The sequence below is a fragment of the Streptomyces sp. NPDC048600 genome, from assembly GCF_055587025.1.
On record NZ_JBVJGZ010000020.1, the window covers coordinates 57,672 to 114,534 of the forward strand.

Below are 56,863 nucleotides of genomic sequence, written 5' to 3' on the forward strand. Positions count from 1 at the left end.
TCCGGGACACGGACAGGGCGCGGGGCGGCGACTCAGTAAGGCACGAAGTGAACCCACACAGCTTACGAGTTAGGTAACCCTAACGCACCCCTCGGGAGTGGGTGGCGGTTTCCCGGCCGTCAGTGGCTGGTGGCAGGATCGAGGCATGCCAGACGCGCTCGAAGTCAGCCCCTACGACGCCCTGCTCCTGCTCTCCTTCGGCGGTCCCGAAGGCCCGGACGACGTGGTCCCGTTCCTGGAGAACGTGACGCGGGGCCGGGGCATCCCCAAGGAACGCCTCAAGGAGGTCGGGCAGCACTACTTCCTCTTCGGCGGGGTCAGCCCGATCAACGACCAGAACCGCGCCCTGCTGGACGCCCTGCGCAAGGACTTCGCCGAGCACGGCCTGGACCTGCCGGTCTACTGGGGCAATCGCAACTGGGCGCCGTATCTGACCGACACCCTGCGCGAGATGGTCGCCGACGGGCGGCGCCGGATCCTCGTCCTGGCCACCAGCGCCTACGCCTCGTACTCCGGCTGCCGCCAGTACCGCGAGAACCTCGCCGACGCGCTGGCCACGCTCCAGGGCGAGGGTCTCGAACCGCCCCGGGTCGACAAGCTGCGGCACTACTTCAACCACCCGGGCTTCGTCGAGCCGATGATCGAGGGCGTCCTGGCCTCGCTCGCCGACCTGCCCGAGGACGTCCGCGCGGGCGCCCACATCGCCTTCACCACCCACTCGATCCCCGACTCCGCCGCGGACACCTCAGGACCCGTCGAGGGCCACGGCGACGGCGGCGCGTACGTGGCGCAGCACCTGGAGGTGGCCCGGCTGATCGCGGAGGCGGTCCGCGAGCGCACCGGAGCCGAGCACCCCTGGCAGCTCGTGTACCAGTCCCGCTCCGGCGCCCCGCACATCCCGTGGCTGGAGCCCGACATCTGCGACCACCTCGAGGAGCGGCACACCGCGGGGGTGCCGGCCGTGGTGATGGCCCCCATCGGCTTCGTCTCGGACCACATGGAGGTCCTGTACGACCTCGACACCGAGGCCGCCGCCAAGGCCGCCGAGCTCGGTCTGCCCGTGCGCCGCTCGGCCACGGTCGGCGCCGACCCGCGCTTCGCGGCCGCCGTCCGCGACCTGATCCTGGAGCGTGCCGCCGTCGAGCGCGGCCAGGAGGTCGCGCCGTGCGCCCTGGGCGCGCTCGGCGCGAGCCACGACCTCTGCCCCGTCGGCTGCTGCCCGGCCCGTGCCCCCCGCCCGGCCGCCGCGGGCGCCGACAGCCCCTTCGCCTGAGGAGCGACGTGACCGACCCCCTGCACACGGAACTGCTCCGGCTCGCCCAGGAGGCCGCCCGCCGCGCGGGCGCCCTGCTGCGTGACGGCCGCCCCGCCGACCTCGCGGTGGCCGCCACCAAGTCGAGCCCCATCGACGTCGTCACCGAGATGGACATCGCGGCGGAGAAGCTGATCACCGGCTATCTCTCCGAACATCGCCCGCAGGACGGCTTCCTCGGCGAGGAGGGCGCCTCCAGCGACGGCACCTCGGGCGTCCGCTGGGTCATCGACCCGCTCGACGGCACGGTCAACTACCTCTACGGACTGCCCACCTGGTCCGTCTCCGTCGCGGCCGAGCAGGACGGCGAGACCGTGGTCGGCGTGGTCGCGATCCCCATGCGGGGCGAGACCCATTGCGCGGTGCGCGGGCGCGGTGCCTGGGCCACCGGCGCCTGGGAGGGTGAGCGCGCCCTCGCCTGCCGACCCGCGCCCCCGCTGGACCAGGCGCTGGTGTCGACCGGCTTCAACTACGTCTCCGAGGTCCGTACCCACCAGGCCGAGGTCGCCCACCGGCTGATCCCGCTGCTGCGCGACATCCGGCGCGGCGGTTCGGCCGCGGTCGACCTGTGCGACGTGGCCGCCGGGCGCCTCGACGGCTACTACGAACGGGGCCTGAACGCCTGGGACTACGCGGCGGGTGACCTGATCGCGCGGGAGGCGGGCGCGCTGACCGGCGGACGCCCCTCGGAGCGCCCCTCGCGCGCTCTCACGGTCGCCGCCACCCCGGGCGTCTTCGAGCCCCTCCAGCGCCTCCTGGAGGACTTCGGAGCCTGGCACGACTAGAGCGGTCCCGCCGATGTCCCCGGGTGCCTGCAGGCCCCCGGGACGGGGTCCACAGTGCCCGGCAGAGCTGTCGACCCCGGGACGGGGCCACAGCGCCCCGGCGAAGCCGCAGGCCGCCCCCGGGGCGGGACCACAGTGCCCGGCAAGAAGCCGCAGGCCCCGGGACAGGACCACGGCGCCCCCGGCACAGCAGCGGGCCCCCGGTGCTGGATTCACCGGGGGCCCGCCGTCTTACGCGAAGATCAGGTCAGACGCGGTACGCGCCGACCTCCACACCGTGTTCGGCCGCGAGGCGGCGCAGGTCGTCGAGCTCGCCCTGCTCCACCTCGACGAGGAAGTCGTCGCCGTCGTTCCGGGCCCGCGTCAGGTCGGACTCGGTCGCCTTTATGCGCTGCAGAAGTCCTGTGGTGAATGCGTCCATGCTGCGCCCCCTCGTCCTGGGTCGTGGGTCGATGGCACGGGGGTGTGCCGGATGGGAAGGGGCGATCACGTCTCCCGTGGCTGCCCGGGCGTACCGTGCCGGGCGGCTACGGTGCCAGGACCTCCACGCCCGCTCCGCGGCAAGCGGAACACGACGTACCGCATGGTGCTGCGGCACAAGCAGAGTGTGATCGCGGGGTGTAATCCGTCCTCCCCGTGCTCCCCTCCGCGGAAACCTCAACAGCCCGAGAAAATCTGGCATTCCCGGCCCGGCCGACCGCAGTCCCCGGCCCCGCCATCTCCCGCTCACCTCGCCTTACCTCCGACTTATGGCCGAAAAGGGCAGGATGGACGCCAACACACCCACCAAGCCCCTGCCCGCGTGCGCTCCGCTACGCGGGTGGACATCAGGAAGGACAGCGACGTGCGCGTACTCGTCGTCGAGGACGAGCAGCTGCTCGCCGATGCGGTGGCCACCGGACTGCGCCGGGAGGCCATGGCCGTCGACGTCGTGTACGACGGCGCGGCAGCCCTGGAGCGCATCGGTGTCAACGACTACGACGTGGTCGTCCTCGACCGCGACCTGCCCCTGGTCCACGGCGACGACGTCTGCCGCAAGATCGTCGAGCTCGGCATGCCCACGCGCGTGCTGATGCTCACCGCGTCCGGTGACGTCAGCGACCGCGTCGAGGGCCTGGAGATCGGCGCCGACGACTACCTTCCCAAGCCCTTCGCCTTCAGCGAGCTGATCGCGCGCGTGCGCGCCCTGGGACGGCGCACCAGCGTGCCGCTGCCGCCCGTCCTGGAGCGGGCCGGCATCAAGCTCGACCCCAACCGCCGCGAGGTCTTCCGCGACGGCAAGGAGGTGCAGCTCGCGCCGAAGGAGTTCGCCGTCCTGGAGGTGCTCATGCGCAGCGAGGGCGCGGTGGTCTCCGCGGAGCAGCTGCTGGAGAAGGCCTGGGACGAGAACACCGACCCGTTCACCAACGTGGTGCGGGTGACCGTGATGACCCTGCGCCGCAAGCTGGGCGAGCCTCCGGTGATCGTCACGGTCCCCGGTTCCGGCTACCGGATCTGATCCCCGTGGCCACGACCCCCGCGCCCCCGCAGGCGCCTCCGAAACCCACCTGGGACCCGCGACGGCAGGAGATCCCCTTCCCCTGGCTGCGCCCGACGATCCGGATACGGCTCACGCTGCTGTACGGCGGGATGTTCCTGATCGCCGGGATCATGCTGCTGTCGATCATCTACCTGCTGGCGGCCCAGGCCCTGAACTCGGGCAACGAGCCGCTGTTCAAGATCGTCGGCGGCAAGGACATCGAGGTCATCAGCAGCAGCTGTCCGGCGATCAACACCGACAACCTTCCGCTGAGCGCGTTCAACGAGGCGATCAGCGAGTGCACCGACCACCAGCGCCGGGACGCCCTGGACAACCTCCTCAGCCGCTCGCTGCTGGCCCTTCTCGGGCTCGCCGTGATCGCCTTCGCTTTCGGCTACGCGATGGCGGGCCGGGTGCTGTCGCCGCTGGGCCGGATCACCCGCACCGCCCGTCAGGTGGCCGGCTCGGACCTGTCCCGCCGGATCGAGCTGGACGGCCCGGACGACGAGCTGAAGGAGCTCGCCGACACCTTCGACGACATGCTGGAGCGCCTCCAGCGGGCCTTCACGGCCCAGCAGCGCTTCGTCGGCAACGCCTCGCACGAACTGCGCACCCCGCTGGCGATCAACCGCACGCTGCTGGAGGTGCATCTCTCCGACCCGGACGCGCCGGTGGAGCTCCAGCAGCTCGGCAAGACGCTGCTGGCCACCAACGAGCGCAGCGAGCAGCTCGTGGAGGGCCTTTTGCTGCTCGCCCGCAGCGACAACCAGATCGTGGAGCGCAAGCCGGTCGACCTCGCCGAGGTGGCCTCGCAGGCGGTCGACCAGGTGCACGCCGAGGCGGACGCCAAGGGCGTGGAGATCCGCGGCACGCGCGCGCCCGCGGTGGTCCAGGGCAACGGCGTGCTGCTGGAGCGGATCGCCCTGAACCTCGTCCAGAACGCCGTGCGCTACAACGTCGCAGAGGGGGGCTGGGTGGAGGTCGCCACCGAGGTGCAGCACGGCCGGGCGGTGCTGGTGGTGTCGAACACGGGGCCGGTCGTTCCGGCCTACGAGGTCGACAATCTCTTCGAGCCGTTCCGCCGGCTGCGCACCGAGCGCACCGGCAGCGACAAGGGGGTCGGGCTTGGTCTGTCCATCGTGCGGTCCGTGGCACGGGCGCACGGCGGGCATATCGCGGCCCAGCCGAGGGAGGGAGGAGGGCTCGTGATGCGAGTCACCTTCCCTGTCTGAGATCATGTCGCCGACACACGCGGGGATGTTCGCTTTGCGCGGAATTTTCCGGGCACTCGGTGAGGTTCCACGTGTGTGATCGATCACAAAGGCGAATTTCCAGCCATCTACTCTCCGTGATCATGTGGACCGTCGGAAAGTCGGGAAAATCCGTGTTTTCCGGGGTCTTGATCACGGGAAGTACACGGGGAGGCGCCTTTGAAGTGCAGGGATAGGGCCGTGTACGGTCCCGATCGCCACCTAAACCGATCACTCGTGAGGAGTCCGGTTGGGTGTCGATTGAGTAACAGACCTTGATGTGAGGCAAAATCTCCGCCTCAGGTCGGGCACAAGTCCGGCCTCTCACGCGTTACGTGCGCTGGAGACACCGCAGACACCCGGAGGGGGAGAGCGACATGGCAACCGACTACGACACCCCACGCAAGACCGACGACGACGTCGACTCGGACAGCTTGGAAGAGCTGAAGGCGAGGCGGAACGACAAGTCCGCGTCGTCCGTCGACGTCGACGAGTTCGAGGCCGCAGAAGGCCTGGAACTGCCCGGCGCAGACCTCTCCAACGAGGAGCTGGCTGTCCGGGTGCTTCCGAAGCAGCAGGACGAGTTCACCTGCATGAGCTGCTTCCTGGTCCATCACCGCAGCCAGCTGGCCCGCGAGAAGAACGGCCAGCCGATCTGCCGCGACTGCGACTGAGGACGGGTCGGGCGTGACTGGCTCGACCCCGCCTCGGAAGCGCCGCTTCTCCTTCGGGAGGACGGACCTTGGGCCGCACGACGGCCCGTACGGCGCGCGTGACGACGAGCGGGGCTCATCCATGACGGGACCGGTTCCTGAGGAACCGGCTCCCACGGGCACGGCTGCCCCGGAACCGCCTCCCACGGGAACGGTTCTTCCGGTGCAGTTCACCCCTGGATCGGCCTCGCTCGGACCGGCCGGAGACCCCGGCCGTGCGCCGGTTCCGGCGCCCAGTCCCGCGCCCGTCGCCCGTCGGCGGGCGGCGGTGATCCGCGACCGGGCCAAGGACCTGGCCAGGGAAGGCGCCCGCAAGGGCGGCGACCGGGCCCGGGCGGGCCTCGGATACATCGCCGACCGGATCATCGACATCGCGCCCAGAATCCCCGTGCGCGACCTCGCGGCGCTGCGCCGCCAGTTCCCGGGCCTCGGGCCCGAGCAGATCGCCGACAAGCTCGTGGCGGGCGCGGCGAACGCCTCCGCGACGGTCGGCGCGGGAGTCGGCGCGGCGGCGATGCTGCCCGTGCCGCCCGCGATGCCGGCGGAGCTGGCCGCGGAGATCACCGGCGTCGCGGCGATCGAGCTCAAGCTCATCGCCGAACTCCACGAGGTCTACGGCGTACGGCCGCCCGGCACGCTCATGGAGCGCAGCACCGCGTATCTGCGCTCGTGGTCGGGCGAGCGCGGCATCGACGTCATGAAGCCGACGTCGATCAACTCCGCCGTCGGCGGCCATATGAAGCGCGAGCTGCGTCAGCAGATCATGAAGCGCATGGTGCGCGACCTGCCGAACCTGATGCCGTTCATGGTGGGCGCCGCCGTGGGAGCGGTCATGAACCGCCGCGACACCAAGAAGCTCGCCGCCCGCATCCGGAAGGACCTGCGCAGACTTCAGGTGCCCTGGGACGCCCTGCCCGCGCTGCCGCCGCTGGAGCAGCCCCGGCAGCCGCTGGAGGTCGGTGACATCGCCAGGGAGCTCGGCGGCCGCTGAGCGGCCGCCAGGCCTCTCGGAAGGGGCTACGCAGCCGCCGTGCGCGCGGCCCGGATGGCCTCCGCGAGCCGCTCCGGCTCCCGCGTGGACAGGTACAGGTACGGCGTCGGGTCGGCCGGGTCGGTGACCTCGACCTTGAGCGCCCCGGGGATGTAGGAGCGCAGCAGCAGGAAGGCGCGGGTGTCGGCCTTGTACGTGCGCCAGGCGCGCGCCTCCTCGGCGTCCAGGATCTCCGCCTCGCCCAGCGCGGTCACCGGGATCTTCGCCTCGCCCGCGATCAGCGAGCCGTTCACGACGCGGATGCGCACCGAGCCGTAGGAACTGGCGACGACCGCCGAGGCCGCGGTGCCGCCCGCCAGGCCGCCCAGCATCAGCAGGGTGCCGAACGGCAGCAGGATCAGCGCCAGCGAGACGCCGACCAGGAAGCACACCAGCCACCAGGAGCGGGGGGCCGTGAGGCGTTCTTCGTACGGGGTGGTGGAGAGCTGCATGGTGCCAAGCTTGGCACGGTGTCCTGATATCACCGACGCGCGGGTAAGGTCTGCGCCTGTGAGTGGTACTTCCGCAAGCCTTCAGCCGCCGGCCGACGCCGCGAAGCCGGTCCGGCACCCCGACGCCCCCGCCCCGGGGGAGCTCCTCGGCGCCCACTACGACCTGTGCTTCGGCTGCGGCGGCGGACAGCCGCACGGCCTGCATCTTCAGGCCCGGGCCGGGGACGGCGTCAGCATCACGGCCGAGTTCACCGTGCAGGCCGCCCACCAGGGCGCTCCGGGGCTCGCGCACGGCGGTGTCCTCGCCACGGCCCTGGACGAGACGCTGGGTTCCCTGAACTGGCTGCTGCGTACGATCGCGGTGACCGGGCGGCTGGAGACGGACTTCCGGCGGCCCGTGCCGGTGGGTACCACGCTGCATCTGGAGGCCGAGGTCACCGCGGTGGCCGGGCGGAAGATCTACTCCACGGCCACCGGCCGGATCGGCGGCCCCGACGGACCCGTCGCGGTCCGCGCCGACGCCCTGTTCATCGAGGTGAAGGTCGACCACTTCATCGACAACGGGCGCCAGGAGGAGATCCAGGCGGCCATGAGCGACCCCGACCAGGTCCGGCGGGCCCGTGCCTTCGAGGTGAACCCGTGAGCCGTGAGCCGCTGGACGTGCTCATCAGGCGCGTCGATCCGGACGTACCGCTTCCGGCGTACGAGCACCCCGGTGACGCGGGGGCGGATCTGCGGACGACCGAGGCGTGCGAACTGGGGCCGGGGGAGCGGGCGGTGCTGCCCACCGGGGTGGCCGTCGCGCTGCCCGACGGGTACGCGGCCTTCGTGCACCCGCGCTCGGGGCTGGCCGCCCGCTGCGGTGTAGCCCTGGTGAATGCCCCGGGGACGGTTGATGCCGGGTACCGTGGGGAGATCAAGGTGATCGTGGTGAATCTCGACCCGCGCGAGTCCGTGCGGTTCGAGCGCTTCGACCGGATTGCCCAACTGGTTGTCCAGCAGGTCGAGAGGGTCCGCTTCCAGCAGGTGGCGGAGCTTCCCGACTCGGCGCGGGCCGAGGGGGGCTTCGGGTCCACCGGCGGCCATGGCGCCGTGGGCGGCGGGAGCGGCACAACCGCGACGAGGGGTCCGGCCGCCGACGGCGGCACGACGGGTGGGAATCGATACGCTTCGGTCGTATCCGACCGGGAAGGACAGTGACGTGTTCGGACGTCGCAAGAAGAGGGATGCCGCCGAGGGCGCGGCCGGCGAGGCCGAGCAGGTCGTCGACAGCGTCGACACTGAGGCGGACGAGAACGCGGGCGGCCGCGAGCGCGTGAGGCTCGAGCCCGAGCCGCGCCCCGACGGGCCGTGGGACAGCACCGAGGTGCGCGAGCCCGGTGAGGGCCGTGTGGACCTGGGCGGGATCTTCGTCCCCGGTGTCGACGGCATGGAGCTCCGGGTCGAGGTCGCGGGCGACGCGATCGTCGCGGCCACGGTCGTGCTGCGTGACAGCGCGGTCCAGCTGCAGGCCTTCGCGGCGCCCAAGCGCGAGGGCATCTGGGGCGAGGTGCGCGAGGAGATCGCCACCGGCATCACCCAGCAGGGCGGAATCGTCGACGAGGTCGAGGGTCCCCTCGGCTGGGAGCTGCGCGCACAGGTGCCGGTGCAGCTGCCGGACGGCACGGGCGGCTTCCAGGTCGTGCGGTTCGTCGGCGTGGACGGTCCGCGCTGGTTCCTGCGCGGTGTGATCTCCGGCCAGGGCGCGGTCCAGCCGCAGGCCGCCGGTCTCCTGGAGCAGATCTTCCGCGACACGGTCGTGGTCCGCGGCGAGGGCCCGATGGCGCCCCGCGACCCGATCGTCCTGAAGCTGCCGAACGACGCGCAGATGGTGCCCGAGGGTGTCACCCAGGAGGAGGGCTCGCGCTTCTCCGGTGGCATGGGCCAGCTCCAGCGGGGTCCGGAGATCACCGAGGTCCGCTGACCCACGAGGTCCCGAAGGGCCGCACCCCCGACCAGGGGTGCGGCCCTTCGGCGTGTCCGGACCCCTTGACGGGCGATTGGTCTGGACCTACGGTCCGGTCAGCGCTCGATTCATGAGAGCGACCATCGTTCACATATGAGAACGGAGCTGTCGTGCGTCGTACCCCCCTCCTCGCCCTCGTCACAGCCCTCCTGCTCGGCGGTGCCCTGGCGCAGCAGCCCGCGACGGCCGCCCCCGCCACCTTCGCCCACCCCGGAGTCACCGTCTCCCGGGGCCAGTTGGACTTCGCCCGCGGTCAGGTGCTGGCCGGCGCCCAGCCCTGGAAGGGCGCCTGGGACCAGATGACGGCGAGCAAGTACGCCGACCCGAACCGCGCCCCGAAACCCCGCGCCGTGGTCGAATGCGGCTCGTACTCCAACCCCAACCACGGCTGCACGGACGAGCGCGAGGACGCCATCGCCGCCTACACCAACGCCCTCGCCTGGTACGTCACCAAGGACGCCCGCTACGCCCAGAAGGCCATCCAGCTGATGGACGCCTGGTCCGCCGTCCTCCAGGACCACACCAACAGCAACGCGCCCCTGCAGACCGGCTGGGCGGGCTCCTCCTGGCCCAAGGCCGCCGAGATCATCAAGTACACGTACACCGGCGGCTGGCCGAACGAGGCCCGCTTCAAGACGATGCTGCGCACCGTCTACCTGCCCGAGATCATCAACGGCTCCAACTCCAACGGGAACTGGGAGCTGTCGATGATGGAGGCGGCCGTCGGCATCTCCGTCTTCCTGGAGGACCGGACGTCGTACGACAAGGCCATGGCGAAGTTCCGCACCCGCACGGCCGCCTACGTCTACCTGGAGTCGGACGGCGCGCTGCCGAAGACCGTGCCCGGCCAGAACCTCGACACCCGCGACAAGATCGTCAAGTACTGGCAGGGCCAGTCCACCTTCGTCACCGGCCTCACCCAGGAGACCTGCCGCGACTTCACGCACACCGGCTACGGCATCTCCGCGATCTCGCACATCGCCGAGACCAGCCGCATCCAGGGCCAGGACCTCTACGGCACCGACGTCGGCGAGCGGCTGCGGCACGCGCTCGGCTTCCAGGCGAAGTACGAGAACGGCACGGCCGTCCCCTCATGGCTCTGCAACGGCGCCCTCGAGCCCGGACTCGGCCCGGTCACGGAAGTCGGCTACAACGCCCTGCACAACCGCCTCGGCATCGCCATGACCAACACCGAGACCCTCACCCGGAGAAACCGCCCGGCCGGCAGCAACAACCTCTTCGTCGCCTGGGAGACCCTCACCCACGGCGACAACCCGAACTGACCCGTTGATCGGCCGGGCGCCGCCCGCGATACTGGCGCCCGGCCCACGGGGGAGGCACAGCATGAGCCAGGTGGTCACCGAGACCATGGTGCGCGTCCAGGACGTCCACAAGACCTACGGAAGCGGCGCCGCGGCCGTCCACGCCCTGCGAGGCGTGTCCTTCGACCTGCGCCCCGGCGAACTCGTCGCCCTCAAGGGCCGCTCGGGATCCGGCAAGACCACCCTGCTGAACATCGTCGGCGGGCTCGACGCGCCCGACCGGGGCAGCCTCACGGTCGACGGGCGCGAACTGTCCGGGCTCGGCGAGCAGGGCCTGCTCGAACTGCGCCGGGACCGCATCGGCTTCGTCTTCCAGTCCTTCGGGCTCATCCCCATCCTCACCGCCGCCGAGAACGTCGGCGTGCCCCTGCGGCTGCGCCGGGCCGGGGTCCGCGAGCGCGAGGAACGGGTCGAACTGCTGCTCGCCCTCGTCGGGCTCGCCGACCACGCCGAGCAGCGGCCCGGCGAGCTGTCCGGCGGCCAGCAGCAGCGCGTGGCCATCGCACGTGCCCTCGCCAACAGCCCCGCCCTGCTGATCGCCGACGAACCCACCGCCCAGCTCGACGCGGAGACCGGGCACGCCGTGATGGAGCTGCTGCGGGCCGTCGTGCTCAGCGAGAACGTCGCCGCCCTGGTCGCCACCCACGACACCACCCTGCTGGACCTGGCCGACCGGGTGCTGGAGCTCGGCGACGGGGAACTGCGCGAGGGCTGAGCCGCCCGTCACCGCGCACACGGCATGCCCGACGCGCCAGGGAGCCACCCGGCACCCGCACACGCCGGTGCCCGACGCGTCAGGGTTGCGTCAAGGACGTCCCGCACCCGCCCCCTCGTCCGCTTTGCCGGGATCCACGGCCGTACTGTCGACAGCGCAGGTGGCGACGACGAGACGACAATGAGGGCCATGGGACGCGGGCGGCTTCGGATCTACCTCGGCGCGGCACCGGGCGTCGGCAAGACGTACGCGATGCTCTCCGAGGCGCATCGGCGTCTGGAGCGCGGCACCGACTGCGTGGTCGGCTACGTCGAGCACCACGCGCGGCCGCGCACCGAGGTGATGCTGCACGGCCTGGAGCACGTCGCGCGCCGGGATCTGGAGTACCGGGGCAGTGCCTTCACGGAGATGGACGTCGACGCCGTCCTGGCCCGCCGCCCCCAGGTCGCCCTGGTCGACGAGCTGGCGCACACGAACGTGCCCGGCTCGCGCAACACCAAACGCTGGCAGGACGTCGAGGAACTGCTCGCCGCCGGCATCGACGTGATCTCCACCGTCAACATCCAGCACCTGGAGTCACTCGGCGACGTGGTGGAGTCCATCACGGGCGTACGGCAGCAGGAGACGGTCCCCGACGAGGTGGTCCGGCGCGCCGACCAGATCGAGCTGGTCGACATGTCGCCGCAGGCCCTCAGACGCCGTATGGCGCACGGCAACATCTATCAGCCGGACAAGGTCGACGCGGCGCTGTCGAACTACTTCCGCCCCGGCAACCTGACCGCGCTGCGCGAACTGGCGCTGCTCTGGGTGGCGGACCGGGTCGACGAGTACCTCACCGAGTACCGCAGCGAGCACAAGGTCTCCCGGATCTGGGGCTCACGCGAACGGATCGTCGTCGGACTGACCGGCGGCCCGGAGGGGCGCACCCTGATCCGGCGCGCCGCCCGCCTCGCGGAGAAAGGCGCCGGCGGCGAGGTGCTCGCCGTCTACATCTCCCGCAGCGACGGCCTCACTGCCGCCTCGCCCAAGGAGCTGGCCGTCCAGCGGACCCTGGTGGAGGACCTGGGCGGCACCTTCCACCACGTCGTCGGAGACGACATACCCGCCGCCCTCCTGGACTTCGCCCGCGGTGTCAACGCCACCCAGATCGTCCTCGGCTCCTCACGCCGCAGGAGCTGGCAGTACGTCTTCGGCCCCGGCGTCGGCGCCACCGTCGCCCGGGAGTCGGGGCCCGACCTCGACGTGCACATCGTCACGCACGGCCAGGTCGCCAAGGGACGGGGACTGCCCGTGGCCAGGGGCGCCCGGCTCGGGCGGGCCCGGATCGTCTGGGGCTGGATCGTCGGGCTCCTCGGTCCGGTCGTGGCAGCGGTGCTGCTGAACACCGTCGACCTCGGCCTCGCCAACGACATGCTGCTGTTCCTCGCCATCGTCGTCGCGGCGGCCCTGCTCGGCGGGCTGTTCCCGGCGCTGGCCTCGGCGGCCTTCGGCTCGCTGCTGCTGAACTACTTCTACACACCGCCGCTGCACCGGTTCACCATCGCCGACCCCAAGAACATCGTCGCCATCGCGATCTTCATCGGGGTCGGGCTCTCGGTGGCCTCCGTGGTCGACCTGGCGGCGCGCAGGACCCATCAGGCGGCCCGGCTGCGGGCCGAGTCGGAGATCCTCTCCTTCCTCGCGGGCAACGTGCTGCGTGGCGAGACCTCCCTGGAGGAGCTCCTGGAACGGGTCCGGGAGACCTTCGGCATGGACCTGGCCGCCCTGCTGGAGCGGCAGAGCGACGTCGAACCGTGGACCGTCGTCGGCCGGGTCGGCCACGGGCCGGTCACGCTGCGCCCCGAGGACGCCGACGTCGACGTCCCGGTCGGCGACCACCTCGCCCTCGCCCTGACCGGCCGGGTGCTGCCCGCCGAGGACCGCCGCGTGCTGGCCGCGTTCGCCGCCCAGGCCGCCGTGGTGCTGGACCGCAGGCGCCTGAAGGAGGAGGCCGTCCAGGCCCGCGCCCTCGCCGAGGGCAACCGCATCCGCACCGCGCTCCTCGCCGCCGTCAGCCACGACCTGCGCACCCCCCTCGCGAGCATCAAGGCGTCGGTGTCCTCGCTGCGCTCCGACGACGTGGAGTGGTCCGAGGAGGACCGGGCCGAGCTGCTCGCGGGGATCGAGGAGGGCGCCGACCGGCTCGACCACCTCGTGGGCAACCTCCTCGACATGAGCCGTCTCCAGACCGGCACCGTGACGCCGATCATCCGCGAGATCGACCTCGACGAGGTCGTACCGATGGCCCTCGGCGGCGTTCCCGAGGGCAGCGTCGAGCTGGACGTCCCCGAGACGCTTCCCATGGTCGCCGTCGACCCGGGGCTGCTGGAGCGGGCCGTGGCCAACCTGGTCGAGAACGCGGTCAAGTACAGCCCCGACCGGACGCCGGTGCTGGTGGCGGCCAGCGCACTCGCCGACCGCGTCGAGGTACGCGTCGTGGACCGCGGACCCGGTGTCCCCGACGAGGCCAAGGAGCGCATCTTCGCGCCCTTCCAGCGCCACGGGGACGCCCCGCGTGGCGCCGGGGTCGGGCTCGGCCTCGCCGTCGCCCGCGGCTTCGCCGAGGCCATGGCCGGCACCCTGAGCGCCGAGGACACCCCGGGCGGCGGGCTGACCATGGTGCTCACCCTCCCCGCCGCGACGCCCGCGAGCGGGACACTGCCTTCCCCCGTACGACCCGAAAGGCGGGCTTCATGACCCGGGTGCTGGTGATCGACGACGAGCCGCAGATCGTGCGCGCCCTCGTGATCAACCTCAAGGCGCGCAAGTACGAGGTCGACGCCGCCCACGACGGCGCGGGCGCGCTGCGGCTGGCCGCCGACCGCCACCCCGACGTCGTCGTCCTGGACCTGGGCCTGCCCGACATGGACGGCGTAGACGTGATCCGCGGGCTGCGCGGCTGGACCCGGGTGCCGATCATCGTGCTGTCCGCCCGGCACACCTCCGACGAGAAGGTCGAGGCACTGGACGCGGGCGCCGACGACTACGTCACCAAGCCGTTCGGCATGGACGAGCTGCTCGCCCGGCTGCGCGCCGCCGTGCGCCGGGCCGAGCCGACCGGGGCGGGCACCGAGGACGTCCAGGTGGAGACCGCGTCCTTCACCGTCGACCTCGCCGCGAAGAAGGTCAACCGCGACGGCAGGGACGTCCGGCTCACGCCCACCGAGTGGCATCTGCTGGAGGTGCTGGTGCGCAACGCCGGCCGGCTGGTCGGCCAGAAGCAGCTCCTCCAGGAGGTGTGGGGGCCCTCGTACGGCACGGAGACGAACTATCTGCGGGTGTACATGGCCCAGCTCCGCCGGAAGCTGGAGGCGGATCCGTCGCACCCGAAGCACTTCGTCACGGAGCCGGGGATGGGCTACCGCTTCGAGAAGTGAGGGCGGGCCGGCCCGGGCGAAGGAGGGCGAGTGAGCGATCTCCCGTCGGGCGGGGCTACTGGCCTGTCGGTGACCCCCGGTACCCTTCAGACATGAGTGCTGTTCCTCGATCCGACAAGCCGGTGGGCCGGTTCCGGCGCATGCTAGACCGGCTCTCCTCGTCGCAGGAGGACCTGGAGTCCGAGGAGCTGCGAGAGGACGCCGAGACAGCGGGCTGCACCCGCATCGGCGACTGTCACGACCGCGAGGTCGTCACCGTTACTGGTACCTTGCGCACGGTCACCCTGCGCCCGCGCGCGGGCGTGCCCGCCCTGGAGGCCGAGCTGTTCGACGGCTCCGCCGCCCTGGACGTGGTGTGGCTGGGCCGGCGTTCCATCACCGGGATCGAGCCGGGACGCAGACTGATCGCGTCCGGCCGGATCTCGATGAGCCGGGGCCGCCGGGTGCTTTTCAACCCGAAGTACGAACTGAGACCCCTCGGTAGGGAGTAGCCGGTGACGTCGCTCGACAAGCCGACCCAGGACACTCAAGCGGACGATGCCCGGGCGGTGACGGAAGCCGCGCTGTTCGAGGCGTTCGGCGGGGTCCGGGGCATGGTCGAGACGGTGGTGCCGGGCCTTCTCTTCGTCACCATCTACACCATCAACAAGGACCTCCACATGTCCGCGATCGCCGCGCTCGCGGTGTCGCTGGTCCTCGTGGTGGTCCGCCTGGCGATGAAGGACACCGTCAAGCACGCCTTCAGCGGTGTCTTCGGCGTGGCCTTCGGTGTCGTGTTCGCGATGATGACGGGCAACGCCAAGGACTTCTATCTGCCCGGCATGCTCTACACGCTGGGCCTGGCACTGGCCTACATCATCACGACCCTGTGCGGGGTGCCGCTGATCGGCCTGATCCTCGGGCCGGTCTTCAAGGAGAACCTCTCCTGGCGCACCCGCAACCCCGGCCGCAAGAAGGCGTACGCCAAGGCCAGCTACGCCTGGGGCCTGATCCTGCTCGCCAAGTGCGCGATCCTCTTCCCGCTGTACTGGTGGGCCGACACCACCCAGCTCGGCTGGGTGCTGGTCGCGCTGAAGATCCCGCCGTTCCTGCTCGCCGTCTATCTGACCTGGGTCTTCCTGGCGAAGGCGCCGCCGCCGATCGACGTGTTCGCCGAGATGGAAGCGGCCGAGCAGGCGGAGAAGGAGCGCGAGGCCGCGGCCCGCGCGGGCGAGTAGACACCGCCCCCGACCCGTACGACGTGAAGGGCGCCCCGGCCGAACGGCCGCGGCGCCCTTCACGTCGTCCCGGGGATCGTCAGTCGGTGTCGTCGCGCCGCACCGACAGCAGGTCCTCCAGTTGCTCCTCGCGCGCCTGCGCGGCCACGAACAGCAGCTCGTCGCCCGCCTCCAGGGAGTCGTCCTTGGACGGCGTCAGCACACGGGTACCGCGGATGATGGTGACCAGGGACGTGTCCTCGGGCCACTCCACGGCGCCGACCTGGGTGCCGGCCAGGGCCGACTCCTCCGGCAGCGTCAGCTCCACGAGGTTGGCGTCGCCGTGGCTGAAGCGCAGCAGCCGGACCAGGTCGCCGACGCTCACCGCCTCCTCCACCAGGGCCGACATCAGCCGCGGGGTGGAGACGGCCACGTCCACGCCCCAGGACTCGTTGAACAGCCACTCGTTCTTGGGGTTGTTGACGCGGGCGACGACGCGCGGGACGCCGTACTCCGTCTTGGCCAGCAGGGAGACGACCAGGTTGACCTTGTCGTCGCCCGTCGCGGCGATCACGACGTTGCAGCGCTGGAGCGCGGCCTCGTCCAGGGACGTGATCTCGCAGGCGTCGGCGAGCAGCCACTCGGCCTGCGGGACGCGCTCGACCGAGATGGCGGTGGGCGCCTTGTCGATCAGCAGGACCTCGTGGCCGTTCTCCAGCAGCTCACCGGCGATCGACCGGCCGACCGCGCCGGCACCGGCAATGGCGACCCTCATCAGTGACCGCCCTCCTTCGGACCCTCGGCGAACGCCGCCTCGACCTTCTCCACCTCGTCGGCACGCATCATCACGTGGACCAGGTCCCCCTCCTGGAGCACCGTCTGCGACGTGGGCAGCATCGCCTCGCCGAGCCGGGTCAGGAACGCCACCCGCACACCCGTCTCCTCCTGGAGGCGGCTGATCTTGTGACCGACCCAGTCGTCCGACGCGTGCACCTCGGCGAGCTGGACGCCGCCCGTGGGATCGCGCCACAGGGGCTCGGACCCGGAGGGCAGCAGCCGGCGCAGCATCTGGTCGGCGGTCCACCGCACGGTGGCCACCGTCGGGATGCCCAGACGCTGGTAGACCTCGGCGCGGCGGGGGTCGTAGATCCGGGCCGCGACGTTCTCGATGCCGAACATCTCGCGGGCGACACGCGCGGCGATGATGTTGGAGTTGTCACCGCTGGAGACGGCGGCGAACGCCCCGGCCTCCTCGATGCCCGCCTCGCGCAGGGTGTCCTGGTCGAAGCCGACGCCGGTGACCCGGCGGCCGCCGAAGGAGGAGCCGAGGCGACGGAAGGCGGTGGGGTCCTGGTCGATCACCGCGACCGTGTGCCCCTGTTGCTCCAGGGTCTGCGCGAGAGCGGAACCCACTCTGCCGCAGCCCATGATGACGATGTGCACGACCGTCCTTCCGGTGTCACGAGTTGTTGACTTGGCTTGAACAGGGTCTCAGACCGCCGCCCAAGCTACACACGCACGGTCCGCGGGCGGCACCCCCGTGCACGGGCGTGCGGCTCGCGCCCCACCGGCTCAGCGGCGGCTGATGCTGCGCACGCTCGCGAGGGTCAGGACGGCGAGGGCGACGAGCGCGGCGCTCGCCCCGATCAGTTCTGCGGCGGACGACATGAGGACTCCTGGGCCGGCTGCGGGGAGGGGCGGGTTTGTCATATAGGCATGGGGGCGCCCGCGACGGGGCCACGCCCTGCGGGACCGGAGGCCGATTTCACCCGTGAGGCAGAGGGGAAACGGCCCGCCCGCGACACGCCCCGGCACCCGCCGTGGACAGGCGCGCGGGTGTTACGGGTGGGCCGGTGGGCGGGCTGCTGTTCGAACCCTTACGATGTTCTGTTGTGTCCAAACTGACCGACGTGCCCAAGCGGATTCTGATCGGGCGCGCACTGCGCAGCGACCGGCTCGGAGAAACGCTCCTGCCGAAGCGCATCGCCCTTCCCGTCTTCGCCTCCGACCCGCTGTCCTCCGTGGCGTACGCCCCCGGAGAGGTGCTGCTGGTCCTGTCCATCGCGGGTGTGTCGGCCTACCACTTCAGCCCCTGGATCGCGGCCGCGGTCGTCGTGCTGATGTTCACGGTGGTGGCCTCCTACCGGCAGAACGTGCATGCCTACCCCAGCGGCGGCGGCGACTACGAGGTGGCGAACACCAACCTCGGGCCCAAGGCGGGCCTCACCGTGGCCAGCGCCCTGCTGGTCGACTACGTCCTCACCGTCGCCGTCTCCATCTCCTCCGGCATCGAGAACCTCGGCTCCGCCGTCCCGTTCGTCGTGGAGAACAAGGTGCTCTGCGCGATCGCCGTGATCGTGCTCCTGACGCTGATGAACCTGCGCGGGGTGAAGGAGTCCGGCGCGCTCTTCGCGATCCCGACGTACGTCTTCGTCGCGGGCGTCTTCATCATGATCGCCTGGGGCGCCTTCAAGGGCCTGGTCCTGGACGACACCCTGCGGGCACCGACCTCCGAGTACGAGATCAAGCCCGAGCACCAGGGCCTCGCCGGCTTCGCCCTCGTCTTCCTGCTGCTGCGCGCCTTCTCCTCCGGCTGTGCCGCGCTCACCGGCGTCGAGGCCATCTCCAACGGCGTCCCCGCCTTCCGCAAGCCCAAGTCCCGCAACGCCGCGACCACGCTGGCCATGATGGGACTGCTGGCCACCACCATGTTCTGCGGGATCATCGCCCTCGCCATGGTGTCCGAGGTCCGGATGGCCGAGAACCCCGCCAAGGACCTCCTCGACAACGGCGTACCCGTCGGCCCGGACTACATCCAGCACCCGGTGATCTCCCAGGTCGCCGAGGCGGTGTTCGGCGCGGGCAGCTTCCTGTTCATCGTGCTGGCCGCCGCCACCGCCCTCGTGCTGTTCCTGGCCGCCAACACCGCCTACAACGGCTTCCCCGTGCTCGGCTCGATCCTCGCCCAGGACCGCTATCTGCCGCGCCAGCTGCACACCCGCGGCGACCGGCTGGCGTTCTCCAACGGCATCGTCCTCCTGGCCGGCGCGGCCGGGCTGCTGGTCTGGATCTACGGCGCCGACTCCACGCGCCTGATCCAGCTCTACATCGTGGGCGTGTTCGTCTCCTTCACGCTGAGCCAGATCGGCATGGTCCGGCACTGGAACCGCCACCTGGCCGGCGAGCGGGACCCCGGCAAGCGCCGCCACATGGTCCGCTCCCGCGCGATCAACACCTTCGGCGCGTTCTTCACCGGCCTGGTCCTGGTCGTCGTCCTGGTCACGAAGTTCACCCATGGTGCCTGGGTCGCCCTGCTCGGCATGGTGATCTTCTACGTCACCATGTCCGCGATCCGCCGCCACTACGACCACGTCTCCCGGGAGCTCGCCGCCCCGGAGGGTCCCAGCGACGACAGCGTCCGCCCCTCCCGGGTGCACTCGGTGGTCCTGATCTCCAAGATCCACCGCCCCGCCCTGCGCGCCCTCGCCTACGCCAAGCTGATGCGCTCCGACACCCTGGAGGCGCTCACCGTCAACGTGGACCCGGGCGAGACCAAGGCGCTGCGCGACGAGTGGGAACGGCGCGGCATCGAGATCCCCCTGAAGGTCCTCGACTCGCCCTACCGCGAGATCACCCGGCCGGTCATCGAGTACGTCAAGAGCCTGCGCCGCGAGTCGCCGCGGGACGCGGTGTCCGTGATCATCCCCGAGTACGTGGTCGGCCACTGGTACGAGCACCTGCTCCACAACCAGAGCGCCCTGCGCCTGAAGGGCCGGCTGCTCTTCACGCCCGGCATCATGGTCACCTCCGTCCCCTACCAGCTCGAGTCCTCCGAGGCCGCCAAGCAGCGCGCCCGCAAGCGGTCGGAGTGGAACGCGCCGGGTTCGGTGCGCAGGGGGCCCGCGCAGGAGCGGCCCAAGGAGTCGACCGGCAAGGAATGACGGATTCCGGGGCGGCCCGTACGCCGCCCCGGACGACGTAAACTGGTGGGCTGTTGTCCCGCGAGTGTCCCGCGAGCACGGGCGTCCGTCGTCCCTTGTCCGTGGGCCGTCCGCCGTCCCGCCGTACCCTTCCCCGATCTGGAGTCACCCGCCATGCAGGCAGAACCGAAGAAGTCGCTGGTGGGCGAGGAGTACGAGGTCGAGGTGGGATCCGTCGCGCACGGCGGGCACTGCATCGCCCGTACGTCCGAGGGGCAGGTGCTGTTCGTACGGCACACGCTGCCCGGCGAGCGGGTCGTCGCCCGGGTGACCGAGGGCGAGGAGGGTGACCGCTTCCTGCGCGCGGACGCCGTCGAGGTGCTGTCGGCGTCCAAGGACCGCGTCGAGGCGCCCTGCCCCTACGCCGGCCCCGGCCGCTGCGGCGGCTGCGACTGGCAGCACGCCAAGCCGGGCGCCCAGCGCCGCTTCAAAGGCGAGGTGATCGCCGAGCAGCTCCAGCGGCTCGCGGGCCTCACCCCCGAGCAGGTCGGCTGGGACGGCACGGTGATGCCCGCCGAGGGCGACAAGCTGCCCGCCGGGCAGGTACCGCAGTGGCGCACCCGTGTGCAGTACGCCGTCGACGCCGACGGCCACGCAGGCCTGCGCCGCCACCGCTCCCACGAGGTCGAGCGCGTCGACCACTGCATGATCGCCGCCGAGGGCGTCAGCGAGCTGGGCGTGGAGAAGCGCGACTGGACCGGCATGGAGTCGGTGGAGGCCATCGCGGCCACGGGCTCGCAGGACCGCCAGGTGATCCTCACGCCGCGGCCGGGCGGCCGGCTGCCCCTGGTCGAGCTGGACAAGCCGGTCTCCGTGATGCGGGTCGACGAGAAGGACGGCGGTATCCACCGCGTCCACGGCCGCCCGTTCGTCCGTGAGCGCGCGGACGGCCGCACCCACCGCGTCGGCAGCGGCGGTTTCTGGCAGGTCCACCCGAAGGCCGCCGACACCCTGGTCACCGCGGTCATGCAGGGCCTGCTGCCCCGCAAGGGCGACATGTGCCTCGACCTCTACTGCGGCGTCGGCCTGTTCGCCGGCGCCCTCGCCGACCGGATCGGCGAGAAGGGCGCGGTCCTCGGCATCGAGTCCGGCAAGCGCGCGGTGGAGGACGCCCGCCACAACCTGGCCGAGTTCCCGCGCGTCCGCGTCGAGCAGGGCAAGGTCGACGCGATCCTGCCCCGCACGGGTATCACCGAAGTCGACCTCATCGTCCTCGACCCGCCCCGCGCGGGCGCCGGCCGCAAGACGGTCGCCCAGCTCGCCGCCCTCGGCGCCCGCCGCATCGCCTACGTGGCCTGCGACCCGGCGGCGCTCGCACGGGACATCGCGTACTTCGGGGAGGGCGGGTACCGGGTGCGGATGCTTCGGGCGTTCGATCTGTTTCCGATGACGCATCATGTGGAGTGCGTCGCGATTCTGGAGCCGGTGAAGCAGGGGCTCTGACCCGCGGTGTGGTGGCCGGGCTTCGGAGCCGGTCGGGTTGCCTCCCGTCGTGCGGCGCCCGTACCCACGAGTCGTCGGGGAACGGGCTCGGTCGGCCGTGCCGGAAGACGTCCACGCTGTCGCGGGCCCGTGGCATCCGGGCCGCCGCCCGCCGGATTCGCGATCTGCGACTTCCGGCAGGCGGTCGCGAGCGCCGGGGAGACCTGGTTGCGCGACGTCCAGCACATGACGTATGTCGTCCGCTGCCTGTCCGGGAGCTGAACCCTGCGTCCCGGGATCGTGCGGCGGGTGGGCACGGCTTCTTCCGGCCCTCGACCGCGGCCGCCTCTGGTGCGGGCGCTTCGGTGCCCAGGACGGGCCGACGCCCTTCGCGTGGTGCTTGAGCCGCTCGGCGTCGGGGCGCGGTCCGTCTCGACACAGGTCCGTCCCTCGTCGCGGTAGTACCGCCGTGCTTCGAAGTCGAAGAGCGTCGCGTCCTTCACGCGCCTCCTCGCGCGCACGTAACGGGGTCCTTGTCGACGACGGAGATCGGTACGGCCGACGACGGCCGAGGGTCCGACAGCGGGCGGGCGCGTTTCTGAGACGCTCTCAGGCGTTGGCGGGAAAGCGGCTGGTCGCGGGCGGTGCGGGTGTCTTCCCGGGCAGGCACAGCTCCGCCCACACGGTCTTGCCGGGTCCCTCGGCAGGCGGTGCGACCGCCCAGCGCGACGCCAGCCCCGCCACGATGAGCAGACCCCGCCCCGACTCCTCGTCGCCGGGCGGCTCCTGCGCGGTGGGCGGCGGTACGCGTTCGGCGCGGGTGTCGGTGACCTCCACGCGCACGGTGTGCGGGCTGCCTCCGGTCTCCGTCACGCGCAGGTGGAAGTCCCGCCCGTCGAGGTGCCCGTGCCGTACGGCGTTCGCGGTCAGCTCCGAAGTGATCAGCGTCAGCGTCTCGTTGACGCTCCCGGTGTACGGGTGGCCCCAAGAGTCCAGCCGGTGCGACACGAGCCGCCGCGCGAGCCGCGCCCCTCGCGCGGACGACGTGAACCGCATCGCGAACTCGCGGACGGGGCGCGGCGCGGCCCCCTGAGCGGGGGAAGTTTCGTTGTTCATGTGTCCACGCTGACCTGCCGGTTCTACCGTGACGAGATACGGCGTGCACACAGACGGTCGCTGTACGTGGCGTGCCGGTGGGTGTAGGAGGCGTGGGGCGTGACGGCCGGCGCGGGGGCCGCGTCGGCCGGGAGGGCGGTGAGGGACGTTGAGCGAGCTTCCTGGAGTGACCGAGGAGGAGTCCGGGACGGAGGAGGGCGGCGGGGAGCGGGAGTCGGGGCCGGGCTCCGGCGTCCTGCGTGTCTTCGGGCGCCAGTTGAAGAGGTTCCGGTTACGGGCCGGGCTGGAACGAGCCGAGTTCGGGTCGACGACGGGCTACTCGGTGTCGACCATCGCCGCGTACGAGCAGGGCCGCCGGGTGCCGCCCCCGAAGTTCATCGACCGGGCCGACGAGACGCTGGACGCGGGCGGGGTCCTCCAGGAGATGAAGGAGGAAGTGGCTCGGGCGCAGTATCCGGCGTTCTTCCGGGATGCGGCCAGGTTGGAGGCGGAGGCGGTTGAGCTTCACGTCTACGACACCCATCTGATCAACGGGCTGTTGCAGACGGAGGAATACGCGCGAGCTGTCTTCACCATGCGCCGCCCTCTGCTCAGCGACGAGATCATCGAGGAGCGGGTCGCTGCACGACTCGCCCGCCAGGACATTCTCGGCCGGTTGCCGCTGCCGACTCTCAGCTTCGTCATCGAGGAGTCCGTGCTGACCCGCCCCCTCGGCGGCGACCACGTGATGCGAGGGCAGTTGGAGCAGCTCCTGTTGTGTGGCCAGCGTCGCAACGTCGAGGTTCAGGTCATGCCGAACGGGCGTGACGAGCATGCTGGGTTGGCAGGTCCGTTCACCTTGATCGAGACGCAGGATGGACGGAGGATCGCTTACGTGGAGGCATACAAGCACAGTCGCCTCTACACCGAGCGGGGCACTGTCCGGGAACTGGAGGAGCAGTACGGCCTTCTCCGGGCGCAGGCCCTGACCCCGCGCGAGTCATTGACGCTCATCGAGAAACGGCTTGGAGAGACATGAACGTCGACGTTGACGAACCGGGTGCGTGGCGCAAGAGCAGCTACAGCAGCGGTGAGGGCGGCCAGTGCGTGGAGGTCGCCACACTGCCCCACGTCATCCATGTACGAGACTCCAAGGACATCAGCCGGACCGCCATCCCGGTCGCTGCAGCCGCATGGACGGCGTTTCTCGGGTTCGCGGTTCAGTAGCCGCCAGGTCTGCCCTTGGCGAGGTGCCAGGGGCAGACCCGTGTCCGGCGGCGCCAACTACACCTTGACCCTTTCGCGGGTGGGTGGCGTCCAGCGCCCCGTGGCGATCTCCGCGTCCAGCCGGGCCTGGGAGTGCGCGTGCGCGGCCCTCGTCCCGGCCTCTCGGCCGGCCTTGTAGAACGGGGCCTGGTAGCCCTCGAAGTCGCCCGAACACAGATCCCGCCGGAGTGCTCCAGCGGGGGGTTCGAACACTCCGGGACCCGGACAGCGCCCAGGCGGTCCGCAGACACGGCCCGCGGCTTCCGTGGGACCTCGTCTCCCGGATTCGCGCGGGCCGCCCACGGCCGGTTTTCGCCTTGCCGAACAGCCTCGGAAGCTCCGCCCCGGGCGGGCGTCACACCGACAGGCCCGCGGTCCTCGGTCATCGGGTGCCGTGGCCCTTCCGCGACAGCCTCCGTTTGTGAGGCGGAAGGGCCGGTTCGACCTTGGGATGCGGAGTTCGGGGCCTCGCATCGTCGGTTTTCAAAACAAGGCGGGCGGTTTCTTATGATCAACCTTCACTGTGACTGATGGTTGCTGTGTGAAAATTGTCGTACCGGAAGGTCTGGTTTCGTTAGTGATCTTTCTGTCGGTCGGTCCGGGGGTGGGGCGGGCGGGGTGGCGGTGGGTGTTCCCGCGGGGTGGAGGTCGTGGAGGCGGTCCGTGGGGACCAGGGCCGGGAGCAGGGCGTCCCAGGCGCCGGTGATCACCCGCGGCCGCAGCCAGCCGCTGTCCTGGCGGGAGAGAAGCTCGATGCCGGCCGTGGTGGCGGTGAGCATCTGGGCGGCCTGGGTCAGGTCCAGGCCGGGCAGCAGTTCGCCCCGGCGGCGGGACCTGGCGAGCGCGAGGCCGACCGTGCGCCGCCACGCGGGGTACGGGCTGACCGGCCCGGCCCCGCCCGCGCTCCGGCGGTCGTCGCAGAGCCGCAGTCCGGCGCGGAGGACGACGTCGTGCCGCATGCGGCGGGCCAGGTCGTGGGTGATGTCGATCAGCGTCTGGAGGGGCGGTCCGTCGGGGGTCCTGGCGGCGCGCACCATCTCCCGCCAGTCCGTGCCCAGTCGGGCGACGACCGCCTCGGCCAGCTTCTCCTTCGAGCTGAAGTGGAAGTAGAGGGCCCCCTTGGAGACCTCGGCCATCTCCACGATCTCGCTCAGGCTGGTCGCGGCGAAGCCGGTCGTGTCGAAGCACGCGGCTGCCGCCCGGACGACCAGTTCGCGGGTGCGTTCGGCTCGTTCCTGGCGTGGCATGGCTACCCCCTCATCACGGCGATCCCGGGTCGGTCGCGGTCGAGAACCACCCGGGTGCGACTGGAGCCCGCTTCGGAGGTCGCTGGACCGAGTCCCGAGCGAGATCGTCGAAAGACACTCTAGCAAACCAACCAAGCGGTATTTTATTGTCTGTCGGGTGGACCTCGAAGAGTGCGACTACCTGACGAACGAAGTCTACAAAACCAACTGCCCGGTACGGTATGGTCGTTCCGGTCGGCGTTCCACGTACGGCCCCTGGCCGTGCCGCCACCAATGGGAGGTCGCCTGCGAAGGCGACCGGGGAGAGGGAGGGGAGTCGTGGAAGGCGTGGAGAGGGAAGCCCCGGCGCAGGCATGGGGCGACGTCGCGGACGACTTCGTCACCGAGTTCTGCGGGCGGATGCTGGGCTCGCTCAAGAGGCGCGACCAGCGGACCAGGGGTGAGTGGTACGTCTCGGGGCTGCTGACCGTGCCGGGCCGCAAGTCGATGCGCGCCCTGGCCGCAGTGGCCGATCACGGTGCCGCCGAGCAGAGCCTGCATCACTTCATCAGCAACTCCTCGTGGAGTTGGCACCCCGTCCGGCAGGCGCTCGCCCGGCATCTGGACAGGGTGCTGCTGCCGCAGGCCTGGGTGATCGACTCCATGGCCATCCCGAAGGCCGGAGAGCACTCCGTCGGGGTCGCCGAGTCGTTCCGCTTCGACCTCGGACGGGTCGTCAACAGCCAGCAGGCCTTTGGTGTCTCCTTGGCCAACGAACAGTTGAGCGCTCCCGTCAACTGGGGCCTGAACCTGCCGGCCGAGTGGCTGGAGGACGAGGACCGGCGCCGACGGGCCAGGATCCCGGACGACGTCGCCGCGATGAGCGTCGAGGCGGGCGTCGTGCACACAGTCGCCGAACTCGCCGACGCCGCATGGGGGTTGCGCCGCCGTCCGGTCGTCCTGGACGGCCGTACCCTCAACTCGCTCGCCCTGATCGAGCAGTTCACGCGGCGACGCATTCCGTTCGTCATGCGAGTCGACGGATCGACGCGGGTGGTCGGCTTCGACCCGGTCCAGCCAGGTGCGGGGGAACGGCTCTTCCAGGCGCAGCAGTTGGTCGAGCGCGGCAAGAAGCTGTCCAAGCCTGTCGTCTGGGTGGACCCGGAGTACTCGATCACCCGGTCCCTCCTGGTGAGCGGCACCCGGGTGACCGTGCCCGCCGTCCGCAGGCCCGGTATGCCTCCGCTCTCCGACCGGGCCCTGACCCTCGTCGGCGGCTGGCCGATGCAGAAGGGCCGGCCGGGGGAGGTCTGGCTGTCCAATCTGCTGGACGTGCCGCCCGCCGCCCTGCTGCGACTGGGACGGCTGACCCGGCGGGTGAGCAAGGACTTCCAGGAGGTCAGCACCCGGGTGGGGATGCGTGACTTCGAGGGGCGCTCGTACGCGGGCTGGCACCGGCATGTGACGCTCTGCTCGGTGGCCCATGCGATCACGGTGCTGTCCTCGGCCCGCCGCCGGCACCTCGACGCCCCGGAGGAACTGTCCGCGTAGGCACCGCGGACCGCTGTTCGGTGTACGGGGTCCGGACGGCGAGGCGAGTCACGGCGACGCGGCCGGGGTCCCCGCACACCCCCGAGAACATGGGGGAGTGCGTGCGGGACCCCGCGACGCCGTCGGGCTCCGGACGACTGCCGGACCGGGTACGGCCTGGGTGCCGGGCCTGTGTACCGGCTTGGGTACTGCCTGGGTGCCGGCCCGTGTACCGGCCCGTGTACCGGCTTCGACAACGGCCTGGGTGCCGGTCTCTGTACCGGCCGGCTGCAGTACTGGGCTTGGTGCCGGCTTCCATACCCGCTTCGGTACCGGCGTCGGTACGGCTTCCGTACCCGCCTCAGAGGAGCGTGCCGCCCGACCCCGCCGGCTCCGTCTCGCGCGCGGCCCGGCGCTCCAGTTCGGCTCGGGCGGCCCGGCCCAGCGCGGCCACCGGCACGTCGGCCCGGCCGGTCAGCAGCTCGATCTGCCGTACGGTCCGGTGCAGCAGCAGGGACAGACCGTCGACCACCGTACTGCCGTTGAAGCCCGCCGCCTTGGCGAGCCGGGTCGGCCAGGCCGAGTACACCGCGTCCAGGACGGCGGCGCCGGAGTGGGCGACGGCCGGGGCGAGGGCGTCGGCGGCCTCCTCGGGCAGGGTGGAGACCACCACCGCGACGCCCCGCAGCAACCGCTGCAACTCGTTCACGTGGTGCAGGTCCACCGAGACCCCGAGCCGGCCGGCCGCGGCCTCGACCTCCGTCGCGCCCGTGCGCCCCTGGACCACCACGACCGGCTCCCGGACCCCGACCTCCCGCAGCGCGGCCAGCGCGGAACAGGCCGCCGCTCCGCCGCCCAGCACCACGGCGGATTCCGGCGCCTCCAGACCCGCCTGACGCAGCGCGGCGGTGATGCCGTGGGCGCCCGCGTGGTCGCCGAAACTGCGCCCCTGCCTGAAGACCACCGTGTCGGCCCCGCCCACGTCCATGGCCAGGTCCGAGACCTCGTCGAGCAGCGGCAGGACGGCCCGCTTCAGGGGTACGGCCAGACAGAGCCCGGCCCAGTCCTCGCCCAGCGAGTCCCACACGGCGGGCAGGGCCGCCGTGTCGCACTCGATGGCCTCGAAGGACCAGTCCAGCCCCATGGCCGCGTACGCGGCACGATGCAGCGTGGGCGACAGGGAACGGCCGGGCGGCGATCCGAGGACCGCCGCACGGTTGCCCCTGCGGCCCCCGGGCGGTGTGCGGCCCGTGGGTGTCTGGTCTGCATGCATGGGTGGAGGACGCTCCTTCTGCGTCTGGTGGGGGGTGGACTCCGGATATCGGAACAGCTTAGATCGCCGGTCTTCGGTACAGGGCGCCGAGTTGACACAGTTCCGCGGTGAATCGCGCGACAGGCCGTTCTTTCGCCCTTCCGTGAACTGCCCGGGGTTCCGCGGACGCGCAAGGTGATGAAATCGCGACGGGCTGTTTGCGGGGTCCGCGACCGCCCGCGAGAGTCGATTTACGGGCGGCCCGTCCGGCGGTTTCGCCGAGGCCCGCCCATAGGTCCCGTCCGTATGCCGGCCCCTCGCGAATTGGAGTTGCGACCGTGACCAACGTCGCCGTCATCTACTACTCGTCCACCGGACATGTGCACACGCTGGCGGAGTCGGCCGCCGCGGCGGCGGAGAAGGCCGGCGCCGAGGTACGGCTGCGCAGAGTCCCCGAGACGGCCGCCAAGGCCACGGCCGCCACCAGCCCCGAGGGGGCGGAGCAACCCGCCGCCGACGGTGCCGCCGTGGCGCGCGTCGAGGACCTGGACTGGGCGGACGTCATCCTGTTCGGCACGCCCACCCGCTTCGGCCTGCCCGCCGCTCAGCTCAAGGCGTTCATCGACAGCACCGGCGAACTCTGGCGGAAGGGGCGGCTGGTGAACAAGGTCGTCTCCTCGTTCACCTCGACCTCCACCTCGCACGGCGGCCAGGAGAGCACGCTGCTGGCTCTCAACAACACCTTCTACCACTGGGGCGCGATCATCGTCCCCCCGGGCTACGCCGACCCCATACAGTTCGCGACCGGCAACGGCAATCCCTACGGCGCGAGCCATGTCTCGCACGGCGGCACCACTCCTCCCGGTGAGGAGAACCTCGGTGCCATCGAGTTCCAGGCTCGCCGCGCCGTGGAGATAGCCACGGCACTCAAGACGGGTCTTCAGGCCGCCTGAGATACCCGGAGTCGCGAAATCCCCGTGCCCTGGCAGTCGCATGACGTTGCGTCAGGACAACTGCCCGGGCCGGAATTCCGATCGCGCGGCCGGACCGGTCCCGTCCGACACGGGACCGGTCCGCGGGAAACGCGCCGGGAATTCAACGGCCTGCACCGTGCCCGGTCGAAAGACATGGCCCTGCTCCCCGTCAGACGCGAGAGCGGCCACACTGCCCACCGGAGGCGGCCGCGGTGCTCGCGGTCGGCCCGGTCCGGCGCGCCCGAAACCCTTTCAGCACTTTGACCCAAGGGATTCACACGCATGAACATCATCAGCTGGAACGGCACCGAACCCGAGAACCCGCTGGTGCCCGGCGACGCGACCGAACGCGACAGCGTGAAAATCGTCAACGCCCTCTTCACCGGCCTGGTCGAGTACGACCCGAACACGGCCGAACCGCGCAACGCGGTCGCGAAGTCCATCGAATCGGCGGACTCCCGCGTCTACCGGATCACCCTGAATCCGGGATGGACCTTCCACGACAACACCCCGGTCACCGCGGCGAGTTTCGTCGACGCCTGGAACTACACCACCTACGGCCCGAACAAACTCCAGGGCGCCGAGTACCTCTCCCACATCCAGGGCTACGAAGCCACCCAGAGCGGCGCCGCCGAGACGCTGTCCGGCCTGAAGGTGATCGACGACAGCACCTTCGAGGTGACCCTGTCGGCGCCCTTCTCCGCCTTCGTCACCCAGCTCGGCTACGCCGCCTTCTTCCCGCTGCCGGCCGCCTTCTTCGCCGACCGCGCGGCCTTCGAGGCGCACCCCGTCGGCAACGGCCCCTTCCGCTTCGAGTCGCACACGCCCGGCGAGCACATCGTGCTGCTGCGTTACGACGCCTACGCCGGTGTCCGCAAGCCGCGCGTCGAGGGCGTGGAGTTCCGGTTCTACCGGATGCTGGAGGACGCCTACGCCGACGTCGTGGCGAACAAGCTCGACTACCTCGACTTCGTCCCGGCGGACGCGCTCGACGGCGGCCGTTACAAGCAGGAACTGGCCGGACGCTGCGTCTCCAAGCCGTACATGGGCGTGCAGTCGCTCTCCTTCCCGCTCTACGACCCGCGTTTCGGCGACCCGCGGCTGCGCCAGGCGATCTCGATGGCCATCGACCGGCAGTACGTCATCGACACCGCCTTCGACGGCGACAAGATGCTCCCGGACGGCCTGGTCCCGCCGATCGTGCCCGGCTACGGCGGCGACGCCAGCGGCGACCTGTGCACCTACCAGCCGGAGAAGGCCCGGGCCCTGTTCGAGACCACCGGCTTCGAGGGCCCGATCGAGCTGACCTCCAACGACGACTCCGCCAACCAGGTGTGGATCGACGCGGCCTGCCGCACGATCACAGCGGCCCTCGGCGTCGAGGCCCGCTACGCGCCGGTCCCCACCTTCGGAGAGTTCCGCAAGCTGATCAACGAGGAGCGGATGACGACCGTCTTCCGCTCCGGCTGGGTCGCGGACTACCCGTCGATCGAGAACTTCCTCAACCCGATCTTCCGCACCGGAGCCGCCGTCAACGGCTCCGGCTACTCCAACCCGGAGGTGGACGCCCTGCTGGCCAGGGCCGACGCGGCGGCCTCCGAGCAGGAGGGCTGGGAGCTCTACCGCGAGGCGGAGAAGCAGATCATCCAGGACATGCCGGCCATCCCGCTCTGGTACCAGAAGGTGGAGTCGGGCTGGTCCACCCGGACCGGGAACGTGACCGTCACCCCGCTGCTCCAGCTGGACCTGTTCGACGTGACCCTCGAGGACTGACCCCTCGCAACGGAACGGCCTGCGGCTTCGTGATCACTCACGAGGCCGCAGGCCGTTTCCCTGTCCGTTTCCGTCGGGCGGATCCGAGGGCTGTTGCCGAAGGGCAGACCGGTGGGCAGACCGGTGGGCGGACCCGGTGGGTCCGCCCGGAGCCGGAACGTCACCGCCAGGACGTACGGCCCTGCCAGGCGGCGGCGACCTCCAGCGCCTGCGCCGGGTTCAGCCGCGGGTCGCAGAACGTGGTGTACCGCTCGCCGAGGCTCCCCATGGACCGCTCGTCGTGCACGCACTCGGAGACGTCGTCCGGCGTGGTCTCCAGGTGCAGCCCGCCCACGACGGCACCCGCCTCGCCGATCACCTGCTGGAAGCCCCGCACCTCACGGACCACGCTCTCCACCAGCCTGGTCTTGCGGCCGCCCGGCCCGCTGACCGTGTTGCCGTGCATCGGGTCCGACAGCCAGATCACCGGGTGCCCGGCGGCGCGCACGGCCGCGGCCAGGGCGGGCAGGTCCTCGGTGACGGCGTCCGCGCCCATACGGGCGATCAGGGTGAGCCGGCCGGGCTCACGCGCCGGGTCGAGCCGCTCGCACAGCGCCAGCAGCTCGTCGGGCCTCATCCCCGGACCGACCTTGGTGGCCACCGGGTTGGCCACCGACGCCAGCAGGGCCACATGGGCGCCGTCCAGCTGGTTGGTGCGGTAGCCGATCCAGGGCCAGTGCGTCGAGGCGAGGTAGCGACGGCCCGACTCGTCCGTGCGGATCAGCGGTGCCTCGTAGTCCAGCAGCAGCGCCTCGTGGCTGGTCCACACCGGGGTGGCGAAGGCCGCGGGCCGCTCGGCCGCCCGGCCCCGCAGTGTCGCCATGGCCCGGCCGGCCGCCTCGTACCCCGAGAGCAGGCGGCGCGGGTCGGGGCGGCGCAGCCCCGCGTCCGGCTCGGGGCTGTTGACCATGTGCCCCCGGTACACGGGCAGTTCCACGCCGTCCACCACCTCGGTGGGGCGCGAGCGGGGCTTGGCGAACTGGCCCGCCATCCGGCCGACCCGGAGCGTGGGCAGCAGGGTGTTCATCGACATCACCCCGGCGAGCGCCTCCAGCAGCGCCACCTTGCGGGTGATGTGGCCGGGCGCGCACTCCGCCGGGTCCTCGGCGCAGTCGCCGGCCTGCACGACATGGCAGCGGCCCGCCGCCACCTCGGCCAGCAGGCCCCGCAGTTCGGCCACCTCGCCGGCGCCGACCAGCCCCGGCCGGTCGGCGAGGTCGAAGGTGACCTCGGCCAGGAGGTCGAGGTCCTCCCAGTCCGGCTGCTGCCGCGCGGGAAGGGCCCGCCAGAGCGCGCCCGTGCCCTCCAGCAGGGCGGCCCCCGCCATGGCCGGACTGGTCGCGATCGCGTCACTGGTCACGAGGAACCTCCGTGGTCGTGAATGATTTCCGTCAACTTCTTCGGGTGCCCGGGACTTCGTCGTTCGCGGGAAATTCCGGAGCCGTTCAGTGCCGGTGGCAGCCGTGTTCGGCGGCCGGCGGCCGTTGCGTGCGAGAGGCGGACCTTCGGAGCCGTCGGCGGCCCGGGAAGACGCCGGGAAGGCGTCGTAAGACGCCGTGAAGAGTTCTTCAATGCCACATGGAATCGCTCGGAATCCTTCGGATCCTGCGGAGTGAATCCTCCATAACTCTTCACCCGCCGACGGCCTTTCTGCGAAAGTGCCGGACGGACTCCGTCATGTCCGACGGAATTCCCACGCGCGCGGGTCCGGCCCACCCTCCCGCCGGACGAAACGGACTTGATTGCCTTTGCCGTTCAAGGCTCGCGATCAATTCGCCGCTCGGCTGGACTCGGATGGACACGGCTGCGCAACGTCCAGCCCCGTTCCGCGCCTCGGACCATTCCGCGCCGGTACCCGCCCCACAGGGCAGGGCCGGCTGACCACCGATGAGAGGGCACCCGTGAACAGCGAACTGCTTGTCTCCGACGCGAGCCACTTCCGGGTCGACTACGAGATCAACCCCTACATGGACACCGCGATCCAGCCGGACGTCCAGGCCACGCTCGCCGAGCACCAGGCCATCGTGGCCGCGCACCTCGCGGCCGGCCGCAAGATCGAGTACCTGCCCTCCGCGCCCGAGTGCCCGGACATGGTGTTCACCGCCAACGCCGCCGTGATCCGCGGCGAGAAGGCCGTCCTGGGCAACCCGCCGTCGGAGCGGCAGGCCGAGATCCCGTACTTCACGGCGTGGCTGTCCGAGCACCACTACGAGGTCGTCGAGGCGCCCTACCTCTTCAGCGGCCAGGGCGACGCGCTGGCCTGCGGCGACCTGCTGCTGGCGGCGTACGGCCAGCGCACCGACGAGCGGATGCTCGACGTGCTCGCCCGCGAGCTGGACTACGAGGTGGTGCCGCTGCGCACCGTGAGCTCCCGCTGGTACGACCTCGACCTGGCCGTCGGTGTCGTCGCCCCGGACCTGCTGGCGTACTGCCCCGACGCCCTCGACGCGGCCAGCGTGCGCACCCTGCGCGGACTCGGCGCCGACCTGATCGAGGTACCGGTCGAGGAGGCCGCCCTGTTCGCGCTGAACCTGGTCAGCGACGGCACCACCGTCACCATGACCCAGGGCGTGCCGCGGCTGGCCGCGGAACTGCGCGGGCGCGGACTCGAGGTGGTCGAGCTGGACACGACCGAACTGGCCAAGGGCGGCGGCGGGGTGCGCTGCACCGCGCTGACGCTGGACAACCCGCCGGCGTAGCCGGTGGTCCTATTCTCGGGGCGGAACCGCCTCCCGCGGGATGCCCACCGCGGATACGCCTACCGACGGGGAGCAGGCAGGATGACCACGGGATCCGTGCGGGTGCGCCGGGCCGTCGGCGCGCTGTTGGCGGTGCTGGCCGCCGTGCTGACCGTGCTGGGCGCGGCGGGCACCGCGTCCGCGCACGCGGAGCTCGAGTCCACCGACCCCGCGCAGAACTCGGTGGTGCGCTCGGCGCCGTCCGCCGTCACGCTCACCTTCGGCGAGGGGGTGACGCTGCCCTCCGCCTCGCTGCGCGTGTTCGACCCGGCGGGCGAACGGGTCGACACGGGCACACCGGAGCACGCCGCCGGCCGGGACGACACCGCGCGCGTCGCGCTCCGCGGCGGCCTGCGCGACGGCACGTACACCGTGGCCTGGCAGGTGATCTCCGGGGACTCGCATCCGCTCGGCGGTGCCTTCGTCTTCTCCGTCGGTGCGCCCTCGGCCAGTTCGGTCTCCGCCGAGGAGTTCCAGGGCGCCCGCACGGACAGTGTGATCGCGTTCCTGTACGGCACCGCGGGAGTGGTCGCGTACGGCTCGTTCGCGCTGCTGGCGGGCGCGGTGGCGTTCGTCCTGATGTGCTGGCCGGCGGGCGTCTCCGTCCGGCCGGTGCAGAAGCTGCTGGCGGCCGGCTGGATCGGCCTGCTGGGCTCCACCGTGATCCTGATGATGCTGCGCGGCCCGTACGAGCAGGGCGGCGGTCTCTTCCCCTCGGACGATCCCGCGCCGGCCCATGTCGACGTGGACGAGCGGATCTACTTCGCGCTGGCGGCCAGGCTGCTGCTGCTCGTGGCGAGCGCCGTGTTCCTGGTGCTGCTGGTCGGCGCGCTCGGGCAGCCCGGCACCGAGGCCCCCCGGCGGGCCCGGGTGCGGCTCGGCACGGCCGGACTGGTCCTGGCGGTCGGCATGGCGTTCACCTGGGTCTCGACGGACCATGCCTCCGAGGGACCCCAGGTCTGGCTCGCCCTGCCGCTGACCGCCCTGCACCTGCTGGCCATGGCGGCCTGGCTGGGCGGTCTGGCCACCCTGGCGGCCGGGCTGCGGCACGGGCTGGCGCCTGCCGCCGCGCGGCGGTTCTCCGCGGTGGCCCTGAGCTCGGTGACCGTCCTGGTCGCCACGGGGCTGTACCGGGCCTGGCGCGAAGTGGGCCCCTGGGACGCCCTGTTCGACACCCGGTACGGACAACTGCTGCTGCTCAAGGGCGGATTCGTGACCCTCATGGTCGCCGCGGCCTGGGTCTCCCGGTCCCGCCTCGCCCGGCTGCGGACGGGTGAACCGGCCGGTGAGGGAGGCGAGTTCGTGCGGCCGACGGGGCGGTCCGACGCAGCCGTGCGGACCGGTGCGAGCGCCGAGAGCGGCGAGGACCACGCGAACGACGACAGCGCGCGACCGTCCCGGGGCGCGGTGTCGGTCCAGGCCGACGAGGAGGGCGAGACCCCCGCGCCACGCGAGACCTCCACGCCGCACGGCGGCGACGCGACCGTACGCGCCGGCCTGCGGCGCTCCGTCCTGACCGAGTCGGCCGTGGCCGTCGCCGTCCTCACGGTCACCACGCTGCTCACCTCCTCGCCGCCCGGACGGAGCGCGGACGACGACCGCAGCACCGTCGCCGCCGTATCTCCCGCACCCGCCCGGACCGTCACCTCGCAGCTCCCCTTCGACACCGGCGGCGGCACCCCGGACGCACGCGGTGAGGCCACCCTCCGCCTGGTACCGGCGAAGTCCGGCGGCTACGCCGTACGGCTGGAGCTGCGGCGTGTCGACGGCACGCCGGCCGAGGTGCCGGAGGTCCGCCTCGCCCTCGCGCTGCCCGCCCGTGACCTCGGCCCGCTGCGGGTCCCGCTGAAGCGTGACGGCGCAGGTCGGTGGGCGGGTGCGGCCCGGCTCGCGCTGGCGGGGGAGTGGACGGTGTCGATGACCGTACGTTCGTCCGACATCGACCAGGCGACGTCGGAACGGAAGGTCCCGATCGGCCGTTGACCGGCCGACAACCGTACGCCCGGGCGGACCTGACAAGGTGTCCCGGCCGCGCTTTCCGGGACGGTGTTGCCTCGATCACGCTGTGCACATGATTCGTCAGAAGCAAGTGTGGCCGTGGATGATCGCGGCCATCGGATTCGTCGCGCTGGTCGCGGCGGCTGGGTTCCGGGCGACCCCCGGTGCGCTGGTGGAGCCGCTGCAAGAAGAGTTCGGATGGTCCACCGGGGTCATCGGCCTCGCCATGTCCGTCAACCTCGCCCTCTACGGCGTCACCGCGCCGTTCGCCTCCGCGCTGATGGAACGCTTCGGCATGCGCAAGGTGACCGCGGCCGCCATGTCCCTGATCGCCCTCGGCAGCGGCCTGGCCGTCTTCATGACCGCGTCCTGGCAGCTCGTGCTGCTCTGGGGCGTCCTGGTCGGCCTGGGCTCCGGTTCCATCTCCCTGGGCTTCGTCGCCACGCTCGGCACGCGCTGGTTCGTCAAGCGCCAGGGCCTGGTCACCGGTGTGCTGACCGCGGGCGGCGCGACCGGCTCGCTGGTGTTCCTGCCGCTGGTGGCGAAGCTCTCGGAGTCGCCCGGCGGCTGGAAGACCGCCGCGATCGTGGTGTCGGTCGTGGCCCTCGCCACGGTGCCGATGATTCTGCTGTTCTTCCGCGAGCACCCCGCCGACCTCGACATCCCGCCGTACGGCGCGGACGAGGTCGTGCCGGTGCAGCCGCCCGCGCGCAACGCTGCGAAGCTCGCGGTCGACGGTCTGAAGACCGCCGCCCGCACCAGGGCGTTCTGGCTGCTCGCCGCCGCGTTCGCGATCTGCGGCGCCACCAGCAACGGCCTGGTCAACACGCACTTCATCCCCGCCGCCCACGACCACGGCATGCCGTCGGTGACCGCCGCCGGCCTGCTCGCGCTCATCGGCATCTTCGACCTCATCGGCACGGTCGCCTCCGGCTGGCTCAGCGACCGCTACGACTCGCGCGTCCTGCTGCTCGGGTACTACGCGCTGCGCGGCGTCTCCCTGCTGGTCCTGCCGCAGCTGTTCGACGAGAAGGTCACCGGCCCGATGCTGGTCTTCATCGTCCTCTTCGGCCTGGACTTCATCGCCACCGTGCCGCCGACCGTCGCCCTGTGCCGTGAGCACTTCGGGATGTCGGCTCCGATCGTGTTCGGCTGGATCTTCGCCGCGCACCAGCTGGGCGCCGCGTTCGCCGCCACCACGGCCGGCCTCACCCGGGACGGCTTCGGCACCTACGCGCCCGCGTGGTACGTCGCCGGTGTCCTCAGCATCGCGGCCGGCGTCCTGTCCCTGCGGACGAAGCCGCCGGCGGTGGAGAAGACCCTGCTCGCCGAGCCCGCGCGCGTCTGACCGACCGCGTGCCCGACACGCTCCGCCGGCACCGAACGCTCGGCCCGCTCCACCGGATCCCCCGCTCCACCTGCTCCACCTGCTCCGCCTGCTCCGCCTGCTCCGCCCGTTCCGACGGCCGGACCGCTCCGCCCGTCACGTCCGCCCCACCGGCTCGAAAAGCACCACGAGCCGTACCGGCCCCACCAGTTCGACCCGCTCCACCAGTTCGACCCGTTCCACCGGTTCGACCCGTTCCACGAGCCCGGCAGGCTCCATGTGATCCACGAGGCCACCACGCTCCCCGCGATCCATGTGCCCCCGGCTCGACGCGCCCGACGCGCGTCCCCCGCACCGCCCCGTTCCGTGCCGTATCGGAGGTGGCGCCTCCCCTTTGCTGGACCGGAGGCGCCACCTCGGTCTCTCGGGCCACAATCGGCCTGCCGCACACGGCGGTTGCAAGGTGACGGAGTCTCACATCACCGCTTTCAGCCCTTTTACCGATATCGGCAAGATGTCTCTTGCACACCTCTTCACGAAAGGTGCCGTCATGGCAAACACCCAGCAGACCAAGGCCCTCGTCCTCCGCGAGCTCCACGAGAAGGGCATCCTGGTGCTGCCGAACGCCTGGGACGCCGGCAGCGCCGCGCTGATCGCCCAGGGCGGCGCCAAGGCGATCGCCACCACCAGCGGCGGCGTGTCCTGGTCGGCCGGGAAGCCGGACCAGCAGGCGCTCAGCCGCGACGAGATGGTCGCCCTGGTGCGCCGGATCGCCGACACCGTGGACGTGCCGGTGACCGCCGACATCGAGGGCGGCTACGGCCTCGCGCCCGAGGACGTTGCCGCGACCGTCACCGCCGTGATCGAGGCCGGTGTGGTCGGCGTCAACCTCGAGGACTCCAAGCCCGACTTCACCCTGTTCACGGCCGAGGAGCAGGCGGCCCGCATCCGCGCCGCCCGCGAGGCCGCCGAGCGTGCCGGGCTGCCGGAGCTGGTCGTCAACCTCCGTACCGACGTCTTCCTCTTCGGCATCGGCGAGCCCGAGGGCCGGGCGGCCGACGTACTGGCCCGCGCCGCCGTCTACGCGGAGGCCGGGGCGGACAGCCTGTTCGTGCCGGGGCTGCTCGACCTCGCGGTCATCGCCGAGCTGGTCGAGGGCCAGCCGCTGCCGGTCAACGTGATGGCCGGACCGGGCGCGCCCACCGTGGCCGAGTTCGAGGCGGCCGGCGTGCGCCGGGTCAGCCTCGGCACCGCCGTCGCCCAGGCCGCCTACTCGCTGGCCCGCCGTGCCGCCGCCGAACTGGTCGACCACGGCACCTACGACGCGCTGGACGGCGCCCTCGACTTCGGCGCGGTCAACAGCAGCTTCACTCGCTGAGGCGCGTCGCCGCGCCGCACGGCCTGACGGACGTGCGCCACCCACGGGGCGGGTCGGCCCGTGACATCGGACCGACCCGCCCTTTGTGTTTTTCCGAGATGTCCGAGATATGCGAATCATCCATATTTCTACACGAGATGAGGCGATGGAAATGGGGAGGCCGGAGAAACCGGTGGACGCCTCGGGCGGAGCGGTCGCGGAGTTCGCGAGCCGGTTGCGACGCCTGCGTGCCGAAGCCGGTGGACCGACGTACCGGGACATGGCCAAGGCCGCCATGTACTCGGCCTCGGTGCTGTCCAGCGCGGCGAACGGGCACCGGCTGCCCACCCTCCAGGTCGCGCTGGCGTACGCGGCCGCCTGCGGCGGCGACCGGGAGGAATGGCGCCGACGATGGCTGGAGGCGGCGGCCGGAGGGATACCCGCCCTGCCGCCCCGACCCGCGGCGGCCCCCGGACCGCCGATACCGCGGGAGCCGGCCGCCGAGGCGATACCCCCCGGGCTCCGGCCGGCCGCGCCGGTGCTGCCCAGGCCGTGCCAGCTGCCGCCGCGCCCGCAGGGACTGGTCGGCCGCCGCACGGAACTGAGCCTGCTCGCCTCGGCCCCGCCCGGTCCGGTGGTGATCAGCGGACCCGCCGGCGTCGGCAAGAGCGAACTGGCCCTGCACCATGCGCACGAACTGGCCCCGGCCATGGTCGACGGCCAGCTCTACGCCGACCTGGGCCCGGTGCCGGAGGGCGGGTACGACGTACCGGGCCTGCTCGCCGAGTTCCTCACGGCGCTCGGGGTGCCCGCCGGACGCATCCCGGCGGCGCCGGACCAGCGCGCCGGGCTCTACCGTTCACTGCTCGCCCAGCGCAGGGTGCTCGTGCTGCTGGAGAACGTGCACAGCGAGCGCCAGGTACGCCCCCTGCTGGCCGACTCCGCCACCAGCACCACCATCGTCGTCGGCCGGTCCTCGCTGCTCGGCCTGCGCGACGTCCTGCGGGTGCGGCTGGACCTGCTGCCGCGGACCGACTCCGTGGCCCTGATCTCACGGGGGCTGCCGGAGCGGGCCCAGGCCGACCCGGCGAGCGCCGACCGGCTGGCCGAGCTCTGCGGCGATCTGCCGCTGGCGCTGGACATCGCCGCCCGCAAGCTGCTCGCCCACCCCGAGATGTCGCTGCGCTGGGCGGTCGCACGGCTGGAGCGCCCCGAGGCGCTGCTGGACTGGCTGACCGTGGGAGACCTGTCCCTGCGCGAGGTGCTCGCCTCGGCGCACGCCCGGCTCAGCGACGAGGCGCGGGAGCTGCTCGACCGGCTGACCCTGCTGCCCCAGCCGGAGCTGCGGGCCGACGAATCAATGCTGGCCGGGTCCGAGGATTTGACCGACGAGTTGGTCGAGGCGGGGATGCTCCGGCACACGGAGCGGCTGGGCGCGTACCGGCTCGACGCCCTGGCGCGGGCCCTCGTGACGGCCGGCGGAACGGCGTACGACCTGCTGCCGAGGCACTCCGTGCCGTTCACCCGCGTCCGGCCGCTGGCCGAAGCCCGGCAGCTGACCTGACCGTTCGAACAACTCCCGTAAGCCGCTTGTTGATTGTCCGGTTCGGACAAGCCTGTCGATCAATATCCGCCTTCGATGTACTCGTCCTACCGAACGGATCCGAACAGAGGAACGGCCGTTCACCTGCTCGCTCGAACGGGCGGTAGGACGAGTAGCGAGGTGGCAGAAGATGACCAACCACGAGGTCGAGGTCCTGGCGATCGGCGCCGGCCCGTCCAACCTGGCCCTGGCGGTGGCGATCGAGGAGTCCGGCGCCGCCGGCCTGGCAGCCGACACCCTGATCCTGGAACAGCACGCGGACGTGGTGTGGCAGCGCAACCTGCTGCTGCCGTTCGCCCGCAGCCAGGTCTCCTTCGTCAAGGACCTGGTGACCCTGCGCAACCCCCAGAGCCGGTTCTCCTTCCTCTCCTTCCTGCACGCGAAGGGCCGGCTCGACGAGTTCGTCAACCTCGGCACCTTCAACCCCTTCCGCAAGGAGATCTCCGAGTATCTCCAGTGGGTGGCCAACTCCCTGGAGCATGTGGGAATCCGCTACAACTCGAAGGTCCAGAGCGTCAGCCCGCGCAAGGCTGACGACGGCACGGTGGTCGGCTGGCGCGTCAACCTCGCCGGCGGCGACACGGTGGACGCCCGCGACCTGGTCGTCGGCACCGGCCGCGACGCCAACATCCCCGCCGAGTTCAAGGACCTGCCCCGCGACCGGGTGATCCACAGCACCCAGTACTCCACCCGGATCGCCCAGTACCCGATCGACCGCCCGGTGCGGGTCGTGGTGATCGGCGCGGCACAGAGTGCCGCCGAGATGTTCGTCTCGGTCCACAAGGACCTGCCGCTCAGCCAGCCGACCCTGATCCACCGCTCCATCGGCCTGATGAACTACCAGACCAGCAAGTTCGTCAACGAGCTGTTCTTCCCGTCCTTCGTCGACGAGTTCCACGGCTCCTCCCCGCAGGCCCGCAAGCAGATCCTGGACGAGGTCCGCCTGACCAACTACGCCGGTCTGGCAGCCCCGTTCCTCGACGAGACGTACATGATGCTCTACGAGCAGAAGCTGACCGGCTCCCAGCGCTCCGCGGTCCGCTCCATGACCGAGGTGGTCTCGGCCCGCGAGGAGGACGGCGAGGTCGTCCTCATCCTGCGCGACCGCAAGTCCGGCCGGGTGGACACGTACCGCTGCGACCTGGTCCTGCTCGGCACCGGCTACGACCAGCGGATGCCCGCGATGGTCCGCAGCCTGGCCGGCCAGGTGGGCCTGGACGAGATCGAGGTGGACCGCCGCTACCGCGTGAGGACGAGCGACGACGTCCACGCCGGGCTGTACCTCCAGGGCTTCAACGAGGCCACGCACGGCATCTCCGACTCGCTGCTCAGCGTCCTCGCGCAGCGTTCGCACGAGATCAGCAGGGACATGCTCGACCGGCGCAGCGTCGGCGCGACGGCGGGTGTCCGCTGATGCAGATCCGTCGGCTGGACCGCGCCAACCTGACCCCCGCCTACGGCATCGAGGGCGAGCGCCTGAAGCCCTGGGACGTGCTCAACTCCCCCTTCGAGGGCGCCTGGTGCGTCGTGCGGGCCGGGGGAGAGTCCACCCCGCACAACCATCACGAGTACGAGATGTTCATCGCGATGAGCGGCAGCGCCGCCCTGGTCGTGGACGGCGTCGAGCGGGAGTTCGTCGCCGGCGACATCGTCCATCTGCCCCCGGGCTGCACGCACAAGGTGGTCAACCCCTCCTCGGAGGACTTCGAGTACTACGGGATCTGGTGGGACTCCGAGATGTCGGAGAACTTCCTGACCCGCCATCAGAAGGAGACCCCAGCATGAGCAAGCGCGTGGCGGTGATATCGCCCGCCCCGACCGCCAACGGCGACCTGCACCTCGGCCATCTGGCCGGACCGTTCCTGGCCGCCGACGTCTTCACCCGCTACCAGCGCGCCGCCGGCCGGGACACCGTCTTCGGCACCGGCGCCCAGGACACCTCCACCTTCGTGGTCACCACCGCCCGCCGGCTGGGCACCACCCCCGAGGCCCTGGTCGCCGACTCCACCGCGAAGATCGAGTCCACGCTCGCCGCGATGGGCATCGAGGTCGACGGCTTCACCCGCGACGAGGAGCGCTTCACCAAGGCCGTGCTGAGGTTCGTCAGCCGGCTGCACGAGGAGGGCAAGCTGGTCCTGCGGCCCACCCTCTTCCCCTACTCGCCGAGCACCGGGCAGTACCTGGTGGACGGCTTCGTCAAGGGCGGCTGCCGCAACTGCCTGGCCGAGGGCTGCGCCGGGCTCTGCGAGAGCTGCGGCCACCCGCTGCCCGCCGGGGAGCTGATCGACCCGCGCTCCACAGAGAACCCCGACGACACCGTGGAACTGCGCGAGGTCCCGGTCCTGGTGGTCCCGCTGGAGGAGTACCGGGACCGGCTGAAGGAGTACTTCGCCACCACCGGCGCCGCGCTGCGGCCGCACATGGCCCAGGCCGTCGCCGAGATGCTCGCCCGGCCGCTGCCGGACTTCCCCGTCACCTACCCGGTCTCCTGGGGCATCCCCGCCCCGTTCCCGGAGGTCGCCGGCCAGTCCGTCAACCCCAACGCCGAGACGATGGCCTGGTCCATCTACACCACCGCCGTCTCCGCCGAGGCACGCGGCGAGGTGCTCTCCGCCGACGACGAGCCCTGGTGGCCTGAGTCCGGGACCGAGGCCGTCTACTTCCTCGGCTTCGACAACACCTTCCCCTTCGCCATCGCCGGGGCGGCCATGCTGCTCGCCCTGCACGACCGCTACGCCCTGCCGGCCCGGTTCGTCACCAACGAGTTCTACGAGCTGGACCATCAGAAGTTCTCCACCAGCCGGGGCCACCTGGTCTGGGGGCAGGAACTCGCGGACCGGCTGCCGCGCGACATCGGCCGCTACCACCTGGCCGCCACCAGCCCGGAGAACCAGAAGACCAACTTCGGCTGGTCGGCGCTGCCCGCGGTGACCGGAACCCGGCTGATCGAGCCGTGGAACCGGGTCGCCGCCAGGGCCGGGCGCTGGGCCGGACGGACCCTCCCGGTCTCCGCCGCCTCCCGCGAGGCCGCCGACCGGATCACCGAGCGGTTCGCCACCTCCTACGAGCTCGACTCCTTCAGCCTGGTCCGCACGGCCGAGACACTGGCCGAGCAGCTGGGCAGGCTCGACCGCTGGGAGGCCACCGACGCCGAGGCGGGCGACTTCGTCCACCAGGTGCAGACCGTGCTGCGCAACGCCGCCCCGATCCTGATCGACCTCGCCGAGCAGGCCGGCATCGACACCCGGCTGACCCCGAGCGACGGGACGACCGAGATCACGGTGCGGGAACTGCCGCGGCTGGACGGCGGGGCGGTGTGACATGCCCACCGACAAGCGACGGGTACTGGTGGTCGGCGCCGGCGTGACCGGACTGCTCTCCGCGGTGCGGTGTGCCCTGGCCGGACACCATGTCACCGTCCTGGACCGGGACGCCATTCCGAACCCCGGGTCCACCTCCTTCGACCAGCACCGGGCCGTCCGCGCCCTCGACACGCACGACCTCGCCGCCTCCCGGCGGATCGCGGTGGCGCACCGGCGCTGGATGGGCCTGGAGGCCCTGACCGGCTCCAAGTTCTACCGCCGGGTGGGCATGATCACCGCCTGGCCCGAGGACGACGTCGACGCGGTGCTGTCCGCGGCGGCCAAGGCGGACCTCCCGGTCCGGCTGATCGAGCCGGGCAGCGTCCCCCACGTCCGCTTCCCCGACGGCACGGTCGGGGTGCTGGAGCGGCACGGCGGCATCCTGCTCGCCGACCACGCGCTCCAGGTCCTGGTGCGCTGGCTCACCGAGCAGCCCAACGTCTCGCTCCGCCCCTGGCAGGAGGTCAAGGCGGTCGACCCGGAGACCGGACGGGTGTACCTGCCCGACGCCGAGACCCTGGACGCCGATCTGACCCTGGTCGCCACCGGGCCCTGGTCCAAGGACCTGGTCGACATCCCGATGGTGCTGCACCGGCAGACCCTGGTCTACCTCAAGCCGCCGGAGCAGCTGGTCACCGCGTGGGAACGCACCCCGGGCGTCGGCCGGATCGGCATCTCGGGACAGGCCTGGCTGCTGCCGCCGGGCGACGGGACCCTGCTCAAGGTCAGCTCCGCGGTCGCCTGCCGCGAGGCCCACATGGTCACCGCCGGCACTCCGGACGAGGAGCGCCAGTGGGCCGAGCAGGTGCTCTCCGAGCAGATCGTCAGCGAACCGCACCGCTACACCGTGATGGCGGTCAAGCGCTGCCACTACCTGGTGGACGCCCAGACCGGCAACTCCCACCTGGTCCGCATCGGCCCGAGCACCTGGGCCCGGACCGCCAGCGGCGGCGACGGCTTCCGCACCGCGCCGCTGGTCGCCGAACGGATTCTCGAAGCACTCACCACAGACTTCCGAGAGGAGACGATATGACCGCCGACGACCGCGTCCTGCTGGTGATCGGCAGTGGGCTCAAGGTCTACCGCGAGTACCTGATCGAGTCCGCCGCCAGGCGGGCCGCCGAGCTCGACCTCAAGCTGGTCCTGATCAACAACCTCAAGCCCACCTGGCAGCAGGACTACTTCGACGAGATCACCGTGGTCAACGTGTTCGACCACGAGGCGCTGCGCGCCGCCGCCCGGGAGATCGCGGGCCGGCGCGAGGTCGTCGGACTGTTCTGCTACGACGAGCCGCTCGTGATGCCCTCCGCCGAACTGGCCGCCGAGTTCGGCGTCCCGGGCCTCGGCCCCGACGGGGTGCAGGGCTGCCGGGACAAGCACCGCACCCGGTCGCTGCTGACCGCCGCCGGACTGCCCCAGCCCGGCTTCGAGCTCACCGACACCCTGGAGCAGGCCCGTGAGACGGCCGCCCGGATCGGCTACCCCGTGGTCGTCAAACCGCGGGCGCTGGGCGCCTCGATGGGCGTCGTCCTCGCCGAGGACGAGTCGCAGCTGGACCAGGCCTATCTGATCGCCTCCAACGCCAGCCTGGTCGGCGACGAGCCGTTCCGCGGCGGGGCGATCGTGGAGGGCTACGCCGACGGCCCCGAGATCAGCGTCGACGGCGTGGTGCACCAGGGCGAGTACCGGGTGATGTTCGTGGCCCGCAAGGAGACCGGCCACTACCCGTACTTCGAGGAGATCGGCCATGTCGTCGACGCGGCCGACCCGCTGCTCGCCGACCAGGAGCTGACCGACGTCCTGACCAAGGCGCACGAGGTGATCGGCGTCGAGAACGGGCTGACCCACACCGAGGTCAAGCTCACCTCCTACGGCCCGGTGATCATCGAGATCAACGGTCGGCTGGGCGGCGACCTGATCCCCTTCCTCGGCCGGATCGCCACCGGCATCGACCCCGGCGAACTGCTGGTCGAGGTCGCCTCCGGACACCGTCCGGACACCGGGTTCACGAAACACGGCGTGGCCGGCATCCGCTTCGGCTACCCCACCGAGGACGTCACCGTCCACGAGGTGCGGGTGCCGGAGGGACTGCCGGGGCTGGTCACCGCCTCCCCGATGGTCGACCCGGGCACCGAACTGCGCCTGCCGCCCGGCGGATACCTGGCCCGGCACTCCTTCGTGGTCTGCTCCGGCCAGGACCGGGACGCCTGCGAGGAGCGGCTCGCCGCCGCCGTCGCGGCCGTCGGTCTGGACGCGGAGCCGCTGGAGCGCAAGGACGTGGCGGCGCGTCTGGAGATGCCCGCGGGCCTGCTGGACGTGGACGAATGACCATCGACTACGACGGCCGCCGGTTCCGCAAGCTGGCGTCCACGGACGGTGTGACGGCCCGGTACCACCAGAAGGACGACCTGGTCTGGGCGGACTTCGCCGGCGGACCCGTCCGCCGGGGCAGCGTGAACGGGGTCTGCGAGCCCGACGGCACCCTGCACCTCGCCTACACGATGGTGCTGGCCGGCGGCGACGTGATCTCCGGACGCACCGTCAACACCCCCGAGCGGGACGCCGACGGCGGACTGCTGCTGCGCGAGGAGTGGGAGCGGTACGGGCCGCACGCCGAGACCGGGGTCTCGTACCTGGCGGAAGTGAGAGAACCGGAGGAAGCGGGATGACCGACTGGGAGCGCCTGCGCGAGCAGGTGGACGGAACGGTGCGGCTGCCGGGGGAGCCCGGCTTCGAGGAGAACAGCAGCGCCTTCAACAAGCGCTACGCGGACATCCGGGCCGCCGGGGTCCTCTCGGTGGCGAGTGTCGCCGACGTCGCCCGGGGCATCGCCTGGGCCCGGGAACAGGGCGTGCCGGTCGTCGCCCGCGGCGGCGGCCACAGCTACTCCGGCCAGGCCGCCACCACCGGACTGGTGCTCGACCTGCACGGTCTGCGGACCGTCACCGTGGACCGCGAGCGCGAACTGGTCACGGTCGGCGGCGGCGCCCGCTCCGGCGACCTGTACGCCGAGCTCCAGCGCCACGACCTCGCGGTGCCCCTCGGCAACTCCGAGGAGGTCGGCATCGGCGGCCTCACCCTGGGCGGCGGCGTCGCCGCGGTCTCCCGGGCCTTCGGCCTGACCTGCGACTCCCTGGTGGAGACCGAGGTCGTGCTCGCCGACGGCACGGTCGTCACCTGCAACGAGACCGAGCACCCCGACCTCTTCTGGGCCTGCAAGGGCGGCGGAGGCGGCAACTTCGGGGTCAACACCTCCTTCACCTTCCAGGCCCGGCCCACGGTCGACAGCTCCACCTGTCTGGTCGTGTGGCCGCTGGAGGACGCCGAGGCGGTGCTGCCGGTGATGCAGCGGATCATGCGGGACGCGCCCGACCGCTTCGCCGCCCGGATCGGTGTGAGCCGCTCCGCGCAGGACGACGGCATGGTCTCGGTGATCGGCCAGCACCTCGGCCCGGCCGCCGAACTGCGCGAACTGCTGGCCCCCGCGCTGGCCACCGGCTCGCCCGTCAAGGCGGACATCGAGGACCGCACCTACTGGGAGGCCAAGGACTACCTGCGCCACGAGACCTCGGGCGACCCCTTCGCCGTCCGCACCCGCACCGTCGCCGAGCCGCTCACCGAGGCCGGCGTGGACACCCTGCTCACCGCGCTGCGCAAGTGGCCCGGCAGCGGCAACCCGGACGGGGCCGGCATCGCCCTGTTCACCTGGGGCGGCGCCATCAACCGGGTGCCCGTCACCGAGACCGCCTTCCCCCACCGGGACGTGCTCTTCCTGATCTCGATGGACACCTCCTGGTCCACCGACGACCCCGAGGAGGTGCGCCGCGCCAACCTCGACTGGCTGACCGAGCTGCACACCGCGATGGGCGAGCACGCCCGGGACGCCTCCTACGCCAACTTCGCCGACCCCGACCTGACCGACGCCCAGGCCGCCTACTTCGGCCCCAACCTGGACCGGCTCCAGGAGATCAAGCGCCACTACGACCCCGACCGGGTCTTCACCTTCCGCCAGGCCGTCTAGCTCAGAGGAGGAACCGTCATGTCAGCCGATCTGCGCGGCGCCATGCGCAACTTCGCCACTGGAGTGTGCGTCGCCACCACCTACGCGGACAACGAGGGCAACCGCCGCCATGACGCGGTGACACTCAACTCGCTGTCCTCCGTCTCCCTCGACCCGCCGCTTGTCTCGCTCTCCCTGCACCGCGACTCCCAGTTCCTGGGGGACCTGCTGGAGACCAAGAAGTGGGCGATCTCCATCCTGGACAGCGACGCCGAGTACCTCGCCCGCCAGCTCGCCAAGGGCCGCGGCGACCGCGCCGAAGTGATCGCCGGCCTCGCGGCCAACCCCGGGCCCGCCACCGGCGCCCTCATCCTCGACGCGCAGAGCGGCATCGAATGCGTGCTCAGCGACAGCTTCGACCTGGGCGATCACACGATGGTGATCGGCGAGGTCGTGTCCACCGGCATCCGTGACCTCCAGCCCCCGCTGCTCTTCCTGCACGGCAAGTTCCAGCAGTTGGCGACCGCCACCTCCAAGGAGTCCTGACATGACGAACCACGACGCGGTCCCCAACACCGCCGCCGACATCCTCGCCGCCGCCAAGGCGCTGGCCCCGCGACTGCGTGAGCGCGCCGCCGAGATCGAGCAGAACCGCCGCCTCCCCTCGGACGTCGTCGAGCTGATCCGCGCCACCGGCGCGTTCCGGATGGGCTTCAGCCGGGCCTGGGGCGGCCCGGAGCTGACCTCCGTCGAGCAGACCGAGGTGGTCGAGGCCCTGGCCTACGGCGACGCCTCGGCCGGCTGGGCCGCCATGATCGGCATGGACTCCGGCCTCTACGCCTCGTTCCTCGACGAGACCGTGGCCAAGGAGATGTTCCCCCGCCTCGACATGACCACCGCCGGCCTGCTCTTCCCCACCGGCCGCGCCGAGAAGGTCGAGGGCGGCTACCGCCTGACCGGCCGCTGGCAGTTCGGCAGCGGCATCACCCACGCCGACTGGGTCATCTCCGGCGCCTTCATCTACGAGGACGGCGAGCCCTACCTGGTCGACGGCTCCCACGACTCCATCCTGCTGATGGTGCCGCGCGCCGACGTCGAGATCATCGACACCTGGAACACCACCGGCCTGTCGGGCAGCGGCAGTTGCGACTACGCCATCCACGAGGTGTTCGTCCCCGAGGGCCGCACCCTCACCTTCGGCGAGGTGCGCAACGGCGAGGGCCCGCTGGCCCAGCCCGAGGTCCACATGCGCAACATGCCCGGCGTCCCGCTCGGTGTCGCCCGCGCCGCCCTGGACTGGGTGCGCGAGCAGGTCCTCGCCAAGTCCCAGCCCGGCGGCGGCGGTTGGAACGACAACTGGCGGGTGCAGGTCACCCTCGCCGAGTGCGAGGCCGACTTCAACGCCACCCGCAGCGCGGTCTACGGCGCGATGCGGCGCCAGTGGGAGGTGCTGGAGGACGGCGGCACCCTCGACGACCTCACCGCCGACGAGCGGGCCGCGCTGTCCCTCTCCCGGCTGCACGCCTTCCGCACCGCCCGCTCCATCGTGATGAAGCTCTACGACCTGATGCAGACGGCCGCGATCTACAAGCCCAGCCCGCTCGACCGCTGGCTGCGCGACTCCATGACGATGTGCCAGCACGTGGTGGCCCAGGACAAGATCCTCCAGTCCGCCGGCGCCTACCTGCTGGACAGCCGCCCCAGCTTCCCGCTCAGCCTCGGGATCACCGGCTGACCGCCGGGCGACACCCCCGGCCCTCGCGCCCGACGGTCCCCGTACCCCGGCTCCGTACCGCTACAGCCCCAGTACCCCGGCCCCGCACCGCTACAGCCCAGTACCCGGGCCCGGTACCGCAACAGCCCCCGTTCCCCGCACCCGGAAGGACTCCCGCATGACCGGTCTTCTCGCGCCCGAGGCCAGCCCCGTCCGACGCAAGGCACGCCTGCGCAACTACGCGATGTGCCGCCCCGAGCACTTCGAGGTCACCTACAGCATCAATCCGTGGATGGACCCGCGCAAACCCACCGACAAGGCCCTGGCCCTCGCCCAGTGGGAGAACCTGCGCAACCTCTACGCCGAACTCGGCCACTACGTGCAGACCATCGAACCGGCCCCCGGCCTGCCGGACATGGTGTTCGCGGCGAACGGCGCCCTCGTGGTCGACGACAAGGTCCTCATCTCCCGCTTCCGGCACCCCGAGCGCCAGGCCGAGGCCGACCTGTGGGCCCAGTGGTTCCGCGACCACGGCTACCGCGAGATCGTCCAGGCCGACTTCACCAGCGAGGGCGAGGGCGACTACGTCACCACCGGCCGCGCCGTCCTGGCCGGCAACGGCTTCCGCTCCGACCCCCGCTCCCAGGCCGAGGCCGAGGCGCTGTTCGGCCGCCCCGTGGTCAGCCTGAAACTGACCGACCCGCGCTTCTACCACCTCGACACCGCGCTGGCCGCGCTCGACGACGACCAGATCGTCTACTACCCCGGCGCCTTCGACGCGGAGAGCCTGCGCGTCCTTCAGGACCTGTTCCCCGACGCCGTCCTCGCCGACGAGGAGGACGCCCTGCTCTTCGGCCTGAACCTGGTCTCCGACGGCTACCACGTCATCCTCCCCGAGCCGGCCACCCGTCTCGCGGCCCGCCTGCGCGACCACGGCTTCGTCACCTACCACGTCGACCTCTCCGAACTGCTCAAGGCGGGCGGCAGCGTCAAGTGCTGCACGCTCGAGATCCGCCACCCCTGACCCCTCGTCGCTGCGGCACAGGAGAAGCATCATGACCGAGCAACCCTGGATCATCGTCGGCTACGTCAACGTCCTGCCCTACATCAAGGAGTTCGCCCCCGGCTCGGTGATCGTCGTCGACGAGCCGGACGTGATCCGCAAGCGTGACGTCAAGAAGGCCCTCGAAGGCGCCGGGATGCTGCGCGAGCTCATCGAGTGGGAGTACCAGCTCCCCGGCGCGGCGGACGAGTTCTACAACACCTACCCCGGCCTCGCCCCGGCCGTGGTCGCCCCGCTCGTCGAGTACGCGACCCCGTTCGCGGCCCGCCTCGCCGAACGCTACGGAGTGCCGGGCGCGGGCGCCGGAGCCTCCCAGATCATGCGCGACAAGTCCCTGCTGCGCCGCGTCAGCCGCGCCGCGGGCGTCCTCAACCCGGCCTCCGCGGAGGTCACCTCCCCGCAGGAGGTAAGGGAGTTCGCCGCCGCGCACCCCGGCTCGCTGGTCCTCAAGCCCGCCAACCGGCAGGCCTCCGTCGGCACCAAGGTGCTGCACGACCTGGACGGCCTGGACGCCGCCTGGGCGGAGTGCATCAGCCAGGACGAGGGCAGCTTCGTGCCGGACCGGGAGCGCGAACTGCGCATGCTGATCGAGCAGTTCGTCCGCGGTGACGAGTTCTCCGTCGAACTGCTGGTGCACGAGGGCGAGGTGCTGTTCTCCAACGTCACCGGGAAGATGCTCTACCCCGGCCCCCGCCCGATCGAGCGCGGCCACACCGTGCCCGCCGCCGGCATCCCGGACGAGCTGAGCGAGCTGATGGTCGCCCAGACCGAGACGGTGATCCGCTCGGTCGGCTTCGGCAGCGGCATCGTGCACTGCGAGTGGATCGTCAGCGACGGCCGCCCCTACCTGGTGGAGTGCGCCGGCCGCTTCCCCGGCGACGGCATCCCGATGCTGATCGAGGAGGCGTACCGGATCAACCTCGCGGGAGCGTTCTACGAGGTCATGCAGGGCCGCCGCCCCGAGGGTCTGCCGCAGCGCGCGGCGGGCGGCGCAGCCGTCCGCTTCATGGACGCCGCGCCCGGCGAGGTCGTCTCGGTGGACGGCGCCGAGGACGCCGCCCGGCTGCCCGGAGTGCTCTCGCTGTCCCTGCACCTCGAGCCCGGCGACACGGTGAACGAACTGCGCAGCTCCTGGGACCGGGTGGGCTCGGTGATGACCGGGGGAGCCACCTCCGAGGAGGCCCTGAGAAACGCCGAGGCGGTGGTCGACGCGATCCGTATCACCACCGCTTGAGCCCGCGACACCAGGCACGAGGCCACGGCCCGGAGCCTGGACCGGAAATGACAGCGGCGGCGAGACCGGACCGTGACGCCCGAGGGGCCACGACCGGACTCGCCGCAGTCCGGCGTGCCGGGCTCACACCCCCGCGCCGGGACCCCGCCGTACGACCCCGCCCGCGGCCGGACGGCCGCGCCGCGCGTTCAGCGCCGAGCCGCCCGCCGCTCCCCGCGGACGCCGGCGAAGGCGATCAGGGCACCGGCCGCGGTCACCAGGGCCAGGGCCGCGTAGCCGTAGGTCAGGGTGAGCGCCGAGGCGACCCCGGCGACCAGCAACGGGCCGCCCGCGTCGCCGAGTTCACGGCCGAGTTCGGCCGCGCCCATGGTCTGGCCGAGACGCTCGGTGGGGGTGGCCGAGGCGAGGGCGGCGAAGCCCAGCGGTGTGATCAGACCCGTGCCGGCGCCGATCAGGGCGGCTGCCACGAGCACGCCCGCGAGGCCGGACAGCATCGCCGCGAACAGTCCGGCGGCGGTGACACCGAGGCCGACCGCGAGACCCGTCCCCGTGGTCAGCCGGCCCGCGTCCAGCGCCCGGCCCGCGTACGGCTGGACGACCGCGGCGGTGGCGGCGAGCACGGAGACCGCGGCACCGGTCGCCACGGTGCCCAGACCGGCGGCCGCGCCCGAGACCGGCAGGAAGCCGACCCCGACGGAGAGCGCCGCCGTGGCCGCGGCCAGCGCGGAGGTCGGCGCGAGGAACGAGCGGTCGGCGAGACGGCGGGCCAGGTCCAGCAGCGTCTGGCGCCGCTTGGGCAGCGGCGGCACGGCCGGGACGGCGAGCACGGACCACACGGCGACGGCCGCGGCGAGGACCGCCAGGACGAGGAACAGCAGGCCGAGACCGCCCGCCCAGACCAGCACACCGCCGAGGAGCGGGCCGAGCGTGTAGCCGAGGGACTTGGAGAAGCCGTAACTGCCGAAGGCACGGCCGTGCTTGGCAGCCGGATTGAGCCGGGCCACGAGCGCGGAGGCGGCGGGGGAGAAGGCGGAGGCCGCGGCGCCCTGGCCGAGGCGCGCGGCCCACAGCCAGCCGGGGCTGCCGGCCACCACGTACAGGGCGGACGCGGCGGAGAACGCGACCAGGCCGCCGACCAGGAGGGGCTTGGCGCCGATCCGGTCGGCCAGGGTGCCGAAGACGGGCTTGAGGACGACCTCGGCGCCGTCGTACAGGGCGAGCAGCCCGCCGAGCACCAGCAGGGACGTGACCGCGTCGTCGGAGAAGCCGCCCAGGTTGGCGGCGATGCCGTGGGCGCCGAAGGCGGTGGTGAAACCGGCGGCGTGCAGCGGCAGCATCCGGCGTATCGGTGTGCTGGTGGCGGTGCTCATCGGGTGTCCTCGGGGTGTTCGTGGAGGGTCCTGAAGACCAGTTCGGCGTAGTGCTCGCAGACGGCCGCGCACTGTTTGAGGCGCTCGGCCGCCCGTGCGGCGAGCGCGGAGCCGAACACGTCGCGGGCGGTCAGATCGCGGTGCCAGCGCCGCAGCCGCTCCAGGCTCTGTTCCTCCTCCTCCAGTTCCGCGAGGGTGAACTTGGCGATGCGGATCTCCTTGGCGATCTCCTCCTCGAACTTCCCGCAGTCGGCGAGGAACTCGGTCCAGTCCGCGTCGCGCAGCTCGTCGAAGGAGGCCCGCAGCCGGGCCGCGTCCTGCTCCCCGCGCCCGGTGGCCTCCAGGACGATCGCATGGCCCCCGGCCCGCTCGGCCAGCTCGACGGTCCGCCGTACGCCGTCACCGAAGACCGGCACGTCCGGCACGGCCCAGATGCCCTGTCCGAGCGAGAGGGCCCCGATCCTGCGCAGCTCGCGCCAGGCGGCGACCCGGTGGCGGGAGGGCTCCGCGGGGATCTTGACGACGAGGACGAGCCATCGAAGGCGGTCGGAGATGGTCACGCCGCGGAATGTAGCAGCTGTTACATCAGTAGGAGTGACCGGAGCGGGGTCGATTTTCACTCATCCGTGGCGTGTGTCGTTCGAACGGGCCGGGCAGGACACAACTCGCCCTACAATTCTGGTCCGTTGAAACAGGGGGACGTATGGCGCACGTGGTGATGTGTCACGGCATCGGATATCAGTACAAGCATCGCGAGACATCACTCACGGACTGGTACGCGGAGCTGCGCAGGTCGATGACCGACGCCGCGCTCCCGGTGCCCGCCCCCGAACTGGTCGACGCCGTGTTCTACGGGAACTGCTACCGCAGCCGCGGCGGCAAGAGCGCGGTGAGCGAGAACGAGTTCGCCGACATCCCCGACTTCACCGCCGACGACGTGACCCTACCCCTGGAGAGCGAACTGCTGGAGGCCTTCGCCGGGGGACTCGACGTGTCCCCGGGCGGCGGCAAGGGGCTGATCCAGGCGGCGCTGCGGCTGCTGGAGAAGTCCGAGCGGCTGGGGCACCCGGCGACCAACGTGGTCATCTGGCTCGTCCGCCAGGTCCGCCGCTACCTCGACCCCGAGGACACCGTCCGGGCCTGTGCCCAGCAGCGGTTCGAGCGGGTCGTCACCCCGGACACCCGGGTCGTCGTGGCGCACTCGCTCGGCTCGGTCGTCGCCTACGAGGCGCTGTGCGCCAACCCGGAGTGGAATGTCGACACCCTGGTCACCCTGGGCTCGCCGCTCGGTCTCGGTCTGGTCCAGGACCGCCTCCGCGTGCCCGAGGGCGTGAAGTGGCCGCATGTGAACCGCTGGGTCAACATCGCGGCCGAGGAGGACCCGATCGCCCTGGTGAAGCAGCTCGGCCCGGCCTTCGGGGACCGCGTGGAGGACCGCCTCGTCGTCAACACGCCGTGGTACAGCCCCGGCAAGTACGCCCTCGGCGGCCACTCCGTGATGCGCTACCTGTCCACGGCGGAGCTAGCCGAGGCGGTCGCGGACGGCCTGCCGGCCACCGGGCGGTGACAGGGGCGGAGGGCTCGGCGGCCGGTGCCGACCATGCCGAAAGGGTCGCACTGGTCTCCGGGACCAGCGACTTCGGCGGCGGCTTCGAGCGGCTGATCCTCGTACCCGACGAACTGCGCATGATGAAAGCCGTCCTCGCCGAGTCGGCGGGCTACACCATCCACCCCGAGTCGCGGCTCAACCCCACGGCGGGCGAACTGGAGAGCAGCTTCCGGCGGGCCGCCCGCGGCGGCGACGACGGCCCCCCGCCCGACGTGCTGCTCTTCTACTACTCCGGACACGCCGTCGAGCTCAGCCGCGGCCGGCTCACCATCGCCGCGGCCGACAGCGAGAAGGACAAGGGCGAGACGCTCGTCAGCCTCGACACGCTCTTCGAGTTACTCGTCGAGACCGGAAAGCCCCGCCCGCGCGAGGTGATCATCCTGCTCGACGCCTGCCAGGCCGGACTCGCCGTGGCACGGCTGGGGGAGCGGGTCGCGGAGGAGCGGCTGAAGGGCACCCGGCTCCCGGTCCTCTCCGCGATCGGCGCGATCGACCGCCTGCGGGAGGCCATGGAGTTCCACTTCGTGGACTCCCTCGCGGCGGCACTGCGCACGACCAGGGCCGAGACCACCGAGGAGTACCTGCCCACCGAACGGCTGGGCGCCGAACTCGTCGCCCGTATGGCGAAACTGGCGGGTGACGAGGGTTCTCCCACGCCCGAACTGCTACCCGCGTTCCGGGAGTCCAGGGCGTTCCTCAACCCCCGCTATCTGGGCGACAACCCGGTGCGCCGCCCGCTGGAGGCGGCCGACTCCACCGGCTGGGCGTTCTGCGGGCGCGGCAAGGCGGTCGGCGAGGTCGTCGGCTACCTCCAGGGCACGGACCCGGGCGGCCTGATGCTGACCGGTGCCGCCGGCTCGGGCAAGTCGGTCGTGCTCGACTGGATCCACAACGGCTCCAAGGGCATCCCACTGCCGTCCGGCCCCGACGCACCCGAACCCGCCCCCGAGGGCTGTCTCGACCACCTGATGGACGTCCGAGGGCTGACCGCCAGGGCCGCCGCCTGGACCCTCAGCGCCCACTTCCCGGTGAACGGTGGCCTCTCGCGCGATCCCCAGGCCGTCGTCGAGGCCGTCGCCCTCGAGGCCGCACGGCGAACCCTCACACTCTGTTTCGATTCCGTCGACGCCTCACCGACCCCCGACACCCTCCACGCGTCCCTGCTCGCCCCGCTGGCCGCACTGGACAACGTCCGTGTCGTGATGGCGGGCAACCAGGTGCCACCGGGCTTCACCGGGCGTGAAGTCGACCTGGACGGGACCGAGTTCTTCGCCGAGCAGGACGTCGCGGCGCTCGTCGCGCACATGCTGCGGCACCGCCGCGACACCAACTGGGCCCATATCGACCAGCAGACGGTCGACGACATCGCGCGCAAGACGGCCCATGTGGCGGGCCGGTCGTGGCTGAGGGCGTATCTTTTCGCCGTGTCCCTCAGCTCCGAGGACCCGGCCACGGCCCAGGTGCGGGCCGAACGGACCACCGCGGACCTGTTCCTGAAACAGCTCAGGTCGCTGGACAAGGACGAGCCGCGATGGGCGCTCGACCTGTTGCTGCCGGTCGCCCTGGCGCAGGGCGAGGGCCTCCCCGACGACGAGCGGCTCTGGATCGACGTCGTGGCGCAGGCGAGCGGCCGACGCGTGTCGGCCGGCGAGCTGGCACGCGTACAGGAGTTGGCAAGGGAGTTCCTCGCTGCTCCGGAGGGCGGCATGCACGGACACGGCTGGAGGTTCCCGGACTCGGCCCGGGCCGACTTCCTGGTCCAGGACAAGGGTGAACCCGAGGCGCACGCCGCGTTCGTCGCGGCACTCGCCGCCCGGCTGCCCCGACGGGCCTCGGACGACGGGCGGGACTGGACGGCCGCCGACCGCTACACCCGCGAGCACTTCGCCCATCACGCCCGGCTGGCGGGCAAGCTGCGCGAGTACCTCGACGACCCCGAGTTCCTGCTGATGATGAACTCCGAGGCCCTGAACCGGGCCCTGGTCCTCATCCAGGAGGGCGCCGGGGACCGGGTCGCGCACGTGCGGCGGCTGTGCACCGAACTGAACCGCGCGGACCGCACGGACGGCAACACCCTGTCCCGCCTGGCGCTGCTCGCCCAGGTGCACGACCTGCCCGAACTGGCCGAGCGGGCCTGCGAGGCGGCCATCGGCTGGCAGCCCTCCCTCACCTATCACGACGGCCCGGCCCGGAGCGTGCACTGTGTGCCCGGCGGCGGTGAACTCCTCGTCGACGACGAGGGCGAGGTGCAGCACCGGTCCGCCGACGCCCAGCCCACGTCCTGGCACCACCTCGCCCTGACCTGGCGCCGCGACCTGGTGACCACCACCACCCTGGTGGACGCGGGCGGCCCCGCCCTGCTCGCCGGTGAGGCCTCGGGCCGGGCCTGGATCCAGCGCATGGACGGCGTGGGCCAGGAGTTCGACGATCTGGAGCTGGACTGCCCGCTGGTCGCCTGCCGGATGACCGAGGCCGGCCTGCTGTTCGCGGGCACCGAGGGCTGGCAGTGGCGGCAGGGCGGGGTCAACGGCCCGGTCGTGCCCAGGGACCGGCTGCGCTTCGGCGGCGCGACGGCCGCCGTGTGCGAGGGCGTCCCCCATGTCGCGGCGCGCACCGCGCGCGAGGTCACTGTCTGGCACGCCGACGGCGCCTTCCGGCACACCTACCGGCCGGACCAGAAGCTCGGCCTGACCGCCATCGCCTCCGACGACGAGGGCGTCTACACCGGCGCGGGCGACGGCACCGTCGTGTGGACGTCCTGGGACGGCGCCTTCACCGAGGACGTCACCCGGCACACCAGCCAGGTCACCCAGCTGCATGTGCGCACCACAGGCCCCGACGGTCCGCTGCTGGTCAGCGCGGGCAACAGGGGCGACATCAGGCTGACGCCGCTGCGCGACGGGGGCAGGCCGTACGACCTCGTCCTCGGCCTCGACGTCAGCTCGGTGGACGTCGACGCGCGAGGACAGCTCGTCGTCGGCACCAGCGCGGGCGTGGTCCGCATCGCCCGCTGAACAGCAAGCGGCGGGTCCCGGGGCGCGCCGATCGAGGAGGACACCGTGAGCATTGCGGAGGCCGGAACGTACACCGGGCGGCGGGAGAGCGCGCTGGAGTACGAACTGCGCATGGCGCTGCACGCCCTGGCCAGTGCCCTGGCGCCCATACCGGCGGACGTGACCCGCGTCGAGCAACTGCTGCGGACGGTGATCGACCTCG

Annotated in this window: 54 protein-coding genes (1 of these 54 running past the window's edge); 42 read left to right on the forward strand and 12 right to left on the reverse strand. The window is 71.6% G+C overall.

The window, feature by feature from the left end; all coding sequences use genetic code 11:
* The first annotated feature begins 145 nt into the window (after positions 1–145).
* Entirely contained in the window at positions 146–1,273 is a 1,128-nt protein-coding gene (locus ACZ6SQ_RS25325; RefSeq protein WP_469565892.1) for a ferrochelatase, read from the forward strand.
* A gap of 8 nt (positions 1,274–1,281) precedes the next feature.
* Positions 1,282–2,097, forward strand: a complete 816-nt coding sequence (locus tag ACZ6SQ_RS25330) for an inositol monophosphatase family protein (RefSeq protein ID WP_469565893.1) — start codon at positions 1,282–1,284, stop codon at positions 2,095–2,097.
* 247 nt (positions 2,098–2,344) lie between these two features.
* On the opposite strand, the gene ACZ6SQ_RS25335 is transcribed toward ACZ6SQ_RS25330, so the two are convergent.
* Positions 2,345–2,518: a hypothetical protein gene (locus ACZ6SQ_RS25335; RefSeq protein ID WP_389326814.1), complete on the reverse strand. Its 174-nt coding sequence runs from the start codon at positions 2,516–2,518 to the stop codon at positions 2,345–2,347.
* A gap of 423 nt (positions 2,519–2,941) precedes the next feature.
* On the opposite strand from ACZ6SQ_RS25335, the gene ACZ6SQ_RS25340 reads away from it, so the two are divergent.
* The 4 genes from ACZ6SQ_RS25340 (at position 2,942) to ACZ6SQ_RS25355 (ending at position 6,570) form a co-directional block, all read left to right on the forward strand.
* Positions 2,942–3,595 carry a response regulator transcription factor gene (locus tag ACZ6SQ_RS25340; RefSeq protein WP_003993508.1) on the forward strand — a complete coding sequence of 218 codons (654 nt, stop codon included), beginning with the start codon at positions 2,942–2,944 and terminating at the stop codon, positions 3,593–3,595.
* 5 nt (positions 3,596–3,600) lie between these two features.
* Positions 3,601–4,848 (forward strand): sensor histidine kinase, encoded by a 1,248-nt coding sequence (locus tag ACZ6SQ_RS25345; protein WP_469565895.1) that lies wholly within the window; start codon positions 3,601–3,603, stop codon positions 4,846–4,848.
* A gap of 395 nt (positions 4,849–5,243) precedes the next feature.
* A complete protein-coding gene (locus ACZ6SQ_RS25350; RefSeq protein WP_043504706.1) occupies positions 5,244–5,540 on the forward strand; it encodes a DUF4193 domain-containing protein in 297 nt (98 codons plus the stop codon).
* A 13-nt stretch (positions 5,541–5,553) separates the two neighbouring features.
* Positions 5,554–6,570, forward strand: a complete 1,017-nt coding sequence (locus ACZ6SQ_RS25355) for a hypothetical protein (RefSeq protein WP_469565897.1) — start codon at positions 5,554–5,556, stop codon at positions 6,568–6,570.
* 26 nt (positions 6,571–6,596) lie between these two features.
* Here the strand turns inward: ACZ6SQ_RS25355 and ACZ6SQ_RS25360 are convergent, their stop codons facing one another.
* Positions 6,597–7,061, reverse strand: a complete 465-nt coding sequence (locus ACZ6SQ_RS25360; protein ID WP_386387336.1) for a DUF3093 domain-containing protein — start codon at positions 7,059–7,061, stop codon at positions 6,597–6,599.
* Positions 7,062–7,119: 58 nt separating this feature from the next.
* Here ACZ6SQ_RS25360 and ACZ6SQ_RS25365 point away from each other — a divergent pair, with 58 nt between their 5' ends.
* From ACZ6SQ_RS25365 to ACZ6SQ_RS25405, 9 genes are all read left to right on the forward strand, one after another.
* On the forward strand, positions 7,120–7,704 hold the full coding sequence (locus tag ACZ6SQ_RS25365) for a PaaI family thioesterase (protein WP_469565900.1): 585 nt from the start codon (positions 7,120–7,122) through the stop codon (positions 7,702–7,704).
* Complete coding sequence (dut, locus tag ACZ6SQ_RS25370) at positions 7,701–8,261, forward strand: dUTP diphosphatase (protein WP_469565902.1); 561 nt, start codon at positions 7,701–7,703, stop codon at positions 8,259–8,261. The genes ACZ6SQ_RS25365 and dut overlap by 4 nt, the downstream gene beginning before the upstream one ends.
* 1 nt (position 8,262) lies before the next feature.
* Positions 8,263–9,024 (forward strand): DUF3710 domain-containing protein, encoded by a 762-nt coding sequence (locus ACZ6SQ_RS25375; protein WP_386387330.1) that lies wholly within the window; start codon positions 8,263–8,265, stop codon positions 9,022–9,024.
* 152 nt (positions 9,025–9,176) lie between these two features.
* Entirely contained in the window at positions 9,177–10,349 is a 1,173-nt protein-coding gene (locus ACZ6SQ_RS25380) for an alginate lyase family protein (protein ID WP_469565904.1), read from the forward strand.
* 61 nt (positions 10,350–10,410) lie between these two features.
* Complete coding sequence (locus ACZ6SQ_RS25385) at positions 10,411–11,103, forward strand: ABC transporter ATP-binding protein (protein ID WP_469565906.1); 693 nt, start codon at positions 10,411–10,413, stop codon at positions 11,101–11,103.
* Between the two features lie 189 nt (positions 11,104–11,292).
* Positions 11,293–13,839 (forward strand): ATP-binding protein, encoded by a 2,547-nt coding sequence (locus ACZ6SQ_RS25390; protein ID WP_469565909.1) that lies wholly within the window; start codon positions 11,293–11,295, stop codon positions 13,837–13,839.
* Positions 13,836–14,519 (forward strand): response regulator, encoded by a 684-nt coding sequence (locus ACZ6SQ_RS25395; RefSeq protein WP_469565911.1) that lies wholly within the window; start codon positions 13,836–13,838, stop codon positions 14,517–14,519. Before ACZ6SQ_RS25390 ends, ACZ6SQ_RS25395 begins: the two co-directional genes overlap by 4 nt.
* A gap of 92 nt (positions 14,520–14,611) precedes the next feature.
* The gene (locus ACZ6SQ_RS25400) at positions 14,612–15,010 is read left to right on the forward strand and encodes an OB-fold nucleic acid binding domain-containing protein (RefSeq protein WP_386387321.1); all 399 of its coding nucleotides are present in this window, start codon (positions 14,612–14,614) and stop codon (positions 15,008–15,010) included.
* A gap of 3 nt (positions 15,011–15,013) precedes the next feature.
* A complete protein-coding gene (locus ACZ6SQ_RS25405) occupies positions 15,014–15,736 on the forward strand; it encodes a DUF3159 domain-containing protein (RefSeq protein ID WP_386387319.1) in 723 nt (240 codons plus the stop codon).
* Positions 15,737–15,815: 79 nt separating this feature from the next.
* Here the strand turns inward: ACZ6SQ_RS25405 and ACZ6SQ_RS25410 are convergent, their stop codons facing one another.
* Together ACZ6SQ_RS25410 and ACZ6SQ_RS25415 are read right to left on the reverse strand one after the other, a co-directional pair.
* Positions 15,816–16,490 (reverse strand): potassium channel family protein, encoded by a 675-nt coding sequence (locus ACZ6SQ_RS25410; RefSeq protein WP_356690299.1) that lies wholly within the window; start codon positions 16,488–16,490, stop codon positions 15,816–15,818.
* Positions 16,490–17,158, reverse strand: a complete 669-nt coding sequence (locus ACZ6SQ_RS25415) for a potassium channel family protein (RefSeq protein WP_386387527.1) — start codon at positions 17,156–17,158, stop codon at positions 16,490–16,492. Before ACZ6SQ_RS25415 ends, ACZ6SQ_RS25410 begins: the two co-directional genes overlap by 1 nt.
* Before the next feature lie 449 nt (positions 17,159–17,607).
* On the opposite strand from ACZ6SQ_RS25415, the gene ACZ6SQ_RS25420 reads away from it, so the two are divergent.
* From ACZ6SQ_RS25420 to ACZ6SQ_RS25430, 3 genes are all read left to right on the forward strand, one after another.
* Positions 17,608–19,656: an APC family permease gene (locus tag ACZ6SQ_RS25420; RefSeq protein ID WP_469565915.1), complete on the forward strand. Its 2,049-nt coding sequence runs from the start codon at positions 17,608–17,610 to the stop codon at positions 19,654–19,656.
* A gap of 153 nt (positions 19,657–19,809) precedes the next feature.
* Positions 19,810–21,138 (forward strand): class I SAM-dependent RNA methyltransferase, encoded by a 1,329-nt coding sequence (locus tag ACZ6SQ_RS25425; protein ID WP_469565917.1) that lies wholly within the window; start codon positions 19,810–19,812, stop codon positions 21,136–21,138.
* A gap of 129 nt (positions 21,139–21,267) precedes the next feature.
* Positions 21,268–21,399: a hypothetical protein gene (locus tag ACZ6SQ_RS25430; protein WP_469565919.1), complete on the forward strand. Its 132-nt coding sequence runs from the start codon at positions 21,268–21,270 to the stop codon at positions 21,397–21,399.
* Positions 21,400–21,726: 327 nt separating this feature from the next.
* On the opposite strand, the gene ACZ6SQ_RS25435 is transcribed toward ACZ6SQ_RS25430, so the two are convergent.
* On the reverse strand, positions 21,727–22,233 hold the full coding sequence (locus ACZ6SQ_RS25435) for an ATP-binding protein (RefSeq protein ID WP_469565920.1): 507 nt from the start codon (positions 22,231–22,233) through the stop codon (positions 21,727–21,729).
* Positions 22,234–22,399: 166 nt separating this feature from the next.
* Between ACZ6SQ_RS25435 and ACZ6SQ_RS25440 the strand changes: the two genes are divergently transcribed.
* Entirely contained in the window at positions 22,400–23,251 is an 852-nt protein-coding gene (locus ACZ6SQ_RS25440; RefSeq protein ID WP_469565922.1) for a helix-turn-helix domain-containing protein, read from the forward strand.
* A complete protein-coding gene (locus ACZ6SQ_RS25445; protein ID WP_469565924.1) occupies positions 23,248–23,439 on the forward strand; it encodes a DUF397 domain-containing protein in 192 nt (63 codons plus the stop codon). The genes ACZ6SQ_RS25440 and ACZ6SQ_RS25445 overlap by 4 nt, the downstream gene beginning before the upstream one ends.
* 57 nt (positions 23,440–23,496) lie before the next feature.
* Here the strand turns inward: ACZ6SQ_RS25445 and ACZ6SQ_RS25450 are convergent, their stop codons facing one another.
* Both ACZ6SQ_RS25450 and ACZ6SQ_RS25455 read right to left on the reverse strand, forming a co-directional pair.
* Positions 23,497–23,691, reverse strand: a complete 195-nt coding sequence (locus ACZ6SQ_RS25450) for a hypothetical protein (protein WP_469565926.1) — start codon at positions 23,689–23,691, stop codon at positions 23,497–23,499.
* A 305-nt stretch (positions 23,692–23,996) separates the two neighbouring features.
* On the reverse strand, positions 23,997–24,725 hold the full coding sequence (locus ACZ6SQ_RS25455) for a ScbR family autoregulator-binding transcription factor (RefSeq protein ID WP_469565928.1): 729 nt from the start codon (positions 24,723–24,725) through the stop codon (positions 23,997–23,999).
* Between the two features lie 318 nt (positions 24,726–25,043).
* Here ACZ6SQ_RS25455 and ACZ6SQ_RS25460 point away from each other — a divergent pair, with 318 nt between their 5' ends.
* Positions 25,044–26,255, forward strand: coding sequence for an IS701 family transposase (locus ACZ6SQ_RS25460; RefSeq protein ID WP_469565930.1), 1,212 nt, complete (start codon positions 25,044–25,046; stop codon positions 26,253–26,255).
* A 340-nt stretch (positions 26,256–26,595) separates the two neighbouring features.
* Here the strand turns inward: ACZ6SQ_RS25460 and ACZ6SQ_RS25465 are convergent, their stop codons facing one another.
* A complete protein-coding gene (locus ACZ6SQ_RS25465; protein ID WP_469565932.1) occupies positions 26,596–27,507 on the reverse strand; it encodes a shikimate dehydrogenase in 912 nt (303 codons plus the stop codon).
* A 317-nt stretch (positions 27,508–27,824) separates the two neighbouring features.
* Here ACZ6SQ_RS25465 and wrbA point away from each other — a divergent pair, with 317 nt between their 5' ends.
* Both wrbA and ACZ6SQ_RS25475 read left to right on the forward strand, forming a co-directional pair.
* Positions 27,825–28,439 (forward strand): NAD(P)H:quinone oxidoreductase, encoded by a 615-nt coding sequence (gene wrbA / locus ACZ6SQ_RS25470; protein WP_469565934.1) that lies wholly within the window; start codon positions 27,825–27,827, stop codon positions 28,437–28,439.
* Between the two features lie 303 nt (positions 28,440–28,742).
* Positions 28,743–30,233 (forward strand): peptide ABC transporter substrate-binding protein, encoded by a 1,491-nt coding sequence (locus ACZ6SQ_RS25475; RefSeq protein WP_469565936.1) that lies wholly within the window; start codon positions 28,743–28,745, stop codon positions 30,231–30,233.
* Between the two features lie 160 nt (positions 30,234–30,393).
* Here the strand turns inward: ACZ6SQ_RS25475 and ACZ6SQ_RS25480 are convergent, their stop codons facing one another.
* On the reverse strand, positions 30,394–31,632 hold the full coding sequence (locus tag ACZ6SQ_RS25480) for a 3-deoxy-7-phosphoheptulonate synthase (protein ID WP_469565937.1): 1,239 nt from the start codon (positions 31,630–31,632) through the stop codon (positions 30,394–30,396).
* Positions 31,633–32,173: 541 nt separating this feature from the next.
* On the opposite strand from ACZ6SQ_RS25480, the gene ACZ6SQ_RS25485 reads away from it, so the two are divergent.
* The 3 genes from ACZ6SQ_RS25485 (at position 32,174) to ACZ6SQ_RS25495 (ending at position 36,356) form a co-directional block, all read left to right on the forward strand.
* Positions 32,174–32,971 (forward strand): dimethylarginine dimethylaminohydrolase family protein, encoded by a 798-nt coding sequence (locus ACZ6SQ_RS25485; protein ID WP_469565938.1) that lies wholly within the window; start codon positions 32,174–32,176, stop codon positions 32,969–32,971.
* Between the two features lie 81 nt (positions 32,972–33,052).
* Positions 33,053–34,993: a copper resistance protein CopC gene (locus tag ACZ6SQ_RS25490; RefSeq protein WP_469565939.1), complete on the forward strand. Its 1,941-nt coding sequence runs from the start codon at positions 33,053–33,055 to the stop codon at positions 34,991–34,993.
* Positions 34,994–35,081: 88 nt separating this feature from the next.
* A complete protein-coding gene (locus tag ACZ6SQ_RS25495; protein ID WP_469565941.1) occupies positions 35,082–36,356 on the forward strand; it encodes an MFS transporter in 1,275 nt (424 codons plus the stop codon).
* 135 nt (positions 36,357–36,491) lie between these two features.
* Here ACZ6SQ_RS25495 and ACZ6SQ_RS25500 read toward each other — a convergent pair whose 3' ends face one another.
* A complete protein-coding gene (locus tag ACZ6SQ_RS25500) occupies positions 36,492–36,623 on the reverse strand; it encodes a hypothetical protein (RefSeq protein WP_469565943.1) in 132 nt (43 codons plus the stop codon).
* Positions 36,624–36,885: 262 nt separating this feature from the next.
* Between ACZ6SQ_RS25500 and ACZ6SQ_RS25505 the strand changes: the two genes are divergently transcribed.
* The 13 genes from ACZ6SQ_RS25505 (at position 36,886) to ACZ6SQ_RS25565 (ending at position 50,668) form a co-directional block, all read left to right on the forward strand.
* Complete coding sequence (locus ACZ6SQ_RS25505; RefSeq protein ID WP_469565945.1) at positions 36,886–37,713, forward strand: isocitrate lyase/PEP mutase family protein; 828 nt, start codon at positions 36,886–36,888, stop codon at positions 37,711–37,713.
* A 151-nt stretch (positions 37,714–37,864) separates the two neighbouring features.
* Positions 37,865–39,256: an XRE family transcriptional regulator gene (locus ACZ6SQ_RS25510; protein ID WP_469565946.1), complete on the forward strand. Its 1,392-nt coding sequence runs from the start codon at positions 37,865–37,867 to the stop codon at positions 39,254–39,256.
* Positions 39,257–39,425: 169 nt separating this feature from the next.
* Entirely contained in the window at positions 39,426–40,709 is a 1,284-nt protein-coding gene (locus tag ACZ6SQ_RS25515) for a lysine N(6)-hydroxylase/L-ornithine N(5)-oxygenase family protein (RefSeq protein ID WP_469565948.1), read from the forward strand.
* Entirely contained in the window at positions 40,709–41,080 is a 372-nt protein-coding gene (locus ACZ6SQ_RS25520) for a cupin domain-containing protein (RefSeq protein WP_389321926.1), read from the forward strand. The genes ACZ6SQ_RS25515 and ACZ6SQ_RS25520 overlap by 1 nt, the downstream gene beginning before the upstream one ends.
* Positions 41,077–42,615 (forward strand): class I tRNA ligase family protein, encoded by a 1,539-nt coding sequence (locus tag ACZ6SQ_RS25525; protein ID WP_469565951.1) that lies wholly within the window; start codon positions 41,077–41,079, stop codon positions 42,613–42,615. Before ACZ6SQ_RS25520 ends, ACZ6SQ_RS25525 begins: the two co-directional genes overlap by 4 nt.
* Position 42,616: 1 nt before the next feature.
* Entirely contained in the window at positions 42,617–43,690 is a 1,074-nt protein-coding gene (locus ACZ6SQ_RS25530; protein ID WP_386383201.1) for an NAD(P)/FAD-dependent oxidoreductase, read from the forward strand.
* Positions 43,687–44,985: an ATP-grasp domain-containing protein gene (locus ACZ6SQ_RS25535; protein WP_469565953.1), complete on the forward strand. Its 1,299-nt coding sequence runs from the start codon at positions 43,687–43,689 to the stop codon at positions 44,983–44,985. The genes ACZ6SQ_RS25530 and ACZ6SQ_RS25535 overlap by 4 nt, the downstream gene beginning before the upstream one ends.
* Positions 44,982–45,326 carry an avidin-fold protein gene (locus ACZ6SQ_RS25540; RefSeq protein WP_386383205.1) on the forward strand — a complete coding sequence of 115 codons (345 nt, stop codon included), beginning with the start codon at positions 44,982–44,984 and terminating at the stop codon, positions 45,324–45,326. Before ACZ6SQ_RS25535 ends, ACZ6SQ_RS25540 begins: the two co-directional genes overlap by 4 nt.
* Positions 45,323–46,678 (forward strand): FAD-binding oxidoreductase, encoded by a 1,356-nt coding sequence (locus tag ACZ6SQ_RS25545; protein ID WP_469565955.1) that lies wholly within the window; start codon positions 45,323–45,325, stop codon positions 46,676–46,678. The genes ACZ6SQ_RS25540 and ACZ6SQ_RS25545 overlap by 4 nt, the downstream gene beginning before the upstream one ends.
* Positions 46,679–46,696: 18 nt before the next feature.
* Positions 46,697–47,203, forward strand: coding sequence for a flavin reductase family protein (locus tag ACZ6SQ_RS25550; protein ID WP_469565956.1), 507 nt, complete (start codon positions 46,697–46,699; stop codon positions 47,201–47,203).
* Position 47,204: 1 nt separating this feature from the next.
* Positions 47,205–48,392, forward strand: a complete 1,188-nt coding sequence (locus ACZ6SQ_RS25555) for an acyl-CoA dehydrogenase family protein (RefSeq protein ID WP_469565957.1) — start codon at positions 47,205–47,207, stop codon at positions 48,390–48,392.
* 157 nt (positions 48,393–48,549) lie between these two features.
* The gene (gene ddaH / locus ACZ6SQ_RS25560) at positions 48,550–49,395 is read left to right on the forward strand and encodes a dimethylargininase (protein ID WP_469565959.1); all 846 of its coding nucleotides are present in this window, start codon (positions 48,550–48,552) and stop codon (positions 49,393–49,395) included.
* A 31-nt stretch (positions 49,396–49,426) separates the two neighbouring features.
* Positions 49,427–50,668: an ATP-grasp domain-containing protein gene (locus ACZ6SQ_RS25565; protein WP_469565961.1), complete on the forward strand. Its 1,242-nt coding sequence runs from the start codon at positions 49,427–49,429 to the stop codon at positions 50,666–50,668.
* 188 nt (positions 50,669–50,856) lie between these two features.
* Here the strand turns inward: ACZ6SQ_RS25565 and ACZ6SQ_RS25570 are convergent, their stop codons facing one another.
* Together ACZ6SQ_RS25570 and ACZ6SQ_RS25575 are read right to left on the reverse strand one after the other, a co-directional pair.
* The gene (locus tag ACZ6SQ_RS25570) at positions 50,857–52,005 is read right to left on the reverse strand and encodes an MFS transporter (RefSeq protein WP_469566033.1); all 1,149 of its coding nucleotides are present in this window, start codon (positions 52,003–52,005) and stop codon (positions 50,857–50,859) included.
* Between the two features lie 29 nt (positions 52,006–52,034).
* Positions 52,035–52,598, reverse strand: a complete 564-nt coding sequence (locus tag ACZ6SQ_RS25575; RefSeq protein ID WP_469565963.1) for a Chromate resistance protein ChrB — start codon at positions 52,596–52,598, stop codon at positions 52,035–52,037.
* Positions 52,599–52,741: 143 nt separating this feature from the next.
* On the opposite strand from ACZ6SQ_RS25575, the gene ACZ6SQ_RS25580 reads away from it, so the two are divergent.
* The 3 genes in view from ACZ6SQ_RS25580 to ACZ6SQ_RS25590 are tightly spaced (at most 45 nt apart) and all read left to right on the forward strand, a layout consistent with a single transcriptional unit that may run on beyond the window.
* Positions 52,742–53,605 (forward strand): lipase family protein, encoded by an 864-nt coding sequence (locus ACZ6SQ_RS25580; protein ID WP_469565965.1) that lies wholly within the window; start codon positions 52,742–52,744, stop codon positions 53,603–53,605.
* A complete protein-coding gene (locus ACZ6SQ_RS25585) occupies positions 53,602–56,661 on the forward strand; it encodes a caspase family protein (protein ID WP_469565967.1) in 3,060 nt (1,019 codons plus the stop codon). Before ACZ6SQ_RS25580 ends, ACZ6SQ_RS25585 begins: the two co-directional genes overlap by 4 nt.
* Positions 56,662–56,706: 45 nt before the next feature.
* On the forward strand, positions 56,707–56,863 hold the beginning of the coding sequence (locus tag ACZ6SQ_RS25590) for a hypothetical protein (protein ID WP_469565969.1). The gene runs 4,853 nt beyond the window's last position; 157 of the gene's 5,010 nt are visible here — the first part of the coding sequence; it begins with the start codon at positions 56,707–56,709; its stop codon lies off the right edge, out of view.

Coding starts and splice junctions, on each gene's coding strand:
- ACZ6SQ_RS25445 (WP_469565924.1), top strand. CDS start 23,248: ATGAACGTCGACGTTGACGAACCGGGTGCGTGGCGCAAGAGCAGCTAC.
- ACZ6SQ_RS25335 (WP_389326814.1), bottom strand. CDS start 2,518: ATGGACGCATTCACCACAGGACTTCTGCAGCGCATAAAGGCGACCGAG.
- ACZ6SQ_RS25350 (WP_043504706.1), top strand. CDS start 5,244: ATGGCAACCGACTACGACACCCCACGCAAGACCGACGACGACGTCGAC.
- ACZ6SQ_RS25565 (WP_469565961.1), top strand. CDS start 49,427: ATGACCGAGCAACCCTGGATCATCGTCGGCTACGTCAACGTCCTGCCC.
- ACZ6SQ_RS25325 (WP_469565892.1), top strand. CDS start 146: ATGCCAGACGCGCTCGAAGTCAGCCCCTACGACGCCCTGCTCCTGCTC.
- ACZ6SQ_RS25530 (WP_386383201.1), top strand. CDS start 42,617: ATGCCCACCGACAAGCGACGGGTACTGGTGGTCGGCGCCGGCGTGACC.
- ACZ6SQ_RS25385 (WP_469565906.1), top strand. CDS start 10,411: ATGAGCCAGGTGGTCACCGAGACCATGGTGCGCGTCCAGGACGTCCAC.
- ACZ6SQ_RS25505 (WP_469565945.1), top strand. CDS start 36,886: ATGGCAAACACCCAGCAGACCAAGGCCCTCGTCCTCCGCGAGCTCCAC.
- ACZ6SQ_RS25535 (WP_469565953.1), top strand. CDS start 43,687: ATGACCGCCGACGACCGCGTCCTGCTGGTGATCGGCAGTGGGCTCAAG.
- ACZ6SQ_RS25410 (WP_356690299.1), bottom strand. CDS start 16,490: ATGAGGGTCGCCATTGCCGGTGCCGGCGCGGTCGGCCGGTCGATCGCC.
- ACZ6SQ_RS25395 (WP_469565911.1), top strand. CDS start 13,836: ATGACCCGGGTGCTGGTGATCGACGACGAGCCGCAGATCGTGCGCGCC.
- ACZ6SQ_RS25550 (WP_469565956.1), top strand. CDS start 46,697: ATGTCAGCCGATCTGCGCGGCGCCATGCGCAACTTCGCCACTGGAGTG.
- ACZ6SQ_RS25570 (WP_469566033.1), bottom strand. CDS start 52,005: ATGCTGCCGCTGCACGCCGCCGGTTTCACCACCGCCTTCGGCGCCCAC.
- ACZ6SQ_RS25455 (WP_469565928.1), bottom strand. CDS start 24,725: ATGCCACGCCAGGAACGAGCCGAACGCACCCGCGAACTGGTCGTCCGG.
- ACZ6SQ_RS25435 (WP_469565920.1), bottom strand. CDS start 22,233: ATGAACAACGAAACTTCCCCCGCTCAGGGGGCCGCGCCGCGCCCCGTC.
- ACZ6SQ_RS25525 (WP_469565951.1), top strand. CDS start 41,077: ATGAGCAAGCGCGTGGCGGTGATATCGCCCGCCCCGACCGCCAACGGC.
- ACZ6SQ_RS25390 (WP_469565909.1), top strand. CDS start 11,293: ATGGGACGCGGGCGGCTTCGGATCTACCTCGGCGCGGCACCGGGCGTC.
- ddaH (WP_469565959.1), top strand. CDS start 48,550: ATGACCGGTCTTCTCGCGCCCGAGGCCAGCCCCGTCCGACGCAAGGCA.
- ACZ6SQ_RS25475 (WP_469565936.1), top strand. CDS start 28,743: ATGAACATCATCAGCTGGAACGGCACCGAACCCGAGAACCCGCTGGTG.
- ACZ6SQ_RS25555 (WP_469565957.1), top strand. CDS start 47,205: ATGACGAACCACGACGCGGTCCCCAACACCGCCGCCGACATCCTCGCC.
- ACZ6SQ_RS25580 (WP_469565965.1), top strand. CDS start 52,742: ATGGCGCACGTGGTGATGTGTCACGGCATCGGATATCAGTACAAGCAT.
- ACZ6SQ_RS25545 (WP_469565955.1), top strand. CDS start 45,323: ATGACCGACTGGGAGCGCCTGCGCGAGCAGGTGGACGGAACGGTGCGG.
- ACZ6SQ_RS25540 (WP_386383205.1), top strand. CDS start 44,982: ATGACCATCGACTACGACGGCCGCCGGTTCCGCAAGCTGGCGTCCACG.
- ACZ6SQ_RS25490 (WP_469565939.1), top strand. CDS start 33,053: ATGACCACGGGATCCGTGCGGGTGCGCCGGGCCGTCGGCGCGCTGTTG.
- ACZ6SQ_RS25510 (WP_469565946.1), top strand. CDS start 37,865: ATGGGGAGGCCGGAGAAACCGGTGGACGCCTCGGGCGGAGCGGTCGCG.
- ACZ6SQ_RS25425 (WP_469565917.1), top strand. CDS start 19,810: ATGCAGGCAGAACCGAAGAAGTCGCTGGTGGGCGAGGAGTACGAGGTC.
- ACZ6SQ_RS25465 (WP_469565932.1), bottom strand. CDS start 27,507: ATGCATGCAGACCAGACACCCACGGGCCGCACACCGCCCGGGGGCCGC.
- ACZ6SQ_RS25515 (WP_469565948.1), top strand. CDS start 39,426: ATGACCAACCACGAGGTCGAGGTCCTGGCGATCGGCGCCGGCCCGTCC.
- ACZ6SQ_RS25360 (WP_386387336.1), bottom strand. CDS start 7,061: ATGCAGCTCTCCACCACCCCGTACGAAGAACGCCTCACGGCCCCCCGC.
- ACZ6SQ_RS25400 (WP_386387321.1), top strand. CDS start 14,612: ATGAGTGCTGTTCCTCGATCCGACAAGCCGGTGGGCCGGTTCCGGCGC.
- ACZ6SQ_RS25495 (WP_469565941.1), top strand. CDS start 35,082: ATGATTCGTCAGAAGCAAGTGTGGCCGTGGATGATCGCGGCCATCGGA.
- ACZ6SQ_RS25520 (WP_389321926.1), top strand. CDS start 40,709: ATGCAGATCCGTCGGCTGGACCGCGCCAACCTGACCCCCGCCTACGGC.